This is a genomic window from Flavobacterium tagetis (assembly GCF_016735615.1).
In the GTDB taxonomy this organism is placed as follows: Bacteria; Bacteroidota; Bacteroidia; order Flavobacteriales; family Flavobacteriaceae; genus Flavobacterium; species Flavobacterium tagetis.
Map to the genome: position 1 here is coordinate 1626668 of NZ_JAERSF010000001.1, position 57671 is coordinate 1684338.

At 33.0% G+C, this 57671-nt stretch carries 52 protein-coding genes (1 of these 52 cut by a window edge); 34 read left to right on the forward strand and 18 right to left on the reverse strand.

The window, feature by feature from the left end; translation table 11 throughout:
- Positions 1–74: 74 nt before the first annotated feature.
- Both JI750_RS07075 and JI750_RS07080 read right to left on the reverse strand, forming a co-directional pair.
- Positions 75–1205: a beta-helix domain-containing protein gene (locus tag JI750_RS07075; RefSeq protein ID WP_201999608.1), complete on the reverse strand. Its 1131-nt coding sequence runs from the start codon at positions 1203–1205 to the stop codon at positions 75–77.
- 203 nt (positions 1206–1408) lie between these two features.
- Positions 1409–4183, reverse strand: a complete 2775-nt coding sequence (locus JI750_RS07080) for a TonB-dependent receptor (protein WP_201999609.1) — start codon at positions 4181–4183, stop codon at positions 1409–1411.
- 243 nt (positions 4184–4426) lie between these two features.
- On the opposite strand from JI750_RS07080, the gene JI750_RS07085 reads away from it, so the two are divergent.
- The 3 genes from JI750_RS07085 to JI750_RS07095 all read left to right on the forward strand — a co-directional run bounded on the left by JI750_RS07085 (position 4427) and on the right by JI750_RS07095 (position 7891).
- Positions 4427–5110 carry a response regulator transcription factor gene (locus JI750_RS07085; protein WP_008465097.1) on the forward strand — a complete coding sequence of 228 codons (684 nt, stop codon included), beginning with the start codon at positions 4427–4429 and terminating at the stop codon, positions 5108–5110.
- Positions 5111–5331: 221 nt separating this feature from the next.
- Positions 5332–6417, forward strand: a complete 1086-nt coding sequence (locus tag JI750_RS07090; RefSeq protein WP_095928272.1) for a sensor histidine kinase — start codon at positions 5332–5334, stop codon at positions 6415–6417.
- Positions 6418–6580: 163 nt separating this feature from the next.
- On the forward strand, positions 6581–7891 hold the full coding sequence (locus JI750_RS07095; RefSeq protein WP_201999611.1) for a porin: 1311 nt from the start codon (positions 6581–6583) through the stop codon (positions 7889–7891).
- A 150-nt stretch (positions 7892–8041) separates the two neighbouring features.
- Here JI750_RS07095 and JI750_RS07100 read toward each other — a convergent pair whose 3' ends face one another.
- The 7 genes from JI750_RS07100 to JI750_RS07130 all read right to left on the reverse strand — a co-directional run bounded on the left by JI750_RS07100 (position 8042) and on the right by JI750_RS07130 (position 15014).
- Positions 8042–9121, reverse strand: coding sequence for a glycosyltransferase (locus JI750_RS07100; RefSeq protein ID WP_201999613.1), 1080 nt, complete (start codon positions 9119–9121; stop codon positions 8042–8044).
- Between the two features lie 201 nt (positions 9122–9322).
- Positions 9323–9898, reverse strand: a complete 576-nt coding sequence (locus JI750_RS07105) for a hypothetical protein (RefSeq protein ID WP_201999615.1) — start codon at positions 9896–9898, stop codon at positions 9323–9325.
- A 63-nt stretch (positions 9899–9961) separates the two neighbouring features.
- Complete coding sequence (locus JI750_RS07110; RefSeq protein ID WP_201999616.1) at positions 9962–13396, reverse strand: DUF8818 domain-containing protein; 3435 nt, start codon at positions 13394–13396, stop codon at positions 9962–9964.
- A 103-nt stretch (positions 13397–13499) separates the two neighbouring features.
- Positions 13500–13727 (reverse strand): DUF5808 domain-containing protein, encoded by a 228-nt coding sequence (locus JI750_RS07115; protein WP_201999618.1) that lies wholly within the window; start codon positions 13725–13727, stop codon positions 13500–13502.
- A gap of 54 nt (positions 13728–13781) precedes the next feature.
- The gene (locus JI750_RS07120) at positions 13782–14015 is read right to left on the reverse strand and encodes a putative signal transducing protein (RefSeq protein WP_201999620.1); all 234 of its coding nucleotides are present in this window, start codon (positions 14013–14015) and stop codon (positions 13782–13784) included.
- Positions 14016–14572: 557 nt separating this feature from the next.
- Positions 14573–14770, reverse strand: a complete 198-nt coding sequence (locus tag JI750_RS07125; RefSeq protein WP_201999622.1) for a hypothetical protein — start codon at positions 14768–14770, stop codon at positions 14573–14575.
- A gap of 16 nt (positions 14771–14786) precedes the next feature.
- A complete protein-coding gene (locus JI750_RS07130; protein ID WP_201999624.1) occupies positions 14787–15014 on the reverse strand; it encodes a hypothetical protein in 228 nt (75 codons plus the stop codon).
- 144 nt (positions 15015–15158) lie between these two features.
- Between JI750_RS07130 and JI750_RS07135 the strand changes: the two genes are divergently transcribed.
- Positions 15159–15512: a helix-turn-helix transcriptional regulator gene (locus JI750_RS07135; RefSeq protein ID WP_201999626.1), complete on the forward strand. Its 354-nt coding sequence runs from the start codon at positions 15159–15161 to the stop codon at positions 15510–15512.
- 10 nt (positions 15513–15522) lie between these two features.
- Here JI750_RS07135 and JI750_RS07140 read toward each other — a convergent pair whose 3' ends face one another.
- The 3 genes from JI750_RS07140 to JI750_RS07150 all read right to left on the reverse strand — a co-directional run bounded on the left by JI750_RS07140 (position 15523) and on the right by JI750_RS07150 (position 17706).
- Positions 15523–15714 carry a hypothetical protein gene (locus JI750_RS07140; RefSeq protein ID WP_201999628.1) on the reverse strand — a complete coding sequence of 64 codons (192 nt, stop codon included), beginning with the start codon at positions 15712–15714 and terminating at the stop codon, positions 15523–15525.
- A gap of 138 nt (positions 15715–15852) precedes the next feature.
- Complete coding sequence (locus JI750_RS07145) at positions 15853–17112, reverse strand: aspartate kinase (protein WP_201999630.1); 1260 nt, start codon at positions 17110–17112, stop codon at positions 15853–15855.
- Between the two features lie 105 nt (positions 17113–17217).
- Positions 17218–17706, reverse strand: a complete 489-nt coding sequence (locus JI750_RS07150) for a GNAT family N-acetyltransferase (RefSeq protein ID WP_201999632.1) — start codon at positions 17704–17706, stop codon at positions 17218–17220.
- Between the two features lie 171 nt (positions 17707–17877).
- On the opposite strand from JI750_RS07150, the gene fbp reads away from it, so the two are divergent.
- Both fbp and JI750_RS07160 read left to right on the forward strand, forming a co-directional pair.
- On the forward strand, positions 17878–18885 hold the full coding sequence (gene fbp / locus JI750_RS07155; RefSeq protein WP_111365855.1) for a class 1 fructose-bisphosphatase: 1008 nt from the start codon (positions 17878–17880) through the stop codon (positions 18883–18885).
- Between the two features lie 210 nt (positions 18886–19095).
- Positions 19096–19509, forward strand: coding sequence for a hypothetical protein (locus JI750_RS07160; RefSeq protein WP_201999634.1), 414 nt, complete (start codon positions 19096–19098; stop codon positions 19507–19509).
- 114 nt (positions 19510–19623) lie between these two features.
- Here the strand turns inward: JI750_RS07160 and JI750_RS07165 are convergent, their stop codons facing one another.
- Positions 19624–20055: a TerB family tellurite resistance protein gene (locus tag JI750_RS07165; RefSeq protein WP_201999636.1), complete on the reverse strand. Its 432-nt coding sequence runs from the start codon at positions 20053–20055 to the stop codon at positions 19624–19626.
- Positions 20056–20224: 169 nt separating this feature from the next.
- Between JI750_RS07165 and JI750_RS07170 the strand changes: the two genes are divergently transcribed.
- From JI750_RS07170 to JI750_RS07190, 5 genes are all read left to right on the forward strand, one after another.
- Positions 20225–20818 carry a HupE/UreJ family protein gene (locus JI750_RS07170; protein WP_201999638.1) on the forward strand — a complete coding sequence of 198 codons (594 nt, stop codon included), beginning with the start codon at positions 20225–20227 and terminating at the stop codon, positions 20816–20818.
- 5 nt (positions 20819–20823) lie between these two features.
- On the forward strand, positions 20824–21255 hold the full coding sequence (locus JI750_RS07175; RefSeq protein WP_012022621.1) for a deoxycytidylate deaminase: 432 nt from the start codon (positions 20824–20826) through the stop codon (positions 21253–21255).
- Complete coding sequence (locus JI750_RS07180; RefSeq protein ID WP_201999640.1) at positions 21255–22832, forward strand: S41 family peptidase; 1578 nt, start codon at positions 21255–21257, stop codon at positions 22830–22832. The genes JI750_RS07175 and JI750_RS07180 overlap by 1 nt, the downstream gene beginning before the upstream one ends.
- A gap of 16 nt (positions 22833–22848) precedes the next feature.
- Positions 22849–23214 carry a nuclear transport factor 2 family protein gene (locus tag JI750_RS07185; protein ID WP_201999642.1) on the forward strand — a complete coding sequence of 122 codons (366 nt, stop codon included), beginning with the start codon at positions 22849–22851 and terminating at the stop codon, positions 23212–23214.
- 130 nt (positions 23215–23344) lie between these two features.
- Entirely contained in the window at positions 23345–23662 is a 318-nt protein-coding gene (locus JI750_RS07190) for a hypothetical protein (protein WP_201999644.1), read from the forward strand.
- Between the two features lie 179 nt (positions 23663–23841).
- Here JI750_RS07190 and JI750_RS07195 read toward each other — a convergent pair whose 3' ends face one another.
- From JI750_RS07195 to JI750_RS07205, 3 genes are all read right to left on the reverse strand, one after another.
- Positions 23842–24447, reverse strand: a complete 606-nt coding sequence (locus JI750_RS07195; RefSeq protein WP_201999801.1) for an FAD-dependent oxidoreductase — start codon at positions 24445–24447, stop codon at positions 23842–23844.
- 1 nt (position 24448) lies between these two features.
- Complete coding sequence (locus tag JI750_RS07200; protein ID WP_095928256.1) at positions 24449–24652, reverse strand: hypothetical protein; 204 nt, start codon at positions 24650–24652, stop codon at positions 24449–24451.
- A 104-nt stretch (positions 24653–24756) separates the two neighbouring features.
- The gene (locus tag JI750_RS07205) at positions 24757–25335 is read right to left on the reverse strand and encodes a MarC family protein (RefSeq protein WP_008465051.1); all 579 of its coding nucleotides are present in this window, start codon (positions 25333–25335) and stop codon (positions 24757–24759) included.
- Between the two features lie 291 nt (positions 25336–25626).
- Here JI750_RS07205 and JI750_RS07210 point away from each other — a divergent pair, with 291 nt between their 5' ends.
- The 22 genes from JI750_RS07210 to JI750_RS07315 all read left to right on the forward strand — a co-directional run bounded on the left by JI750_RS07210 (position 25627) and on the right by JI750_RS07315 (position 51934).
- Positions 25627–26409, forward strand: a complete 783-nt coding sequence (locus tag JI750_RS07210) for a DUF4412 domain-containing protein (protein WP_201999646.1) — start codon at positions 25627–25629, stop codon at positions 26407–26409.
- An 86-nt stretch (positions 26410–26495) separates the two neighbouring features.
- Positions 26496–27065, forward strand: coding sequence for a DUF3109 family protein (locus JI750_RS07215; protein WP_201999648.1), 570 nt, complete (start codon positions 26496–26498; stop codon positions 27063–27065).
- 338 nt (positions 27066–27403) lie between these two features.
- The gene (locus JI750_RS07220; RefSeq protein WP_198855471.1) at positions 27404–28381 is read left to right on the forward strand and encodes a ribonucleotide-diphosphate reductase subunit beta; all 978 of its coding nucleotides are present in this window, start codon (positions 27404–27406) and stop codon (positions 28379–28381) included.
- A gap of 262 nt (positions 28382–28643) precedes the next feature.
- Positions 28644–31037 carry a ribonucleoside-diphosphate reductase subunit alpha gene (locus JI750_RS07225; protein ID WP_201999650.1) on the forward strand — a complete coding sequence of 798 codons (2394 nt, stop codon included), beginning with the start codon at positions 28644–28646 and terminating at the stop codon, positions 31035–31037.
- A gap of 109 nt (positions 31038–31146) precedes the next feature.
- Positions 31147–32592 (forward strand): hypothetical protein, encoded by a 1446-nt coding sequence (locus tag JI750_RS07230; RefSeq protein ID WP_201999652.1) that lies wholly within the window; start codon positions 31147–31149, stop codon positions 32590–32592.
- 149 nt (positions 32593–32741) lie between these two features.
- A complete protein-coding gene (locus JI750_RS07235; protein ID WP_201999654.1) occupies positions 32742–34139 on the forward strand; it encodes a DUF1800 domain-containing protein in 1398 nt (465 codons plus the stop codon).
- Positions 34140–34152: 13 nt separating this feature from the next.
- Positions 34153–35316: a DUF1501 domain-containing protein gene (locus JI750_RS07240; protein ID WP_201999656.1), complete on the forward strand. Its 1164-nt coding sequence runs from the start codon at positions 34153–34155 to the stop codon at positions 35314–35316.
- Positions 35317–35373: 57 nt separating this feature from the next.
- The gene (locus tag JI750_RS07245) at positions 35374–35580 is read left to right on the forward strand and encodes an addiction module protein (RefSeq protein ID WP_201999658.1); all 207 of its coding nucleotides are present in this window, start codon (positions 35374–35376) and stop codon (positions 35578–35580) included.
- 1 nt (position 35581) lies between these two features.
- Complete coding sequence (locus JI750_RS07250) at positions 35582–35881, forward strand: type II toxin-antitoxin system RelE/ParE family toxin (RefSeq protein WP_201999660.1); 300 nt, start codon at positions 35582–35584, stop codon at positions 35879–35881.
- A gap of 484 nt (positions 35882–36365) precedes the next feature.
- A complete protein-coding gene (locus JI750_RS07255) occupies positions 36366–37193 on the forward strand; it encodes a prephenate dehydratase (RefSeq protein ID WP_201999662.1) in 828 nt (275 codons plus the stop codon).
- A gap of 165 nt (positions 37194–37358) precedes the next feature.
- Positions 37359–38504, forward strand: a complete 1146-nt coding sequence (locus JI750_RS07260; RefSeq protein ID WP_111376515.1) for a pyridoxal phosphate-dependent aminotransferase — start codon at positions 37359–37361, stop codon at positions 38502–38504.
- Positions 38505–38599: 95 nt separating this feature from the next.
- Positions 38600–39460 carry a prephenate dehydrogenase gene (locus JI750_RS07265; RefSeq protein ID WP_201999665.1) on the forward strand — a complete coding sequence of 287 codons (861 nt, stop codon included), beginning with the start codon at positions 38600–38602 and terminating at the stop codon, positions 39458–39460.
- A gap of 12 nt (positions 39461–39472) precedes the next feature.
- A complete protein-coding gene (locus tag JI750_RS07270; RefSeq protein WP_026728420.1) occupies positions 39473–40555 on the forward strand; it encodes a bifunctional 3-deoxy-7-phosphoheptulonate synthase/chorismate mutase type II in 1083 nt (360 codons plus the stop codon).
- Positions 40556–40817: 262 nt separating this feature from the next.
- Entirely contained in the window at positions 40818–41795 is a 978-nt protein-coding gene (gene rsgA / locus JI750_RS07275; protein ID WP_201999667.1) for a ribosome small subunit-dependent GTPase A, read from the forward strand.
- A 152-nt stretch (positions 41796–41947) separates the two neighbouring features.
- The gene (gene dtd, locus JI750_RS07280; protein WP_201999669.1) at positions 41948–42400 is read left to right on the forward strand and encodes a D-aminoacyl-tRNA deacylase; all 453 of its coding nucleotides are present in this window, start codon (positions 41948–41950) and stop codon (positions 42398–42400) included.
- Positions 42401–42464: 64 nt separating this feature from the next.
- Complete coding sequence (locus JI750_RS07285; protein ID WP_201999671.1) at positions 42465–44372, forward strand: DUF3858 domain-containing protein; 1908 nt, start codon at positions 42465–42467, stop codon at positions 44370–44372.
- Positions 44373–44417: 45 nt separating this feature from the next.
- The gene (locus JI750_RS07290; RefSeq protein WP_201999673.1) at positions 44418–46433 is read left to right on the forward strand and encodes a DUF3858 domain-containing protein; all 2016 of its coding nucleotides are present in this window, start codon (positions 44418–44420) and stop codon (positions 46431–46433) included.
- 195 nt (positions 46434–46628) lie between these two features.
- Positions 46629–46955, forward strand: coding sequence for a nucleotide pyrophosphohydrolase (locus JI750_RS07295; RefSeq protein ID WP_012022600.1), 327 nt, complete (start codon positions 46629–46631; stop codon positions 46953–46955).
- A gap of 99 nt (positions 46956–47054) precedes the next feature.
- Positions 47055–48284: a 3-phosphoshikimate 1-carboxyvinyltransferase gene (aroA, locus tag JI750_RS07300; RefSeq protein ID WP_201999675.1), complete on the forward strand. Its 1230-nt coding sequence runs from the start codon at positions 47055–47057 to the stop codon at positions 48282–48284.
- A gap of 299 nt (positions 48285–48583) precedes the next feature.
- Positions 48584–49633: a tRNA preQ1(34) S-adenosylmethionine ribosyltransferase-isomerase QueA gene (gene queA, locus JI750_RS07305; RefSeq protein ID WP_177211934.1), complete on the forward strand. Its 1050-nt coding sequence runs from the start codon at positions 48584–48586 to the stop codon at positions 49631–49633.
- Positions 49634–49894: 261 nt separating this feature from the next.
- A complete protein-coding gene (gene kynU / locus JI750_RS07310; protein ID WP_201999677.1) occupies positions 49895–51175 on the forward strand; it encodes a kynureninase in 1281 nt (426 codons plus the stop codon).
- A 333-nt stretch (positions 51176–51508) separates the two neighbouring features.
- On the forward strand, positions 51509–51934 hold the full coding sequence (locus JI750_RS07315) for a YMGG-like glycine zipper-containing protein (protein ID WP_201999679.1): 426 nt from the start codon (positions 51509–51511) through the stop codon (positions 51932–51934).
- A gap of 56 nt (positions 51935–51990) precedes the next feature.
- Here JI750_RS07315 and JI750_RS07320 read toward each other — a convergent pair whose 3' ends face one another.
- Both JI750_RS07320 and JI750_RS07325 read right to left on the reverse strand, forming a co-directional pair.
- Positions 51991–53787 (reverse strand): hypothetical protein, encoded by a 1797-nt coding sequence (locus tag JI750_RS07320; protein WP_201999681.1) that lies wholly within the window; start codon positions 53785–53787, stop codon positions 51991–51993.
- Positions 53788–53987: 200 nt separating this feature from the next.
- Positions 53988–55544, reverse strand: a complete 1557-nt coding sequence (locus JI750_RS07325; RefSeq protein WP_201999683.1) for a hypothetical protein — start codon at positions 55542–55544, stop codon at positions 53988–53990.
- A gap of 109 nt (positions 55545–55653) precedes the next feature.
- On the opposite strand from JI750_RS07325, the gene JI750_RS07330 reads away from it, so the two are divergent.
- Positions 55654–57671: the 5' portion of a penicillin acylase family protein gene (locus JI750_RS07330; protein ID WP_201999685.1), read on the forward strand. The gene runs 373 nt beyond the window's last position; the window shows 2018 of its 2391 coding nt (coding positions 1–2018); its start codon is at positions 55654–55656; its stop codon lies off the right edge, out of view.

Here is a 57671-nt window from a genome sequence, read left to right on the forward strand (position 1 = left end):
CTAAGAATAGTAAAATAAAAAAAGCGATCTGAAATATTTCAGACCGCTTTTCTATTTTTAGAATCTAACTTTTATTATTTAGTCCAGTTAGCCCAAGTTGGCAACTCAGCACCATTACCAGCACCAAGGTTTCCAGTGCTTGTTCCAGATAATTTAGGACCTGTAAGATCAGTTACAGAAGCTCCAAAAGTATAGTTTGTGATAGTAAAGTTACCAGCAGCAAGATTTGCAGTTACACCAGCGTCAGCAGATAATTTTGTAAGAGCAGCAGGCATTCCGTCAGCAACATATACGTTTGTGTAAGTTTGTTTTCCACCACCTTCTTTGTAGTTGATTGCTTTTTCGTCAGCTAAGAAAGTAGCTCCACCTTTAACGATAGAGATGTTTGTAACTTTAGCGTTTGTCATTGGAACAGCTCCACTTGGATCTTTAGCGTTAGTAGATCCTTCAACACCAGCTTTAGAAACACCTTTAATGTATACGTTTGTAGCAGTACCTTGCCATCCGTCAGCGAAATCTAATGAATCATCGTAAGAGTTAATGATTGTTAAGTTAGAAGCATTTACAGCTCCACCGAAGAATTCAATTCCGTCATCACCACTTTCGAAAGTATAGATATCAGAAACTACAGTTCCAGAACCTACTCCGAAGAAAGAAACTCCATTGTATTCTTTTTCAGCAGTATATTTAGAACCTGTGTAAGAAATTTTCAAGAAGTTGATGTTTCCAGAAGAATCTGCATTGTCATTTCCTCCGTAGCTTAATCCACCTACTTCAGAAGTACCATTATCTCCAGTATTTACTTTACCATTACCAGCAATGATCAATCCACCCCAGTCACTTTGAGCAGGAGTTGCTTTTCCAGAAGTCATAACAACTGGTTTAGCAGCAGTACCATTGATGTTGATTTTAGCGTTTCTTTCTACAGCGATATATAAAGAAGTTGCTTCAGCAGTAGCAGAACTTTTAATTACTGTTCCAGCAGGAATTACTAAAGTAGCTCCACCTTTAACAACTAAACCTCCAGTTAAAGTATAAGTTTGAGTAGGATCTAAAGTTACTGTACCGTCTTTAATTTCTCCTTTTAAATCGTCAACCTTTAAAACAAAAGAACTATTGTTAGTGTTTTTGTTATTATCATCAGAACTACAGCTTGTTAAAGCAAGTCCTAATATTGCAGCCATTGCAAATAAACTTTTTTTCATTTTGTTGTGTTTTATTGTTTTATTTATTCAAGGCAAAGTAAACGAACATATGTTTTTGCTGAGTTAAGACGATATTAACAATCTATTAAGTATAATAGGGTAAAAACGCATCGTCTTAATATAAAATTTACATTGCAATTTTGGATAAAAAAAAGCGATTGGAATAACCAATCGCCTCTTGTAATTTATTGAAAATCTTTTTCTTAGAAAGTATAGTTTAAAGTAAGTCTAAGATCTGAACCTGCTTTGTATGAAGTTACAGTGATATCTCCTACAGACTCTTTTCCAGGAACTTCTCCTTGTTCTTGTACACGCTTAAAAGTTGGGTTTAAAATGTTGTTGTAAATAAGACCTATTTTTAAGTTTTTAGTCAAGCTTGAGTTTACAATAAAGTCTAGTTTGTTTACGGCTTTATCTACCATGTTTCCAACTCTTGAAGTTCCAATTACAGCTAGTTTATCTGAAAAATAAGAATAAGATACCGTTGCTGAAAGATCTGTGTGTTCTGAAAACTCATTTAAAAATGATAAGTTGGCATTGGCAAGGAAATTAGAAGCTCCAGTTAATTTACTTGATGTAAAAGTAAAGTTAGCTCCAAAATCATTTTCATTGTTTACTTTATCATTGCTTAGATCTTGTTTCGTGTATAAGTATGATCCGTTTGCGTCAAAAGAAAGTTTTGTTTTTAAGTTGTCTCTTTTTTCAATTTCAAAAAGATCTTTTCTATACTCAACTTCAACCCCAGCTACTGTTCCTTTATCACCTGTATTTGCATAAGAAATATCATTTGAAGAAGAGTTCAAGAACATTTCGTTGATTGGATTTTGAATGATTTTACCAAAAGCAGTAACAGAAATTAACTCGCTTGCTTTAGGGAAAAACTCCCATCCTAAATCGAAATTATAATTAGTCGAAGCATATAATTTAGGGTTTCCTTCGTATGCTTGTGCAACATCTTCGTAAATAATTGGCACTTTTTCTTTAAACTGAGGAAGTGTATACGTTTTACTTGCAGAGAATTTTAAATTCTGTCTTTCATTCAAAGTATATTTTGAAATTAAGCTAGGTAAAATATTGAATTTAGAATCGTCAGAGTTTCCTCCAGACGGAACTGTTGTCGTAATATAGAAAACATTCTGATTCAATTGCTCTAATCTTGCTCCTAATATTACGCTTAATCTTTCAGTTAAAGAATATTGAACGTTAGCAAATGCAGCATTAATATCTAAATTCCCATTATAAGTTTGGTGAATTCTGTTTGAGTAAGATGAACCCCAATGTGCAGGATCTAAATAGTTATCTACATGGTGAATGTCTTCTTTTGGGAAAGAGATTGTAGTTCTGTTTGGGAAGAACGAAAACTGTTGCATATCGTAATCAACATCTTTGAATTTTCCTGAATAACCCACAGTTACTTTTCCTTTGTAAGTGTCGTCACTTCCTTTTTTGAAGTTATATGAAAGAGCAATATTTGCAGCAATTTCATTTTCTTTCAAGTCGTGAAAAAATCTGTGGTTATTAATGTTTGAATTCGTAAAAAACGTATAATCAATAGCATTAGGAGCATATACAAATGAGTTTTGCATACGATCTGGAATTGCACTGTCAGACATACTGTAGCCAACTCCCCAGTTTAAATTCCACTGGTCGTTGAATTTGCTTTTTCCTGTTAATTGGTTTACCACCAATTGAGTTCTTTCAAAAGTTCCACGTTTGATAAAACCGCTAATTTGCTGTTGAGCGTCTCCACCACCATCAAAGTTGATGTTAGTTCCTTCGTACTCGCTATAATCTTGCTCACTAGAGTTTAAGAATAAAGACGTAAAGAAGATCGAATGGTTTTTGTTGATTTTGTAATCAGCAGTACCCATAACTGTTGTTGTAGTGTTATGTTTGTAAGCTGTTCTGATAAAGTCAGAATAAATATCTCCGTCAGAAGTAATACCTCCTCGGCTGTAACCTTGAGTAAATTTGTTTTTTGCGCTGAAAGATCCTGTTACAAAAGCACCAATTGAGCTTTCGTCGTTTATTTGAAATCTTTTTCCTCCAGATAATGTATAAAAAGCGTTCAATACATTTTTGTTTTCTTGTCTATCCCAGCTTGTACCATAGCTATATGGCAATAGAGGAGAATCTGGTACACCAACTTTTTTAAATCCAGTATAACTTGGTCCGTCTTGTAAGTAGAAATGATCTTGACCTAAAACATTTGTGTTTGCACCAGTACCAATAGAAACATTGATGAAAGGTTTTCCGCTAAATTTCTTTGCAGCAATATCAATATTAGCTCCTCCAAAATCGGCGTAGTTTTGAGCTTCAAAAGTTTTACTTATTCCGATGTTATCTACAATGTTTGTAGAGAAAATCTCCAAAAGAATGTTTTTGTTTGCAGGGTTATTCGATGGCAACGGAAGGCCATTTAAAGTTGTTACGTTATAACGGTCACCTAAACCTCTTACGAATACATTTCCAGAATCATCTTGTTTAGAAACACCACTTACTTTCGCAACGGCATTTGCAACATCATTAACTCCTTTTCTTGCAATTTCCTCCGCACCAATAGCGGCTTTAAATTGAACTGCATTTTTTTGATCTAATAATAATGCAGATTCTTTTTGTTTGTTTCCAGCAGATGATTTTACCACTACATCTTTAAGAGTATAGCTTCCAGATGAAAGTCCTTGATTTATCACTACAGTTTCGTTTGCTTTAACCGCAACTGGAGCTTCTACAGATTCATATCCTAAGAAACTAAAAATTAAAGTATAATTTCCAGGATTTACGCTTAACGAATATTTTCCGTCTACGTCGGTATTTACGCTAATATTTGTACCTTTAACTAAAACATTAGCAAATGGCAGAGCTGCGTTGTTCATATCTTTGTCAGTCAGAACTCCAGAAATCGTACCTTTGTTTTGCGCGATCGAAATCGTACAGATAAATAATGCAATAAAGAGAAATCTTAAATTGAATTTCATTTTTTTTCAGTGTTGTGTTTGTGTCTTATTATTTTTGTGCAAAGAAAGAACCGCTCTGTGAAGTCCATGTTACCGACTTGTTATGTTTTTGTGTTGTTAAGATTATCAAATTGTTACGAGATTAAATTACGGTTAACACCATTTTTTAAAGGTTCTTTTGTTAGTATATTTACCCTGTGAAATAAGAAATATCGAATGTTTAATGAAGAAGTTTCGATATAAAAATCTCAATTTTTGCTATTTATGAAAAAAACACAAACTAAGATTTTATTAGTTGACGACGAACCAGATATCTTAGAAATCGTTGGCTATAACCTTGCTCAGGAAGGCTACCAGATTGTTACAGCTTCTAACGGAAAAGATGCTATAGCAAAAGCACAGAAAGAGCTGCCAGAATTAATCATTATGGACGTGATGATGGCAGAAATGGACGGAATGGAGGCTTGCGAGCATATTAGAAAAATTCCAGAATTAAATAATGTTATCATAACATTCCTTACAGCAAGAAGTGAAGATTACTCTCAAGTAGCTGGTTTTGATGCCGGTGCCGATGACTATATCACAAAGCCAATTAAACCAAAATTATTGGTCTCAAAAGTAAAGGCGCTGTTAAGAAGGTTAAAAGAACAAGAAGTTGTTACAGATACTTTAAATGTAGGCGGAATCGAGATTAACCGTGAGGAATACAAAATCATAAAAGGCAATGTAGAAATTGCTTTACCAAGAAAAGAATTCGAATTATTCTATTTATTGGCTTCAAAACCAGGGAAAGTTTTCAAAAGAGACGAAATCCTGGATAAAGTTTGGGGCAATGAAGTTGTAGTTGGAGGAAGAACAATAGATGTTCATATCAGAAAGCTACGCGAAAAAATAGGCGAAGATCTTTTTAAAACCATAAAAGGTGTTGGTTACAAATTTGAAGTTTAGTATTTCTATAAAAAAGTGAACCATATAAGTAATATAAGTTCATTTAAAATTATAGTTTACTTTAAAATAAAAAAGCTCATTTTTGTCAAAGTCTTGACTTTGATAAAGGTGGGCTTTTCAAAATTATTATTTATTCCAAAAAAAAGTTATTTTTAAATGAACTTATATTGCTTATATGGTGAAAAATAATCTTTAATTGGTTTTAATATTTAACTATTTCAATGAAAATTAATTTTAAGAAAACATACAAATTTGCCATAAAATCGGCATTGTATATCAGTCTCTTTACAACAGCATTTGTACTGATGTTAATGTCATTATTTTATAAAAATCAATTAAAACATCAAGTTGCGTTTGGAATCATTTTCATAATCGTAATCTATATTTTCTCTTTTCTGGTTTTGCAATATCGTGTAGAACGCTTTATTTACCGAAGAGTAAAGAAAATTTACGATGAGGTTTCGCTGTTAGAATCAACAACTCTTATCAATCAGCCGATTAATACTGATATGGAAACGCTTTCAAGGGAAGTGAAAAAATTCGCGACCGATAAAAAGCTCGAAATCGAAATGCTCGAAATCCGCGAACAATATAGAAGAGAATTTTTAGGAAACGTTTCTCACGAACTAAAAACGCCTTTATTTACGGTTCAAGGCTACGTCTCAACTTTACTTGACGGAGCAATGGATGATAAAAATATTAGAAAGAAATATTTAAAACGCGCTGAAAAAGGAGTAGAGCGTCTTATCTATATAGTAGAAGATCTGGATATGATAACCAAATTAGAATCGGGCGATTTAGATTTGAATATGACTGATTTTGATATTGTTGAATTAATTCAAAATGTCTTTGAACTTCTTGAAATGAAAGCCGATAAAAAGAAAATTAAATTGGCTTTTGAAAGTAAAAATGTGCAGTCTGTAATGATTAGAGGAGATCAAGATAGAATTCAGCAAGTGTTGGAAAATCTAATTGTCAATTCTATTAAATACGGAAAAGAGGGTGGTCTGACTGAAGTTGGAGTTGTAAATTTAACCAAGAAAAAAGTTTTAATACGTATTAGCGATAACGGAGAAGGTGTTGAAAAACAAAATATTCCAAGACTTTTTGAACGTTTTTACCGAGTGGATAAAAGCGGAACTCGTTCTGAAGGTGGTTCAGGTTTAGGTTTGGCAATTGTAAAGCATATTATTGAAGCGCATAAAGAGAAAGTTTATGTAGAAAGTGAGTTCGGAATTGGTTCTGAATTCTCTTTTACTCTTGAAAAAGCAAATAAAGCATCAAAAATTGACGTTAAAAAATCGTAACACCTTTTTTGCTAAAAGCCTTAGAACAAAGGTGTTTAACAATAAATAAACATTCCGATTTAGGTCGTAACATTAAATTTTTATTATAGTAACATCTGGTTAATGATTTCTTAACATAGGTGCTCCATCTTTGCATCCTGAAATTAAGGGAATTACAGAACTAATGATAAAAAGAAAACTTTTAGCCGTTTTATTACTGTTAGCTTGTGCTGCAAATGCACAGGAAACAAACAAGCAAGAACTGAATAAACAGGATGTAAAAAACGAAGTAATGCGTATTTTAGATTCCATCAACAAAGCAAAACTTCCAGAAACTAAATCTGGAGGAGGAGTTGAGGAACATTGGTATGACAGAATCTCGTTAAGAGGTTATGCACAAATTAGATACAATGGTCTGTTTTCTACAAACGATAAAGTTTCTTGCGAGCAATGTGATAGATCTTGGGGAACAACTTCTACGGCTCCAGATGCAAAAGCAAACAACGGACTTTTTATTCGCCGTGCCCGTTTAGTATTTTCTGGACAAGTGCATCCAAATGTATTTTTCTACTTTCAGCCAGATTTTGCGAGTTCACCGTCAAGCGGAGTGAATAACTTCGTTCAGATTCGTGACTTGTATTTTGATCTTTCTTTCGACAAGAAAAAAGAATATCGAGTACGTGTTGGACAGAGTAAAATTCCATACGGATTTGAGAACATGCAGTCAAGCTCACAGCGTTTAACTTTAGACCGCGCTGATGCAATTAACTCTTCAATTTTGAATGAGCGTGATTTAGGAATATTCTTTTATTGGGCTCCAGCCGAAATCAGACAGCGTTTTGAAATGCTGGTTAAAGACGGTTACAAAGGTTCTGGAGATTTTGGAGTTTTTGCACTAGGTGTTTACAACGGTCAAATCGCAAACAAATTGGACGGAAATAGAGATTTAAATGTGGTGGCAAGAGTAACTTATCCTTTTGTTATTGGAAGTCAGATTATAGAACCTGGAATTCAGGCTTACACTGGAAAATGGGCTTTTACGGGAGAAGTTTCACCTGGAGTTACGGTTAACGATCCTCAATATGTAAAAGATCAGAGAGTTGGTGCAACTTTCGTTTTATACCCAAGACCTTTTGGAATCCAAACTGAGTACAACATCGGAACTGGACCTCGATACAATACGCTTACCAATACAATCGACCAAACCGATTTGAATGGAGGTTATGTTTTGTTAAACTATAAATGGGATATTAAAAAGCAGCATATCTATCCTTTTGCCAAATTTCAATATTATGACGGAGGGAAAAAATACGAGAAAGATGCTAGAAGCTACGTAGTTAGAGATTTCGAGTTTGGTGTTGAATGGCAACCAATCAAAGCATTCGAATTCACAGCTGAGTATGTGGTTGCAGACCGAACTTTTGAAGACAGCGTTTTGCCAGTAAACAGACAGCAAGGAAATGTTTTAAGATTGCAAGTGCAGTTTAATTTCTAAAATCAGTACGAAGATAAAACAGATTCGCTTTCGCGAAGACGCGGATAAAAACTGACTTTTTATTTGAGAAAAAATTCAATTGCCTCCAGCTTTAGCTGGAGGTTTTTTTTATTGTAGTAATAAGGCTTTAGCCAAATTAGTTTGATGCAATTATGCAGTCTTGTCTTCAAAAACCTTAAATAGCGAATCCCAGTCAATATTATTTTCAAATTGGGATAATCCTTTAAACGACTTTACTTTTGATAAATCTTCAAGGGTAAAATTATCCTGCATGGCATACGGTACAAGATTTTCTTCTTGAAGTTTTATTGCTAGATATTCTTGCTCATATTGACCCGGCGTCGGAATAAAAAAGGCTTTTTTGCCTAGCTTAGCCAAATCCATAACAGTAGTATAACCCGAACGGCACAATACAAATTCACTTTCGTTAAAAGTTTGCTCCAGCTGTTTCGAGTTCATGAAATTATAATAAGTGACATTTCCAGCCTGCCATTTTTCTTGTGACTTTTCTACTTTTCCCTGTACAAAAACCACTTTTCCAGGATATTTTGCCGCCTCTCTCTGCAGTTTTTCATCCAAAAAAGTGCGCTGAGGTTCTGGTCCAGACAATATAATCATCATATCATATATTTTTGGAGTATCCTTTTTCTTCATACGGCTCAACGGACCAATATATCTTAGATTCAGTTCATTATTTTTTAAATGGCCTAAATCGCCAGTAAGGTTAATTTTTCCGTTAGTATCGGGAACCCAACATTCATTATATTTCTTTATAAAATACTGATGGCATTTACTAGTAAACCAAGTCGTATTTCCCGTCATTACATTCAATTGATGCGTCATAAAAACCGAAGGTACTTTTTTGCTGAAAACCCCCAATCTATTATCTGAGATTATTCCATCAATCCCGTGCTTTTTTACCCAATGATTGACCATTTTTTTCTCATCCAAAACGGCAGTAATCATTTTCGGAAGATTTTTAATCAGCTTCCATTTAAAGTTTTTGCCATTCTTAGCATATTCAATATGATAAGAAGGCAGTTCTAAAGTTTGTATATAAGGAAATTCTTTTCGTAACAGAGCCAGCGCAACACCATCGGAAGCGATAATCGGAATATAATTATTCTCTTGAAGCGCTTTGATAATAGGAATGCATCGAGTGGCATGCCCAAGTCCCCAATTTAATGGAGCCACTAAAATAGTTTTATTCGCAGAATAATCTATGCTCATTTTTTGACAGTTTTAAAAACGAAGATAGAAAAATATGTTTTTTATGTTATTTCGGAGGTATTACGAAATTATTAATTTAAGGTGTTAAGTTTCCGAGTTGCTAAGCTTCTAAGTTCAAAGATTTTCTGTTTAGAAAACAAGAAAGCCGAACTATAAGTTCGGCTTAATTTGTTAATCTTAGAAGCTTAGCAACTCAGAAACTTAATCCTGAATATACGTTTTATTTCCATTTTTGTTAATATAGTATTTACCGCCTCTTGGACCAGTATATACTTTTTTACCATTGTATTCGCCAGTTACTTTGTCTGGAACAGACGGCGCTTTTTCGTTAGTTTCTTTTAAAGTTTTACTAGCCGATTTTTTAGCAGCTGTTGCGTCTTTCTTTGTAGCCTCAGCTTTTACAGTTGTTTTCTTGGCATCGGCTTTAGCTTTATCGGCAGAGCTTTTTGCTTTGTCAGCCGTACTTTTTGCTTTATCAGATTCTAAAGTAGCTTTTTTTGCATCAGCTTTAGCTTTAGTCGCTTGTTTGTCGGCAGTCTTTTTTACTGCGTCAGCAGATTCTTTTTTTGCTTTTGTCGAAGCAGCTTTTGCATCATCTGCTGCTTTTTTAGATTTTGTGGCTTCTTTTTTTGCATCAGCCGAAGCTTTGTCTGCACTTGCTTTCGCTTTTTTCGCCGAAGTTTCAGTTTTACTTTTCGTAGTTTTTGCAGTTGTTTCCTGAGCATAAAAATTAGAAGAGAAAGCAACCATCAAACATAACAATACTAATTTTTTCATAAGGCTAAAAGTTTAAATTTCAATTAAAATTAAACAATTTATTGTCATCTTTTTCGCAGTACATTAAAAATATGCACGAAGCTGGACATTTCCTGTGTGAATCGTATTTCCCGTTTCGCTTTTTCTCCCTTGATAATTTAAATTGATATCCAAAAAAGACGTAATGTTCTTTTGCAGAAGCAGTTTCCAAACCAAATTTGATCCCGCTTGAAGTCCTTCGAGCATCTGAAAACCGACCGACGAAAATTCATTTCCATTAAATTTATTTTCATAAAAAGAGAATTCTCCATTCACCGTAACTTTCTTTTCGCCTGCATAAGAAAAAGAAGTTCCAATTCTATTTTGGTCTAAAGTTTCGAGATTCCCAATTTGATTTTTTTTGTTTTGAAGCTCATAAAAGAAGTCCAATTTGGTGTTTTTAGAAAATAAATAACTGACTTTTGGTGCCAGCTGCCAACCTTGAATATCATAATTTTTCTCGACAAAATCTTTTGAAACCAAATCGGTTTTTATGGTTTTAGTGAAGAAATTAAATAGCCAGCTATTTTGGTATAAATGGGTGTACTGAATTTGATGCGAATAATTCTGTACATGCTGTGAACCAACAGAAAGCAGACTTTTGCCTTTATTTATAAGATAAGAATACGTAACCGAATGTTTTTGCTTGCCTCGGTTGTAAAATAAACTATTTCTGAAACTCGAATTCAGTCCTAAAATATTTTCTTCTGATGAATCAAACGGGTTGAGTTCTAGTTTTTCGCCATCACTTTTTACCTTTCGATCCATTATGAAAGAAGTCTGATTGTAAAAATAAGACAGCAGTTTTTTAAACCCTTTTTCATTTTGCCATTGTAACGGATTCAGAGTTAAAGACTGCGAAAACTTATTTTGATTAGTTTTAATGTAAATCTGATTCGGTAAAAAGACTCTAACATAACGCGCCTGATCTTGGTAAACTGCAACTTCAAATTCTTCCAATTCCTGAATTCCGTTGCCATTATAATCATTCCAAGTATAAACTCCTTGACCAGTCGGAACTTCTACATAAGTGAATTCTTGCTGTGCAATAGTTCCTGAACTAGTTTCATAAGCCGTTCCGATTTGCATGAATTGGTTAAAAAAACGATCGTTGTAAAGAATTCTTGAATTTAAAGAAGGTTCATTCTGCTTCGATTTATCAGTAAAATCTAAATTTCGGTAACTGGCATAAACTGCCAAATCGGTTGTTTTGTTCTGAATCAGTTTTGATTTTAAATAATACGTCTGCGAATTATTGACATGCTGTAATAATCCATTTTGCAAACTATCGTTTCGTCTTTGAAGAAAACCAACTTCCACAAAAACTTTAGTGCTGTCGCCACGTCCTGTAAATACACCGTATTCTGAAAATCTTTGACTTAAAGCCGAAAATTGATTGGTAACTTTATCTTTTTCCTGATTATCTTCCAATTGCATAGTTCCTCCAACCCAGTTTTTACCAAAATGATATTTGGTTCTGGTTTGGTTTCTAATGAATTTTGAAGTAGAAGCTGTCGCATCAGAATTGAGGAAACTGCCATTGTTTTCGATCGTCCAATTTTTTAATTTGAATAAAGCGTTTGTTGTATGCCTTGCCCCAGAATAGCTTTCACTATAATCTAATTTTTCAAATTGATAAGTCAGCAAACCAATGTTTGATGTTTCTTTTTTCGAAAACAAATCAAAATTTAAACCCGTGACCAAAAGACTCTGATTGCCATATTGCGTTCCCGTTAAATTCCAATCACGATTAAATTCAATATTGTACAAACGTTCTACCGATTTAAAATTTTGCTGCACATATTGATAATTCGCGAAAGCGTCTAAATTCCAACTTCTAGAAAAAAGACGTTTTTTTAGATTGGTTTTAAAAGCCACTCCTTCATTATTAGCATCATCAATTCCAGAAAATAAATTCTGATCATTATTGCTGACAGCCAATTCAAAATCAACCAGCGTTTTCTCATTCGGATTGTATTTTCCTAAAAACGTTGCCACCTGAAGTTTCATTGGCGCGACAAGTTGTACAATTGGTTCGTAGTTTCCTTGTAGGATTCCGTTAACTGGTTCTACATATTGATAAATACGTTCAACAGAATTATTATTTTGAATGATATAATTTCCGGCATTTGCACCAACTTGACTAAATCTTACATTGTACAAAACATCGGCAGGATTATTCGAATATTCATAAACTTCAACCGAATTGACAAGTATTTTTTTGTATAAAATTTTATTCTCAGCATACGTGTCTTCGTAGGCAGAAGGCGCTTTCATCAAATTGACATCGTCTCCCGCCTGACCTAAAATCTGAACTTGTTCCGGAGAAAGATTTTGCTGTAAAGGCTGATTTTTCATATCATTTTCAGAATATAAATAACCGCCAAAACTCCAATTTTTGTTTTCGTGCGTTGCGCCTGCATAAGTAACTAAACGGTTATAATTTCGTTCAGAATATTGATATTCGACATTAATACGCATTTCTGAAGTAATGGTAAAAAGCGAAGTAAAGACAATTTCTCCCGCATTGTAATCAATCACATAATCGTTGTTTTCTCCACGTTTTAATAAAACGCCATTTACATAAACACGTTCTGAACCCGAAATAACGAGAACATACAATTCGCCGTTTTGGCCTTTTAGTTTGTACGGACCTTGATTGCTTTCCTGACCCGTAAAAGTACTTTTGGCATATTGGCCTTTTACAAAAGCGACGGAAGCAAAAACATTGGTTTTACTTTTTTCGGTATCAAAATCAAAGTTGGCAGAAAGTCCCTGAACCTTTTTATTAAAGCCTAAAAATTGAGTTTTCCTATTTTCTAAAAAAACATCGCCGGCGCGAATGTTCCAATCATCGCTAAAAAGTTCGATAAAAATATTATCAAATTGATCGAGCTTTTGAGAATAACCGCCATCTTGCAACGGAATATTGTTGTCCTGAAGAGAAGCTCTTAAACTTACTTTGTCTGAGAGTTTTCCTGTAATCTGTAAATCTAAATTGGAGTTTAAAACTGTACTTTGATTATTACCAACCGTAACGCCACGTGTAATACTTCCAGAAGTTTCGAGGCCGTCAAAAGGAGTTGCTTTTTTGGGGTTTGAGTAATTGTCTATTCGGTATAATTTATCTGTTCCGACATCACCGCTTACAATCTGATCCGATTTGTAAAGACTGTATTCTTTGGTCAAGAAATCTGGGTAATTAAGATAATTAACAATTAAAGTATCTGAAGCAGATTGGAATTTTTCGTTAAAAAGCAAATATCCTTTTTGAAAATCGATCTTATAAAAAGTCGAATCAATAGGCTCATTTTTAGTATTCAGAATCTGGAAAAATCCAGAGTTGATGGACATTTTTTCAAGCTGAATTGTGTCTTTTGAAACGATTACTTTTTTGGTTTTGTACAGCGATTCGGTTTCCTGAGCCTGAAGCGCAGAAAACCAGAAGAAAACCGTCAAAAACAGTAATTTTTTCAACATAAATACTCTAACTCTAAAAAGTCAAAAGTAGTATTTATAATTGGGAATTGTTGTGTTGTAAATTTTAGTTTTAAATCTCTAGACAACAATAGTTTGATAGATATTAATGAGCAAACAATATGAAGATTAACAATACTAAAATTAGTATAATCATTACGAGTACTGAATTTGGATTTGCAAAGTTGGTCGTCCAACCAAATTCTTTAATTTTTTTTGGAGGAAACAATCTCGGGTCTTCAGGGTTGTAATAAAACATTCCCCAAACCCAATTATCTGGATCATTTTGCCAATTGTTTTTTTCTTCTTCAGATGGTTCTCGATTGTAAGACATTTTTTAAAGATACAAATTTTGCAAGATATATTAAATTGGAAATCTAAAGTGCAACTATACAGGTAAATTATATTCTCCTTGGTTGTAACTGTCAATTATTTTTTTGCCGTCAGCGATATCTTTTTCGAGTACTTTTAAAAGGACAGGAGCATTCCCTCCAGCAGAGACAGACCAAGGCTGAATATTTACCATGTATTCGTTAGCAATAAAAACAGGAATGCCGTTATTTTCCAATAAATTTTTAATATTCATTGTTTCAATATAAGAACCTCTAAAAATTTCTACCATGATTGAAAATGTCTTGATATGATATATGAATAGTATAAATATTGATGTAAAAAATGAGAATTAGGATTCTATATGATGAGAAATTGAGGAATTGAAGCATAATAGGTGAGACAGCTACTTGATATTACGAATTACTTTGCTTTGCATTTCTTTCTTTTTTTATTTCACTTCTATAGCTTAAGCAAACTGCAATAAATGTTAATACTGGTCCAATAGAATTTCTAAAATCTGAAAATGAAATATCTTTTATGCTTTCCTTTTTCAATATAGGACTTAAATCTAATGCGATAAATACTAGAATTAAAAAAAGGAGAAGTAATATTGTAATTTTTTTTGTTGTCATCAATTCTTCTGGTTCATTAGTTTATTTTTTTCTCCAATAATCGCTGTAAAAGTTGATATCTTTCATTAATTCGTCATGATTGCCAAATTTAGATATCGTTTTATTTTCTAATGCATAAATTAATATGGCACAATCTCTTTTTATTTTCAAATTGTTTAATGTTTAATAAAAAATAATCCATCTGTTACAAAGAGCGGATTATGTAAAAGATGCTTTACTTTAAAACCTTAAAAATATGTCTCCACTGAATAAAACTTCCAATTGCTAATAATAGCATTGCTAAAGCATTAAATAAAAGATAGAACTCTTTAGTCTGTATATATCTATAAATATGATAACCAGTTAATCCACATGCTATATATAAAATAGCAAAGTATAGCCATTTTCTAAATTCTAAGTTAGGTTTTTTCATTTTTTGTGAGATAAGATTAGTAGGCTCTTGCTGTTCCAAGTGATCCAAGTATAAAAGTTGCTGCAAAAAGGCCCGCACCTCCTGTTGTTACGATAAACGCTGCCCCTACAATTCCTAATGCTAGTCCAGCTAGACCTATTCCGCAATCAATTCCACCACCACCGCCACCTTCCTGTGGAGGATGATATACTACTTGTGTACCACCTTGTAAATTTTCCATTTGATTTAACTCTAACTTTTTCATAATACTCAAGATTTATTGATTAATATTTTCAAATTTATAGAAGATTCAAAAAAAGTCTCAACCGAAAATCGGTTATTAATAACCTAAATTCGAATAATTGTAAAATAATTCTTATGTTTATATTTGTTTTTTAAATTGTTAATTATGAATAAAATTGTAGGATATAATCTAAAAGTTTTGAGGAAATCAAAGAATATGTCACAAGAAGAGGCCGCAGATCATTTGCAAATTTCACAATCGGCTTATGCGAGAATGGAACGTGGGGAGAGCACATCTTGGGCTATCCATTTTAATAAAATATGTCAGATTTTTGAAATATCTCCAGAAGAATTGGTTAGAAAAGGATTAGGAGATTCTGTTTATGAAAGTCTAATGAATACAGAACGACAGACAGAAATTGCGATGTTAGGAGTTTATAGAAAAATTATAAAGCAATATGAGTTGCAAATTGAAGATTTGAAAACCATTATAAAGCACTTAAATAAAGGTAAAAATTAAATAAGGGGAGTTAACTTTTTCTTCTTTTCAGTTGTGTATAGGTTATAAGAATTCCAACTGTAGAGAGAAAAGGGCCAATCACTAATCTAAAATCGGAGTATGAAATATCTTTAATGTTTTTTGTAAGCAACGGACTTAAAGATATAGCTATGTACAATAAACCAAGAATAATGAAAACTAATAAAAAGCTCTTTTTGCTCATTTTAAGTTCTTTAGAAAGAAAAGTAAATATAATTAAAAAACAGATAAATTAAGAAAATCCTTTCGAAATAAAAAAGGCTTCACAATTAAGTGAAGCCTTTTCAATAATCTTTGAATTAAATAATTACCTTTTGCAATATTAGATTAATTCTTTAGTGACAATCTGCATAGTTTCGCGGCTAACTTGTTTTAATAAAACTTCTTTGTTAGCTTCAACAGTTTGCGCTGCCTCTTCTGTAAAGTGACGGATTGTGTATAAGGTTACATTTTCGCTGTATTCTACTTTGAATTTTTTAGAAAGAATAGCATTCAATTCTGGGAAATTTCCAAATTTATCTTCCACACAAACAGAGAAACTAATTGCTGAGTTCTGAATCAAGTTTACTTTGATTTTAAATTCGTGGAATAAACCAAAAATCTCACTGATGTTTTCTTCCATAATAAAAGAGAAATCAATTGATGAAAGCGATATTAAAAGCTGTTCTCTTTTTACGATAAAGCATGGGTATTGTGGCTCTAAATCAACTCCTTTAGAAACACAAGTTCCTTTTAATAGTGGGTTGATAAAAGATTTTACGTATAATGGAATTTCTTTTTTCTGTAATGGCTGTAATGTTTTTGGGTGAATAACCGTTGCTCCGTAAAATGCCAACTCGATAGCTTCACGATATGAAATCTGGTTTAAAAGACTTGCATTTTCGAAATAACGCGGATCGGCATTCATAACTCCAGGAACATCTTTCCAGATCGTTACACTTTCTGCATTTAAGCAATAAGCAAAAATTCCAGCAGTATAATCAGAACCTTCACGGCCAAGAGTAGTCGTAAAGTTGTTTTCGTCAGCACCTAAGAAACCTTGTGTAATGTTTAATTGTTTTCTTGGAACATTTTTACTGATGTTTTGTTGAGTTGTTTCCCAGTCAACTTCTGCATCTCGGTAGTTTGCATTAGTTTTAATGAAATTACGAACATCAAGCCATTGTGTCTGAATTCCTCTAAAATTCATATAATGACTTAAGATATTAGTCGAAATTAATTCCCCAAAACTTACCACCTGGTCGTAAACAAAGTTGTAATTTGGAGATTTATTATGAGCCAGGAAGTACTCTAATTCGTCAAATTGAGCATTTACAGCTGCAAAAACTACATGATTTTCATCTTCAAACAAATCCAATAAGATCTGATTGTGGTATTTTTTAATTTCCTGAACAGAAGCATTTAATTCTGTCGATTTTTCAAAGTAATTCTTGATTACAACTTCGAGAGCATTTGTAGTTTTTCCCATCGCAGAAACTACCAAAATCACGTCTTCATAACCCACTTTTTGTAAAACGTCGTATACGTTTTTAATTCCATCCGCATCCTTTACTGATGCACCACCAAATTTAAATACTCTCATTTTTAATTTTAGATTTTTTAGATTTTTTTTCCGCCACGAATTCACGAATTATTTTTTTCTAATCTTTACGAATAAAAATTCGTGAATTCTTGGCGAATAATATTTTTATAATTTTTCTAAGAACGAATTAATTCCAGCTTGATCCATTTGCACTACCCTCCAAGTGTCAAGGATTTTAGCTCCCGAATTTTCATAGAATTTTACGGCTGGAGTATTCCAATCCAAAACATTCCATTCTACTCTTCTAACATTGTCTCTTTTTCCTTGTTTCATGATTTCGGCATAAAGAGCAGAACCTAGACCTGTGCCTCGCATCTTTTCTTTTACGATCAAATCTTCAAGGTGAATTGTTTTCCCTTTCCAGGTAGAATAGCGGTAATAATACAACGCAATTCCAACAATTTCTTTTTTTTTTTCTTCATTTTCGATCTCCGCTACAAAAACATTAAATAATGGTTTTTCGCCAAATCCGTCACGCACTAAATCTTCCTCTGTAATGACAACCGCATCAGGTTCTTTTTCGAATATAGCCAGCTCCTGAATAAGCCCTAACACCGATTTCATGTCTTCAGGATTTCCTTTTCTAATATTCATATATTCCTATTTTTAACTATTTAATATCTAAAAAAGCATCATTTTAGCTAGTGCTTTTTGCAGATTATTAGCAAATATACAATAGTAGCAAACTAACAACATAATTTTTAAATCATTCTCACAAAATAAGCGATATTTGTGACTTAAAAATAAAACTATAACGATTTAGAAATGGAAGAACGCAATAAAACACTGGGAGAGTTTATTATTGAGAACCAAAAAGCATTTCAGTATTCGTCGGGAGAACTCTCGCGAATTATCAACTCTATTCGATTGGCAGCAAAAGTGGTCAATCATAAAGTAAACCAAGCGGGTTTAGTAGATATTGTGGGAGCGGCAGGCGAACAGAATATTCAAGGTGAAGACCAGCAAAAATTAGATGTCTATGCAAACGAAGTATTTATCCAGACGTTAATAAACCGTGAGATTGTCTGTGGTATTGCTTCTGAAGAAAACGACGATTTTATTACTGTTCAGGGGAGCGACAACAGTCATAATAATAAGTACGTGATCTTAATGGATCCGCTTGACGGATCTTCAAACATTGATGTAAATGTTTCTGTGGGAACTATTTTTTCTGTTTTCAGAAGAGTAACTCCAATAGGAACTCCGGTAACTAGCGAGGATTTTTTACAACCGGGAATCAATCAAGTTGCAGCAGGCTACGTAATTTATGGAACTTCAACAATGCTTGTGTATACAACTGGACACGGGGTAAATGGTTTTACATTGAACCCAGCGATAGGTACCTTTTATCTTTCGCATCCAAACATGAAATTTCCAGAAAACGGAAATATTTATTCGGTAAACGAAGGAAACTATGTTCATTTTCCGCAGGGAGTAAAAAATTACATTAAATACTGCCAGCGTGAAGAAGGAGACAGACCTTATACTTCAAGATATATTGGAAGTTTAGTGGCTGATTTTCATCGAAATATGATTAAAGGTGGAATTTATATTTATCCAACAAGTTCAAAAGCACCAAAAGGAAAATTACGTTTGTTGTACGAATGTAATCCTATGGCGTTTTTGGCAGAACAAGCAGGAGGAAAAGCAACAGACGGTTTCGGAAGAATTATGGAAATCCAGCCAACTGAATTGCACCAAAGAGTGCCTTTCTTCTGCGGAAGTTATAATATGGTAGAAAAAGCAGAGGAATTTATGGCTGAAGCGAATTAAAGTTTTTTCGATTCAAGTTGCTTTTGACTATAAAGAACAAACCCGACAGTTCAAACTTGTCGGGTTTTATTTTTAAGATAAATTAAAAAAAAAGACGCAACCATTTTTAGTTTTGTCAATCTTTAAAAAGAACCAATCGTTTATGAGAAATTATGGATTAATTTTTTGTAAGCGACTTAAAACTAATCAAAAACCAAAAAGTAAATTATTATGAAGAAAAAACTATTAATGATTCTGTTCGGAGTGTTTTCAGCTGTCTTTGTTGCCTGCAGTAGTGATGAGGTTAAAGATCTGCCAACGGGACCTTCTGGAGATGTGATTAAACTTTCTAAGAAGGAAGTTTCTTTTACCGCAGAAGCCAACACAATTACGATTACTACAGAATATAAAGGATGGTGGGTAAATGGTTTTGCATTAGACAAAGTAAGAATTGATAAAGGAACTGTAAATTTGTCTGCTGAAAATTTTATCTTTAAAAATGATGTTTTTGAGGTAGAAAGGAAAAACGGAAACACCTTGATTGTTGCCATGAGCAAAAATACAACGGGTACAGAAAGAATTCTTACTATAGGATTGCAATCAGGAAATTATTTTGATAGTATAAATATCACGCAGTCGAAATAAAAGACTTAAAAAAAGCAACCCCGATAAAACCAATTATCGGGGTTGCTTTTTAAATTTCATTTTATAGTCCAGTTTCAGTACAAAAACTGAATACTAAAAACTGATTACTGAATACTATTTATGCATATGTTGCATTTCGTAGATAAAAGTATCTGCATCGACTTTATTGTCAACCAATGATAATGCTTTTGCAATGATATAATCTACGTTACTTGGTGTGAATCCTAACGCAACACTTATTTTTTTCAATAATACTTCTTGTTTATCTTCAAGATGGTGATCAACATGAACCATTCTTGTTAAATCATATAAACGCTCTAAACGCTGAACATATGAATAAGGTGGATTGATCGGATATTTTAAAGGATCGCTAAGAATTTCTTCATATTCCGATTCTGTAATTTCTAAACGAGAAGCAAGTTTATCTAAAAAGGCTTTTTCTTCTGGATAAACAATTCCATCAGCCAAAGCTACACGAACAATAGCAGAAAAGTGTCCTTTGTTTCTTTGCTTGAATTCGCTATCAAATAATTCTGAAAATGACATAATTGTAAAGTTTTTGTAAAACAAATATAGCCTTATTTTTAAATTATCGATTTTAAAATTCTCATAAAATTTAACTTTTCTTTATTGAAGGATTTGATGTCTTCAATATTTAAGTTTGAAAATTAATCGTAAGTTTACAACCCCTAATTATTTAAATTATAGATTACCTATGTCACAATTTTGGATTTATTTTCAAATAGGATTGAAACACGTTTTAGATATCAATGCTTACGATCACGTTCTTTTTTTAATCGCCTTAACTGTTCCGTATCTTTTTAAAGACTGGAAAAGAATTTTTTTATTGGTTTCTCTTTTTACAATTGGCCATACTTTGGCTTTAGTGCTTTCTGTTTACGGTATAATTGCCATAAAAGTAGACGTCGTAGAATTCCTGATTCCGATTACAATTCTGGTAACAGCTCTTTATCATTTATTTACTGCAGGAAAGACTTCAAAAAATGATGGCGTAAATCTGGTATTTTTCATAACTTTATTCTTTGGAATTATTCACGGACTAGGTTTTTCTAATTATTTCAAAACAATTTTAGGTGGTTCGGCTACCTCAAAATTGTTGCCTTTAGGAGAATTTGCTTTAGGAATAGAAGCTGCTCAGCTAGTAGTAGTTTTTGTTGTTCTGGTAATTTCATATATAGTGCAGACTGTTTTCCGTTTTTCAAAACGCGACTGGGCACTTGTAATGTCGGCTTTTATTATTGGAGTTGTAATTCCGATGATTATTGAAAGCCCAATTTGGAACAGATAAATTAAATGGAAGTAAAAAAACTGAATAAATACGATAAAGCATATCTGCGAATTGCAAAAGAGTGGAGTCTGCTTTCTTACTGTAAACGTAAACAAGTTGGTGCTATTATTGTAAAAGACAGAATGATCATTTCTGACGGTTACAACGGGACACCTTCTGGATTTGAAAATTGCTGTGAAGATGAAGATGGATTAACACGCTGGGATGTTTTACATGCCGAAGCAAATGCAATCCTGAAAGTAGCAAGATCAACACAATCTTGTGAAGGGGCGACATTATATATCACACTTTCGCCTTGCAAAGAATGCAGTAAATTAATACATCAGTCTGGAATAAAAAGAGTGGTGTATAAAGATGGATATCGTGATGATTCTGGAATTCAATTTTTAATAAAAGCAGGTGTAGAAGTAGAGCATATTCCTGTTTTAGAAGAGTAATGAAATTTAATCCAAAATATTTGCCAATAGTAATAGGAGCAACTTTTGCTCTTGGAACAATTGCCGGAAGCTTGATGAATGCTCCCGCAAGCGAACAGCTTTTGGCTAAAAATTACTCTAAAACCAAACTTAACAAACTCATTGATTTTATCAATACAGAATATGTTGATAGTGTCAACACCGATTCGATTGTAAATCTTACAGTCGATAATATTCTTTCCAAATTAGATCCGCATTCTGTTTATATTCCGCCAAGTGAACAAGCTGAGGTTGCAGAAAGCATGAAAGGTGATTTCGTCGGAATCGGAATCAATTTTTATATGTATAAAGATTCGGTTGCGATTATAAAACCGGTTGAAAATGGACCTTCAGCTAAAGCAGGAATAAAATCTGGTGATCGAATTTTATTTGCAGGGAAAACCAAATTATATGGTAGAAAATTACCTTCAGATAGTTTGTTTTCTAAATTAAAAGGACTTCAAGGTTCAGAAATCGAATTGACTGTTTTTAGAAAATCAGAACAGAAGAAACTGAAATTTAAAGTAAAACGAGATGTCATTCCGATTAAAAGCGTTGATGCTTCATTGCTGGTTGGAAATAGCGTTGGATACATCAAAATAAACCGTTTTGCAGAAACTACTTTTAACGAATTCAAAACAGGATTAACAAGATTAAAACAAAAAGGAATTCAATCGCTTGTAATTGATCTTCGCGATAATGGCGGCGGTTATATGGAAGAAGCGATTGCTATTGCTGATGAGTTTTTAAAAGATAAACAGTTAATTGTTTTCACGAAAAGCAAAAACGGTTCTACTGAAAAAACATACGCAACAAAAGCAGGAAGTTTTGAAACTGGAAAAGTGTATGTTTTAATTAATGAAAATAGTGCTTCTGCGAGCGAAATCTTAGCTGGAGCAATTCAAGATAATGACCGCGGAACGATCGTTGGACGTCGTTCTTTTGGAAAAGGTTTAGTACAACGTGAAATGGACTTTAATGACGGATCTGCAGTGAGATTGACTGTAGCGCGTTATTATACACCAACGGGAAGATCTATTCAGAAACCGTATAAAAAAGGAAACGAAGAATATTTTAAAGAATCTGAAGCAAGAATTGCTACTGGGGAACTTTATGCAAAAGACAGTATAAAAGTGGCCGATTCTTTAAAATTCAAAACTCCGAAAGGAAAAATAGTTTATGGCGGCGGCGGAATTGTTCCAGATGTTTTTGTTCCGATGGAAGCAGAGCACGGAAATGAAAATGTTGCTTATTTGTTGCAAACAGGAATTGTGGGACATTTTGTTTTTGAAGAATTAGATAAAAATAGAAATGCTTTTGCAGGAGATAGTTTTGCTGAGTTTTTAGCTAAAATGAAAAGTTCAGATACATATTTTAAGAAATTCAAGAATTATATCTTGATGACAGGTCTGGATCTGAAATTGGATAAAACAAAAGCGTTAGTAAACCGTCATATTACAGCTGAATTCGCACGACAGCTGTTTGGAGAATTGTATTATTATGATGTAATCTTAAAAGAAGATGCCATGATAAAAACAATTCTGACTCCGAAGAAATAACTTCAATCTTTATATCATGAAAATAGAAACCGTTGTTGATGCAGAAATCGAACTCTTGACTGCAATTAAAAAATCGGATGTTATGGCTTTGGAAACAATCCTTCATGATGATTTATTGTTTAATATGCCCGACGGACAAACCATCACTAAAGATTTCGATTTACAAACATACCGTACTGGAAAAATTAAAATTGATTCTTTGGAAGGTTCAGATCAAATCGTGAATATAATTGGCGATTCGGCTGTAGTTACTGTTACAGTCGCGTTAAAAGGGGCTTATGATGGCAATCCGATTAACGGAGTTTTCAAGTATATAAGAGTCTGGAAAAAAATAGGAAAAAATCTAAAAGTTATAGCAGGAAGCTGTGTTCAGCTGGCATAAATTTTGGTTAAAAATATATAGCCACAGATTAAAAGATTAACACAGATTATAATCTTTTTTAATTCTCTTAATCTGTGGCAAAAAAAGATATCGTAATCTTGGAGATTATTCAAATTTAAATTCTTAAAACATGAAAAACCTAAAAAGAATAAGTTTCTTACTGCTTGTAATGACTTTTATAATCTCTTGCACCACTATGAAAAACGATACGAATGCTATAGTTTCAGGAAAAGTTGATGGCATAGAAGCAGGTAAAGATGGTTATACAGCCAAAATTACAACAGATGCTAAAGAAGTATACTTTGCCACAATCAGTATTGTAAATGTGGGAGGACCTCAAAACTACAAACAACTAAAAATTGGAGATGTGGTGTCTGTAAAAGGAGAAAAATGGAAAACGGAAGAAGAAAACCACATTAAAGTAACAGAGATCGTTTCGGTTAAATAAATTAACCATAAAATTTTAAAACCATTAAGAGATTAAGTTTATTAAGCTTGTATAGCCTGTTTTCTTAATCTCTTAATGGTTTTTTTCTGTTTGGAGTTTTTTCTTAATGTAACTTGGTAAATAAGTTTGTGTCAGAATAAAACTTAATTTTTCTTAATCTCTTAATGGTAAAAAAAAAATTATCGAATACTATCGTGAGCGTGAGTCTGCACACCGTTATTCCATAAAGTGAGAATATCTGTTGCTACAGCAGCGCCACTTCCGGCAGCAATTGCCAATTGACTTCTCCAACCAGCTAAAGTTCCGATTGCATAAATGCCGTCAGCTACTTTATGATCTTCATTTTTAAGTTGAATTCGTTGTTTTTCTGGAAGTGCTTTTTTGTGAGGTTCAACAAACTGCATTAAACCTTCAATGTCGAAAGTGTTGGCAGAGCCAATTCCGACCACGATATTTTTTGTTTTGTATAAATTTTTGTTGGTTACTACGGTAAATTCAGGATAACTGCCCTCAATTTTTATTACTTTTTCATTTGGAATCTGAGTAATGTGTGGGTAAGTTGTGGCTAAATCCTGTGTGCTTTCTGTTAAAAGTTCAGAACCTAATTTTCCTGGTGTAATTCCGTAAGCGTTATAAAAGATTGCCTCTTGTAAAGAAGAATTTTTCTGGTGGGTAAAAATTCCGATTTTTTTATCAGTAACAAAAGTTTTGTTTTTTGCGGACCCTAAGACAAGAGCACATGACATTCCAGATACTCCTCCGCCGATAATTAAAACATCAAACATATTATCTGTTGTCATTCATTTTTTCTTCAATTCTTTTTGAAATTCTAAAGATCAAAAGAATCAAAACAGCGCAAAATGAAGCGGCGATTCCAATAAAAGCTACCATACTATCTCCTTGGAAAGGGTTCTGAAAGTCTAATAGCGTAATATTAAAAACGATTAAAGCTAATGCCAAAAGCACTAAGATTGAAGTGAAAATTTTCATAAGGTTGTTTTGTTTTTGCCTAAAATAATAAAGTAAAACTTATGGAGAAATGTCCTAAAGTTGTATTTTAGAAATTTTACGGGGTAAATTTATAAAAATAAATTTTAGACAAACAAACCTTTAACATTAGCAGCGAATAATTTAACAGCAATCGCCAAAAGTATTACTCCAAATGTCTTGCGAACCACTCCAAGTCCGTTTTCTCCCAACAAATTTTCGATTTTTTTAGAAGACTTTAAAACGATGTAAACTAAGATGATATTAAGTACAATCGCGATAATAATGTTAATAGTATGAAACTGAGATCGAAGCGATAATAATGTTGTCATTGTTCCAGCGCCAGCAATTAGAGGAAAAGCTAGAGGTACAATAGAAGCAGATCCTGGTTCTTCGTCACGATAAATTCTAATCCCTAAAATCATTTCTAAAGCCAGAAAGAACAAAACGAACGATCCTGCAACGGCAAACGAATGAACGTCGATGCCAATTAAGTTTAGTAAACCTTCTCCAACAAAAAGAAAGACAATCATAATAGCTCCTGCAACAATAGAAGCTTTTTCAGATTCGATGTGTCCGACTTTAGCTCTTAAATTCACAATAATCGGAATCGAACCAACAATATCAATTACGGCAAAAAGCACCATACTAACGGTAATGATTTCTTTAAAATCGATTTCTAACATATCGCTTTGATTTTTAGGGTTTAAAAAACTGCTGCAAAAGTAGTTAATAAAGTTAGGTGTTTTTTCGTTAGAATGTATTTTTGTTATAAAAACATTGTTTACTTGTGTAAAATGTGATATTTATAACATTTTGCGCTTAGAATTATTGATTTGGAGAAAAACTAGCGTTTTAATTCTAAACTCAATTTATTTATTTTCTTTATCTGATAGAGTTTGTGTAAACAAATGTTAATAGTTGTAACTTATTGATAATCAATAGTTAAATTTGTTGTAATTTAAAAAGGGGAGATTATGAAAAAGAAGATGTACGTTGTAGTTCTCTTGTGTCTGTTGTTTTCATACAATAGTTCGCAAGCCCAAATCTGGCAGCAAATTAAAAAAGCAGCAGAGCAAAAAGGCAAAGACGGTAGTGGAACTGCTGATCAAAATACAAATATGGAAAATGCTGTTTTAAATTATAGTAAAAACAAAGTTGATCCTTCGGTAGTTCCAGATTCTTATTCTTTTAGTTGGAAATATATTATGGAAATTAAAACAGATGAGGGAAAGGCTATGAGCGCAAATTATTTTCTAGAACCAAATGCTTCATATTTTGCGATGAATATTGATCAAGGAAAAGGTCAAAACATGTTGATGATTATGGATTCTAAAAATAGCATAACGGTAACAGGTTTTGGTGATGGTAAAAGTAAAATGGCTACAGCTTCTAAAATGCCAGATTATTCGGCAATGGCAAAAAAAGAAGGAGCGAAGTCAAAATACACAATTAAATCATTGCCCAATAAAACTTTTTTAGGATACAGTTGCAAAGGAATTCAGATGACAAATGATGAACATGATATTATTTGTTATTACACAAGCGAGGCAAAAGTAAGTTTTGGAGATATGTTTAAAAATCAAAAAGGCTGGAAAATGCCAGATGAGTTTATGAATTATTTTAAACCTGAGGAACGTACCTTAATGATGGATATGACGATGAAAGATTTAAAAACCCGTAAAGTCACAACCATGAAATGTGTCAGTTTAGAAAAGAGTGCTTTTACTTTCAATAAATCAGATTATAAATTCATGTAAAAGGAGTTTGTGCATCAGGTTATTTAGACTAAGAACATATATTAAGAGCGGTTTTTATTTCCTGAATCTTTAGTTACCTTTGCAAAATGTTTCAATTAGGAAAAACCATAGTATCAGAGGATATCCTCGAAAAAGAATTTGTGTGCAATTTGTCAGCATGCAAAGGGGCTTGTTGTGTTGATGGAGATGCTGGCGCGCCTCTAAACGAAGCCGAGACAAAAATTTTAGAAGAAATTTACCCAAAAGTGAAACCTTTTTTAAGAAAAGAAGGAATTGATGCAATAGAAGCGCAAGGAACTTGGGTGAAAGGAACCGATGGCGATCTCGAAACGCCACTTATCGATAATAAAGATTGCGCTTACGTAATTTTTGACGGAAAAACGGCACTTTGCGGAATTGAGCAAGCTTATAATCAAGGACTCGTTGATTGGAAAAAGCCAGTTTCTTGTCATTTATATCCAATTCGTGTAAAGGACTTCACAGAATTTGCTGCTGTCAATTATGATAAATGGGATATTTGCGACGATGCCTGTTCGTTGGGTAAAGAACTAGAAGTTCCAGTTTACAAATTTGTAAAAGAAGCGTTGATAAGACGTTTTGGCGAAGATTGGTATTTGGAGCTCGAAAAGGTAGCGGAAGAACTTAAAAATTCATAAATAACAAGCCTATTTTTATAGGCTTTTTTTATGTTCTTTTTTGATTCAAAAAAACAAAGTTTTAACTCAAAAAAAACTTTTTAAAACTATTTAAAATTTCTTGCTTTTTATATTTAAAAGTCTATATTTTACGGGACTTTCGGGTGTAATTGTTGGTTTTAAATGTTTCATTTACAGTAAATTAATTATTGTATGAAAAGTTTCTCAAAAAACTACCGTTGTTAAAAACTACAGCAAATTGTGAATAAGTTTGACTTTCATTTTTGGCGTTAATTGACAATCTTTGTAGTCTATTGAATTAGCAAAAAATTCGGTATAAAAATTAAACAAAAATTGTCATGTCTCAAGTAGAACCAATCTTACAAGAAAATAAAAATCGTTTCGTTATTTTTCCTATCAAACATCATGATATTTGGGAATGGTATAAAAAAATGGAAGCTAGTTTCTGGACTGCTGAAGAAATCGATTTGCACCAAGATTTGACAGATTGGAATAACAAACTGAATGACGATGAAAGATATTTCATTAAACATATATTAGCATTTTTTGCTGCTTCTGACGGAATCGTAAATGAAAATCTTGCTGAGAACTTTGTGAATGAAGTTCAATATGCAGAAGCGAAGTTTTTCTATGGTTTCCAAATTATGATGGAAAACATTCACAGTGAAACGTATTCTTTATTAATTGACACTTACGTGAAAGACGAAGCAGAAAAAACAGAATTGTTTAATGCTTTGGAAGTTTTTCCTGCTATTGCTAAAAAAGGAGAATGGGCTTTAAAATGGATCGAGTCAGATTCATTTGCTGAAAGACTTATTGCTTTCGCTGCAGTTGAAGGAATCTTTTTCTCAGGCGCTTTCTGTTCAATTTATTGGTTGAAAAAACGTGGTTTAATGCCAGGTTTAACTTTCTCTAATGAGTTGATTTCTCGTGACGAAGGCGTACATTGTGATTTTGCTGTTCACTTGCATAATCACCATTTGGTAAACAAAGTGCCAAAAGAAAGAATTAAAGAAATTATTGTTGATGCATTGGATATCGAAAGACAGTTTGTAACTGAATCTCTTCCGGTAAGTTTAATCGGTATGAACGCTACTTTAATGACGCAATATTTGGAATTTGTTGCCGACAGATTACTAGTAGAATTAGGTTGTGAGCGTGTGTATGGATCAGCAAATCCATTCGATTTCATGGACATGATTTCTCTTCAAGGAAAAACTAATTTCTTTGAAAAACGTGTTGCAGAGTATCAAAAGTCAGGTGTTATGAACAATGACAGTGATGCTCAGAAAATTTCATTTGATGCAGATTTTTAGACAACAAAAATACTTTTAGTGTCTATCTTCAAGAGACACTAAAAAAAAGATTACAGGAATATTTTAAGGTTGAATCTCTTTCCCCAAGTCTAGATTCAATAGCAATTTTTGACGCATTTAAATTCGGTTTTCGAATTTGAAACGAGTAACTATTGAGAATTTGGTAATTCTCTAAAATTAATTTAAAAACACGCAATGTTTAAGTACTAGAGTCCGTTCTCTAGTTACTTTCATTTTTTCAATAACTATAAAAGGTAAGCTTATGTATGTAGTAAAAAGAGATGGCCACAGAGAGCCCGTAATGTTTGATAAGATTACAGAAAGAATCAAAAAATTGTGTTACGGCTTAAATGAGCTCGTAGATCCAGTTAAGGTAGCCATGAGAGTTATCGAAGGATTGTATGATGGGGTTTCGACTTCTGAATTGGATAATCTTGCTGCAGAAACGGCGGCTTCTATGACAATTGCGCATCCTGATTATGCTCAATTGGCAGCTCGTATAGCTATTTCTAATCTACATTCAAATACTAAAAAATCTTTCTCAGAAACGATGAAAGATATGTATCACTACGTAAATCCAAGAAATGGACAAGATGCTCCATTAATTGCTGATGATGTTTACAAAGTGATTCAGGATAATGCTGCTTTTTTAGATTCTCATATTATTTACACAAGAGATTTTAATTACGATTACTTTGGTTTTAAAACCTTAGAGCGTTCTTATCTTCTTAAGATTAACGGAAAAATCGTTGAGCGTCCGCAGCACATGTTAATGCGTGTTTCTGTTGGTATTCACTTGGACGATTTAAAATCGGTTATTGAAACTTATGATTTAATGTCTAAAAAGTTCTTCACGCACGCAACGCCAACGTTGTTCAATGCAGGAACTCCAAAACCTCAAATGTCTTCTTGTTTCCTTTTGGCAATGCAGGATGATAGTATTGATGGTATTTATGATACATTAAAACAAACAGCAAAAATCTCACAATCTGCGGGAGGAATCGGACTTTCTATTCATAACGTTCGTGCGACAGGATCTTATATTCGTGGAACGAACGGAACTTCAAACGGAATTGTTCCGATGTTGAGAGTTTTCAACGATACAGCTCGTTATGTAGATCAAGGCGGCGGAAAACGTAAAGGAAGTTTTGCGATTTACATCGAAACTTGGCATGCCGATATCTTCGATTTCCTGGATTTAAAGAAAAACCACGGAAAAGAAGAAATGCGTGCAAGAGATTTATTCTTCGCAATGTGGACTTCAGATTTATTCATGAAACGTGTTCAAGAAGATTCAACTTGGACTTTAATGTGTCCAAACGAATGTCCAGGTTTATATGATGTTTATGGAGACGAATTTGAAGCGTTATATACAGATTACGAATTTAGAGGAAAAGGAAGAAAAACAATCCGTGCTCGTGAGTTATGGGAGAAAATCCTAGAATCACAAATCGAGACTGGAACACCATATATGTTGTACAAAGATGCAGCAAACCGTAAATCGAACCACAAGAATTTAGGAACAATCCGTTCTTCTAACTTGTGTACAGAGATTATGGAGTTTACTTCTAAAGACGAAATCGCAGTTTGTAACTTGGCTTCAATCTCATTGCCAATGTTTATTGAAAATGGACAGTTTGATCACCAAGCACTTTACAACGTTACAAAACGTGTAACTCGTAACTTGAACAAAGTAATCGACAGAAACTACTATCCAGTAAAAGAAGCTGAAAACTCAAACATGCGTCACCGTCCAGTTGGTTTAGGTGTGCAAGGTTTAGCAGATGCTTTCATTATGTTGCGTATGCCGTTTACAAGTGATGAAGCTAAAAAATTAAACCAAGAGATTTTCGAAACTTTATACTTCGCAGCTTGTACCGCTTCTATGGAAATGGCAAAAGAAGAAGGACCATATTCAACTTTTGAAGGTTCTCCAATGTCACAAGGAGAATTCCAGCACAATATGTGGGGAATGAAAGATGAAGAATTATCAGGCCGTTGGGATTGGGCTTCATTAAGAAAAGAAGTAATGGAGCACGGAGTTCGTAACTCATTGTTAGTTGCACCAATGCCAACTGCATCGACTTCTCAAATCTTAGGAAACAACGAAGCTTTCGAACCATATACTTCAAACATTTATACACGTCGTGTATTGTCTGGAGAGTTCATAGTAGTAAACAAACATTTACTAGAAGATTTAGTAAAATTAGGTTTATGGAACGAAGATTTGAAACAAGAAATTATGCGTCATAATGGTTCTGTTCAAAACATCAATATCATTCCACAAGACTTAAAAGATCTTTACAAAACAGTTTGGGAAATGTCGATGAAAGATATTATCGATATGTCTCGTCAAAGAGGATATTTCATTGATCAGTCGCAATCATTGAACTTGTTCATGCAGGATGCTAACTATTCTAAATTGACGTCAATGCACTTCTACGCTTGGCAGTCTGGTTTAAAAACAGGAATGTATTACTTAAGAACAAAAGCGGCTGTTGATGCAATTAAGTTCACATTAAACAACGATAAAAAAGAAGAAACAGTTCCGTCTTTAGTTCAAGAAACTGAAGCAATCAGCGTTGAGGATTATAAAGCGATGCTTTTAAAAGCACAAGCAGCAGATCCTGAGGATTGTGAGATGTGCGGGTCTTAATTTTTCTTAGAAGAAAGAAAATAAAATAAAGAGTAAAGATTTTATTCTCAATTAATAGAAAAGCAGTTATTGTAATGATAGCTGCTTTTTTTAATTGTATTATTGGATAATGAAAAAAAACATAAAGAGTATACAAAACGAAATTGCCGTAATTAAAAGCTTTCTTTTAGAAGGATTATTCAATATTGAACACGATGATTGTTTTGCTATAAATAACTGTGAATTTTTGCTTTCCAAAGAAGCAAATAATAATTATATTAAATATAGCCTAAAACTAAAAGATGAATTATTTCACGACCAAATAACTTTTAAAAAATTAGGTTTCAACGAAAACTTCAAAATTAATTCAGAGAAAGATAGTTTTGTAATACCTTCAAAAAGTGTTAATAAGCTCAAAGGAAAAAGATTTGTCTCGTCAAAGGAATTAAAAGGTGAATTATCAAAAATATATTCAGAATCTTTTCCTCTAGAGTCTAATTCAATATTTCGCTTAATTTTAAAAACAGAAATAGAACACTTAACTACAATATTTTTGGGTACAGATTATGTCTGTGATAAAATCCATTATAGTTTAGGATTATTTAGAATAGAAGTTGATGATGTGGAATATCATATTTATAGGCATAAAATAAATGATGAGAATTATTTAATAATTGATTGTTTGAATACTTTAGATTTTTCTTCTTTTAAAAAAGTGAGTGAATTAATAATAAAATCAATCGCTTTCTTAACTGGAAATTGGTATCAAAAAGAAAATTATTTTTTTGCCTACGATTCTAATGAATTTAAGGAAGTGAAAAGTTATTACTATGAGTCTTTAGGAGATTCTATTATTTCTAATCACGAAATAATAAATCCAACTCAATTTAGAAGTTATGTTGAAGATGATTATATAGAAAAGCAAAAACTTGTAGACTTGCTTTTTTCAGAGAATAAAATGAGCGAATTTATAATTCAATTAAAATCAAAACCAGAACTTGAAAGAACAGTTGATTTGATTATTGAAGGTAACGGAATTAAATCTCCCTTAATTAGATGTAGTATTTTTAGCGTAGCTATGGAAACAATAGTTTCTTTAATACATAAAGAGAACAAAACGTTTTTTACACCACTTAAAAGCACATCGGAACTCAATGCTTTAAAAGAATCTTTTCGTTTAATTATCTCCGAAAACAAAGACAAATTCAATGATTTAGAAATAGAGGTTTTAAATAAGAAGATAGATTATTTAAATACTCCATTTAATGCAGATAAGTATTTATTAGCATATAAATTTTATCAAATCGAGTTACCAGAAAATTTAATTAAACTTTTAAAAACAAGAAATCTCTTTTTTCATGGATCAATCCCTTATAAAGGTCTGGATGTAAAAACTAAAATGAAAGAGTTTAATCTTGATGCTGATAGAATTCATTTATTAGTTTCAATTTTAATATTGAAATATTTCAACTATAAAGGTCATATAAAAAATCACGCTGCATATAGAATGGAAACGGAGAATTATTATGATGAATTAGGACTTGAAATTCGAGAAAGTTCTTTTTATAGAATATAAAATAAACAATATCCCCAAAAAATCCCCGTTCTAATTATTACCAAAGACTTTTTCAAAACTTAGCACCTCAGAATCTTAGCAACTTAGTATCTTTTAAAAAATTAAACCTTTAAAAGAAAGTCGAGTCTTATTGTAATAATTTCTGAACAATGAAAAAAAGCAGTCTTTGGTCCTTACGATTAGGTTTTTCAGGAAAACAAGCTTCAAAAATTGAAAAACTCGGCTTAGAAAAATTTCTAAAGCAATCTTATAATTCAAAATTTGATACAACACTTCCAGACTTTCTGCAAGATCAACCTAAAACTACTTTAGAGTTGAAACAAGTTCGGGAAATAATCAAAACTTCAGGTCCTGAATCCAAGAAAGAAATTCAGAAAAAAGAAAATCAAGCCACTGCCGAATTCAAAAAGTGGTGGATTGCGAAAATGCGCACGGATGAATTGCCGCTTCGCGAAAACATGGTTTGTTTCTGGCACAATCACTTTGTTTCGACTTCTCAAAAAGTAAAAATCAATTACTGGATTTATCAGCATAATATGATTTTGCGCGAAAATGCTTTTGGTAATTTTAAAGAATTAACCAAACAGATTCTAAAATCAAATGCCATGGTTAGGTATCTCGATAATGGAGATAATAAAAAAGGTAAAGTAAACGAAAATCTAAGTCGTGAATTACTCGAATTATTCACAATCGGAATTGGAAACTATACCGAAAACGATATTAAAAACGGAGCAAAAGCTTTGGCTGGACTTAATATTGGTGATGAAGGTGCCGTTTATAGAAAAAATATTGAAGACAATAGCGATAAAATTTACTTTGGAAAAACAGGAAACTGGAAAGCAGATGATTTAGTCGATATTATTTTCGAACAAAAAAACATTCCGTATCTCATTACAAGAAAAATTCTGAAATGGTTTATTTATGATAATCCGCCTGAAGATTTGGTGGTTTATTATGGCGATTATTTCCGAAAACAAAAGTTTGAAATCGAACCTTTATTGACTAAAATCTTTACAGAGGAATTTAAAAAGGAAAACTCTGGAAATAAAATCAAAAATCCGCTGGTTTATATTTTACAGCTTTGTGACGAATTACAGATAAAAAATGTTGATGATGCTGCAATTATGGCATTCATAAAACAACAGGGAATGGATTTGTACAATCAGGTAAATGTAAAAGGTTGGGACGGTGGAAATTCATGGCTCACCTCGCAGATTTATCTTCAAAGAAATAATACGGCCGATTTATTATGCAGCGGAAAGAGTTTGAATCGAAGAGTTTTAAAAACGATGATGAACGGAGTTGAAAAAGAAAAATCGGATTATGAAAAAGTTTCCGTGAAAGTTGCTTTTGATTCGGATGGAAATAACAAAACCATTATTTCGGAATTATCAGAACGACTTTTATTTAACGTCAGCGATTCGTCTCAAAAAGACATGGAAAATCTTTTGAAATACGATTTTGATCCCAAAGACCCGCATGCTGATTTTGCTGTAGTCAGACTTTTTAATTACATCACTAAACTTCCAGAATATCAATTAATCTAAAAAAGAAGTAATCATGAACAGAAGAAATTTTCTAACACTGACAGGAACTTTCACAGGTGGATTGCTTGTGCTTCCCGATTTTCTACATGCTTTTGGAACACAACAGAATTTAGTTGTTGGAGAACAGTGTATTGTTTTTGTGCAATTGAATGGAGGAAACGACGGTTTAAATACATTTATTCCATACGACGATCCTTTGTATTATGATTTACGAACCAAGATTGCTTTAAACAAAGATTTGGTTGTTGGAAAGAATAAAGGAATGGCATTTCATCCTTCATTAAAGGATTTTGCCCAAATGCAGCAAAACGGAGATTTGACTGTGATTCAGAATGTCGGTTATCCAGAGCCTATTCGTTCGCATTTTAGAAGCCAAGAAATTTGGCAGACTGCAACCGATTCTAATAAATATATAAATGAAGGCTGGCTCGGAAGATTTCTGGATTTGCAATGCAACGGACATCAGGCAACGGCGGGAATCAATTTAGATTCAATTGATAATTTGGCTTTAAAAGGTGTTGAACCTAATTTTATCACAGTAAAAGATCCAAACCGATTTAAAGTGAAAGGAAAAGAAGAAAATGTGACTTTGTCTCAGAATCCGCATTTAGATTTTGTTAGGAAAATTGCCAATTCGGTTACCGAAGGTTCAGATGAAATCCAGAAAGCTTTGGCGAAATCTAAAACGGAAATCAGTTATCCGAAAACAGAATTATCTAAAAATTTGGAATGGATTGCGCGTTTAATAAAAGGAAACCTAAATTCAAAAGTTTACTACACATCGCTCAACGGATTTGATACGCATGATAATCAGCTTGCAATCCACGAACGAAAATTGGCCGATTTAAATGATTCATTATATAGTTTTTATTCTGATTTAAAACAATCGCAATTATTACAGAACGTCACAATCGTGGTTTTTTCAGAATTTGGAAGACGTGTAAAAGATAATGGAAACGGAACAGATCACGGAACAGCCGCGCCAATGTTTATCATTGGAGGAAATAACAAAGGAACTATTTTAGGAAATAATCCCAATCTAGCAGACTTGGATAATGGCGATTTAAAATACCAAATCGATTTTAGAAGTGTGTATGCATCTTTACTAAAAGAAAAAATGAATTTTGATTATGCTAAAATTGGGATTAAAAATGCACCAGTGTCGGGGTTGTTTTGAATTAAATAATTAGTAACTAAATTTGCTTAAATTTGTATTCACTTTAATAATAAAAATATGCAAATCAAAAATTTATCTAAATATAGCAATGCTGAAAAAATTGTTTTAGCAGAGCAGTTATGGGACAGTGTTTCTAAAAATGATTTGGAAATTTCTGATGAAGTAAAAAGAGAATTAGATATTCGTATACAGAATTTAGAAGAAGGAAAAACTGAACTATATTCTTGGGAAGAAGTTAAGGCTCATTTAAAATCTCTAAGATAAAGTGCATAAACTTCGTTTTGTAAAAGAAGCATTATTTGATGTTGAAGATATTGTTCTTTGGTACGAAGAACAGCGTGTTGGACTTTCTTATGATTTTGAACTTTGTTTAGAGGCTGGAATAGATACAATCTTAAGGAATCCAAATTCGTTCCAAAAGAAATATAAGAATGTCAAAATTTTATTCATTTCAAGATTTCCTTATGGGATCCATTATAGATTCGAAAATGAGGAAATAATTGTTCTTGGGATTTTTCACACTTCTCGTTCTCCTAGAAATTGGTCTAAGAGATTAGGGTTATAATTAAGTTTAAAGCAACCATGAATTTAGAGATATTCAATTCACAAATTGCTTGAGTGTACGTTTTCTGTGTAATTCGAATTAAATAACCACAAAGATTTGCACTAATTCGTGAATTCGTGGCGAAAAAAACTGAGAATCTTAGGAGCTTAGTATCTCAGCATCTTAGAAAAAGCCATTGTATATATCTCATTTTAAGCCGATTTTTTTATATTATCATACAAAACCTGCTAAATTTGTTAAGAAATCCTTTTTTGTTTCATAAAATGCAATCTTTTTTTTGGCGCACTAAAAATAATTTATACATTCGCAAAGATTTTAAAACAAAACACAAACAAAATGGCAAGTAACCGTTTTTATTTTAGCAACAATTTTTATTTCTTCTTTAGTAGAAGTCAGGATTGTGCTATGGTTATTTGAGAAAAATTTTAAGACAAATAAAACTAATATACAATCCTGATGCAAATCAGGATTTTTTTTTGACTATATGACAACGAAAATTGCAATACAAGGTATTAAAGGATCATTTCATCATCAGGTTGTGAAAGAGTATTTCTCTGAAAATGTGGATATTGATGAGTGTTTATCTTTTGAAGAATTGATCGACAGCCTTATTGCCGGAAAATCTGATCAGGCTGTAATGGCGATCGAAAATTCAATTGCAGGGCCAATTATCCCGAATTATGCATTGATTGACAAGAATAATTTACACATAATTGGAGAGCATTATTTAAATATTCAGCAGAATTTAATGGCTTTAAAAGGTCAGAAAATTGAAGATATAAAAGAAGTTCATTCACACCCAATGGCACTTTTGCAGTGTATGGATTTCTTGAAACAATATCCAACTATCAAATTGGTTGAGGATAAAGATACAGCTGAAACAGCAAGAAGAATTCAGGAAAAACAGTTAACAGGAATTGCTGCAATTGCAAGTGAAACGGCAGCTGAAATGTACGATCTTGATATTATTGCATCATCGATTCAAACAATCAAAAACAACATGACACGTTTCGTAATCATCAAAAAGCAAAATTCATTTTTGCCGGAAAGCGAAATCAACAGAGCCTCTGTAAAATTTGAATTGGATCATAAAAGAGGAAGTTTAGCAGCGGTTTTAAACGTAATGAGCGACTGCAAATTGAATTTAACAAAAATCCAGTCGCTTCCAAAAATTGAAACGCCTTGGAAATATTCATTCTTCGTAGATGTAACATTTGAGAAATACGAAGATTTCGCAAAAGCAAAAGCGTTATTAAATATAATGGCAGAGTATTTTAAAGTGTTAGGAGAATATAAGAATACAAGGCCTTAAGGAAGTTAAGAGTTAAAGGTTAGAAGTTAAAAGTTTTGTCAGGCTGAGCGAAGTCGAAGCCCACGTTCCAATTGGAAAGCCCTTCGACTTCGCTCAGGGTGACAAGTCAAAAAGAGAAAAAGCATAGAGCGTAAAGCTTAAAGCATATAGCAAAAATTAAAAACAATGATTACAACAGCAAAACGATTAGACACAGTTGAAGAATACTACTTCTCATCAAAATTAAGAGAAGTTCGTCAGTTGATGTCTGAAGGAAAATCGATCATCAACATGGGAATTGGAAGCCCTGATTTGAGTCCGTCAAAAGCAGTAATTGAAGCAGTCGCTGCAGCAATTCAAGACGAAAACGGGCATGGCTATCAAAGCTATCAGGGATTGCCAGAAATGAGACAGGCGATGGCAGATTTTTATCGTGATCAGTTTGGTGTTGAAGTGAATCCGAATAATGAGATTTTACCTCTTATGGGTTCGAAAGAAGGAATTATGCACATTTCGCTGGCATTTTTAAATGAAGGCGATCACGTTTTAATTCCTAATCCAGGTTATCCGACTTATACTTCGGTAACCAATTTGGTTCAGGCAGTTCCAGTTTATTATGATTTGAAAGAAGAAAATGGATGGGAACCTGATTTTGAAGCTCTTGAAAAACTGGATCTTTCGAAAGTAAAAATTATGTGGCTTGGATATCCTCACATGCCGACAGGAGCGAGAGGAAGTTTAGCGTTATTTGAAAAATTGGTTGCTTTTGCTAAAAAACACAATATATTATTGATCAACGACAATCCGTATAGTTTTGTTTTGAATGATAATCCGATGAGTTTATTGCAAGTTGAAGGAGCGAAAGATGTGGCTTTAGAATTAAACTCTTTAAGTAAAACATTCAACATGGCAGGCTGGAGAGTCGGAATGGTTTTAGGAAATCCTGAAATTATCGATGCAGTCCTAAAAGTAAAAAGCAACATGGACAGCGGAATGTATTACGGAATTCAGAAAGGTGCAATCGCGGCTTTAAAATGTGATAAGTCTTGGTTCGAAGATCAAAACAAAATTTACAGACGCCGTAGAGAATTAACAGAAAAATTAGCTGAAAAGCTAAACTGTAAAGTATATAAAGAAGGAGTTGGTTTATTCGTTTGGGCAAAACTTCCGGAAGGAATCGAATCAGCAGAGAAGTTCATTGACGAAATATTATATGAGAAACATATTTTCATTACACCAGGAACCATTTTTGGAAGCAACGGTGAAGGATATATCAGATTCTCATTGTGTGTGAAAGAAGAAAAAGTACAAGAAGCGATTGATCGATTTTAGAAGTCATTGCGAGGAACGAAGCAATCTCAGTTGCTGAATCAATTGTTAGTGTGGTTGCTTCGTTCCTCGCAATGACAAAAAAATAAAAAAGAATTATGAAAGTATACGTAATAGGAATAGGGTTAATAGGTGGTTCAATGGTGTTAGACATCAAAGGACGTTATCCTGATGCGACTATTTTAGGAATCGACAATAACGAAAAACATTTGCAGGAAGCAATTGATCTTGGGGTTATTGACGAAGCAGGAAGTTTTGAAGATTTACAAAAAGCTGATTTTGTAATCGTTTCGGTTCCGGTAGATGTGGCGCTGACGGTTTTGCCTAAAGTTTTGGATGCAGTAGGAGATAAAACGATTGTCTTTGAAGTTGGATCGACCAAGAAGCCAATTTGTGAAGCAGTAGCCAATCACCCGAAAAGAAGAAATTTTATTGCTACACACCCAATTGCAGGAACAGAGTTTTCGGGGCCATCGGCAGCAATAAGAGGTTTGTTTCAAGGAAAGACAAACATAATCTGTGAAGTCGAAAAGACAGCTTTTAAATTACAAGAGAAAGCATTAAATCTTTTTACTTCAATCGGAATGAGGATTCGATATATGGATCCCGTTTCGCACGATAAACACATTGCTTATGTTTCACATTTATCGCACATTAGTTCGTTTATGCTTGGAAAAACGGTAATGAATAAAGAAAAAGACGAGCAAGATATTTTTGATATGGCGGGAAGTGGATTTGAAAGTACCGTTCGTCTCGCGAAAAGTTCACCAGCAATGTGGACGCCAATTTTTAAACAAAACAAAGAATACGTTCTAGAAACATTGGAAGCTTATATCTCGAACCTGAGTCGGTTTAGGGATTTGCTAAAAGAAGAAGATTTCAACGCCATTTTTGAAGAAATGGAAAGCACAAATAAAATAAAAGAAATACTAAACGGATTAACAACAACTAAAAAGTAAATTAGAATTAAGATGGAAAATAAGAAAGAAATGAGAAAGTGGTTAGAAGATTTCAATTTAAATCACCCACTTGTGATAGCTGGACCTTGTAGTGCAGAAACTGAAGATCAAGTTTTGAAAATCGCTCACGAATTAAAAGATTCAAAAGTTAGTGTTTTCAGAGCTGGAATCTGGAAACCAAGAACTCGTCCAGGAGGATTTGAGGGTGTTGGTGAAATTGGATTAAAATGGTTGCAAAAAGCTAAAGCTGAAACTGGTTTATTAATGGGAACTGAAGTGGCGACTGCAGCGCACTGTAAACTGGCTTTGGAACATGATATTGACGTTTTATGGGTTGGTGCTCGTACAACTGCAAACCCTTTCGCAGTTCAAGAAATTGCTGATACTTTAAAAGGAACTGATAAAATTGTTTTGGTTAAAAACCCAGTAAACCCAGATTTAGCTTTATGGTTAGGTGGTGTTGAGCGTTTACACATGGCTGGAATCGAGAAATTAGGAGTTATTCACAGAGGTTTCTCTACTTACGAAAAAACAAAATACAGAAATATTCCAGAGTGGCAAATTGCTATCGAATTGCAAAATAAATTCCCTGATTTGCCATTAATCATTGATCCATCTCACATTACTGGAGATCGTAAAATGATTTTCGAAGTAACTCAAGAGGCTTTAGACTTGAACTACGACGGTATGATTATCGAAACGCATATCGATCCAGACAACGCTTGGTCTGATGCTGCGCAACAAGTTACTCCAGATGCTTTGAAACAAATCATCAAAGATTTAACTATCAGAAAAACGGATGATACTACAGACGAGTACAGCCAAAAAATGAAAAAACTAAGAGCTAACATCGACGTATTGGATGCTAATTTATTAGAGCTTTTAGGAAAACGTATGAAAGTTGCTGACGAAATTGGTCAAGTGAAAAAAGACGCTAACGTTGCGATTCTTCAAAACAACCGTTGGAACGAAATCTTAGGAAAAATGATTTTAGAAGGTGAGAAAAAAGGTCTTACTGAAGAGTTCGTTTTAAGAATGTTCAAAGCGATTCACCAAGAAAGTATTGGACACCAAGAGAAAATTTTCAACGCATAATTTTATTTTAAACCATATAAGTGATATAAGGTAATTTTAGTTTTATTTAAACTTTTTCAAAATTTTCTTATTTCACAATTTTAAAATTAGATTGTTTTTTTTAAATCCCCATTGCTTTGAAAGAAGTAGTGGGGATTTTTGCTGTAAATATTCAAGAAGTTATATTCACTTACATTACTTATATGGTTTAAATTATTCATTTATCTTTGCAAAGTATTTAGGTTTTATCTAAGATCTAAAATCAGAAATCTAAAATTAAAGAATGACAGGAACTGTTTACAAATCTACAGGAAGCTGGTACACCGTAAAATCTGAAAAAGGAGATTTTGTGGAATGCCGTATGAAAGGGAAATTCAGAATAAAAGGGATAAAAAGTACCAATCCTATTGCTGTAGGTGATATTGTCGATTATGAATTAGATGAAACTTCGGATGCCGTAACCGGAACGATTCATAATATTCACGAAAGAAAAAATTATATCGTTCGTAAATCGGTTAATTTGTCTAAGCAGATTCATATTATTGCTTCTAATATTGATCAAGTTTTTTTATTGATTACTATCGATAATCCACCGACGACGACAAGTTTTATTGATCGTTTTCTGGTTACAGCCGAAGCATACGGAATTGAAGCTATTCTTGTTTTTAATAAAATAGATACTTTAACAGAGCAGACTCTAGACGATCAGCTTTATCTGCAGCATATTTATCAGGAAATAGGGTATAAATGTCTCCGAATTTCATCAACAGAAAATAAAGGAATTGATAAGCTGAAAGAAATGATGATTGGAAAAGTAAGTATGTTTTCAGGGCATTCTGGCGTTGGAAAATCAACTTTGGTTAATGCGTTAGAACCAAGTCTTCACTTAAAAACTTCCGTAATTTCAGAACAAAGCAAACAAGGTCAGCATACTACAACTTTTGCTGAAATGTACGATTTGTCTTTTGATGCCCGAATTATTGATACTCCAGGAATTAAAGGTTTCGGAATCGTTGATATGGAGCCAACTGAAATCACTGATTATTTCCCAGAATTTTTCAGATTGAAAGACCAATGTAAGTTTAACAATTGTTTACACAAAGAAGAACCGCATTGCGCCATAAAAGCAGCTCTAGAAAAAGATGAAATTGCTTGGTCACGATATAATAGTTACCTTAAAATTCTAGAAGGTGATGAAGAACATTATCGCACCGATATTCATGGAGAAGATCGTGCTGCGAGCGATGAAACAAGAAAGTAAATAAATTCCAATTTTTAAATTGCTTCGCCTGTTCGCTATCGCTTGAGTCCAAATTCCAAACGAAATTATTGTAGAGATGCACTGCAGTGCATCTAACGTCAGAATTTAAAAATCTGTTTAATCCTCATAATCTGTGGCTAAAAATAAAATAAATGAAAGTTGTAATCCAAAGAGTTTCAGAAGCATCAGTAACCGTTGATAATAAAAAAACAGCAGACATTAAAAAAGGATTATTAGTATTAGTCGGAATTGAAGACGCTGATACACAGGAAGACATTGACTGGCTTGCTGGAAAAATTATAAAAATGAGAATTTTTGGAGACGAAAATGACGTTATGAACTGCTCAGTTCAGGATATTGACGGAGATATTATTGTTGTAAGTCAGTTTACGCTTCATGCATCGACCAAAAAAGGAAACCGTCCTTCTTATATAAAAGCTGCAAAACCAGATTTTGCAATTCCGACTTACGAGAATTTTGTTCAAGCTATAGAAAAAGAGCTTGATAAAAAAGTCCAAACTGGAATTTTTGGAGCCGATATGAAAGTCAGTCTCTTAAATGATGGGCCAGTTACCATAGTAATGGACAGCAAAAACAGGGAGTAAAATATTATTAAACATTTGTTAAGGATTTCTGAAAATAATATATATTTGATGAAAATCCCTATTAATGAAAAACCTTTTTTGCGCATTTTTTTTTGTATTATTCACTGCCAATATTTCTGCTCAAAAGAGCATTTATCCTATATTTTCTATTCCAGATAGTTTAACGCAAAATGCAAATGCTGTTCTTCGTTTAGATCAGATGGATATTGTTATTGCTTCGCAAAGAAGTATGAATATCAAAACTCAAAGGGTTGTTTCTATTTTAAATGAAAAAGGTTTAAAAGATATTGATGCTTTTAGTCATTATGATAAAACAACTTCAGTTAACAATATTGAAGCTATAGTCTATGATGCTTTAGGAAATGAAATCAAAAAAATCAAAAGAAAAGATTTTAAGGATCAAAGCGCCGTAAGTGGAAGCACACTTTTTTCGGATAATCGAGTGCTTTATTTAGATTATACTCCAATTTCTTATCCATTTACGATTGCCTTTACCTGCGAGACTGAAACTTCAAATACAGCATTTATTCCGCAATGGTATTTTATTGGTGGTTACAACTTGAGCGTAGAAAAATGTATTTTGAATGTTACGTATCCAAAAGGATTAGGTTTTAAAAAGAAAGAGTTCAGATTTGGTAATTTAAATATCCAAAAAACGACTGATACCGATACCAATTTAAGTTATATAGCAACAAATATAGTTGCTCAAAAACAAGAAGATCTTAGTCCTTCTCCTTCAGATCTTTTTCCTAAAGTTATGATGGGATTAGAAAACTTCCATTTAGAAGGAGTTGACGGGAATGCTACCACTTGGGAGGCATTCGGTAAATGGTATGGTGATAAAATCTTAACTGGCACTACAGTTTTAACTGAAGAAACAAAAAGCAAAATTAAAGCTCTTGTGGGAGACGAAAAAGATCCTGTAAAGAAAGCCAAAATTATTTACGATTATGTGCAGAAAAAATCCCGCTATGTAAACATTGCAGTTGGTATTGGGGGCTGGAAACCTATGTTAGCCACAGATGTTGATCGTTTAGGATATGGAGATTGCAAAGCATTGTCTAATTATACAAAAGCACTTTTACAAGTTGTAGATGTTCCTTCATATAATACTATTTTGTATGGTGATCGCTATAAAGAAGATATTCAGTCTGATTTTGTATCGATGCAAGGAAACCACATGATTTTGGCAATTCCAAACAAAGACAACTACATCTGGCTAGAATGTACAAGCCAAGATGATCCGTTTGGATATCAGGGAACTTTTACTGACGATAGAAATGTTTTGGTTGTAAAGCCAGAAGGAGGAGAAATTGTACGAACTAAAATCTATGATGATAGAGGAAACACTCAAGATGGCAAAGGAGTGTATACAATTGACCAAACTGGAAATTTTTCTGGCACATTAAAAATAGCATCTCAAGGGAGTGTATATGCTTCTAAATCTCGAGTAGAAATTATGCAACCAAACGAAAAAGAAGAGCATTACAAAGATTACTGGGATAATATCAACAATTTGAAGTTGGGTAAAATTACTTTTACGAATGATAAAGAAAATGTTCGTTTTACCGAAGATGTTCAAATAAGTGCCGCAAATTATGGAACGCTTTCGGGTAATAAAATGATTTTTGTAGTTGATGCCTTCAATCAATATACAGGAAATGTAAAACGAATTAGAAACCGAAAAAATCCATTTCAAATTCAGCGTGGGTTTTTAGATACCGATGAAATTGAAATCAATCTTCCTGAAGGTTATCAGATAGAATTCCTGCCTTCAAATTATGAGTTAAAAGGGAAATTCGGTGAGTACAAAACCGAAATCATAAAAAAAGAAAATAATAAATTGACTTATAAAAGGTCTATGTTTCTAAACAAAGGAAAATATTCAAACAAAGAATATGATGAGTACCGCTTGTTTATGGAACAAGTTTCTAGAAACGATAATGCCAAGATAATATTGACCAAGAACTAACTAATATAAACCAAAAACCAACCAAAAACCAACCAAAAATTACCAATGAAAATTATTAAATTATTTAGCCTCACTGCGATTTTGTTGATCGGCTCAAAAGCGATGTCGCAGGAATTTAAATTAGGAAAAGTATCTATTGCAGAATTAGAACAAAAGAAGCATCCAAAAGATTCTGCAGCTGCAGCCGCTATTTTGTATAAAAAAGGGACAGCAAGAATTGAATATGATCCTAATGATGGTTTTGTCACATTAACTGATGTGGAAACTAGAATTAAAATCTATAAAAAAGAAGGATACGACTGGGCTAACCAGGAACTATGGTATTACAATACTACTAATTTAAAAGAAAAAGTTTTTTTTGCGGATGCAGTTACTTATAATCTAGTAAATGGTAAAATTGAGAAAACAAAACTGAAAAGTGATGGTGTTTTTGACGAAATCTTGAGTAAATACAGAGGTCAGAAGAAAATGACAATGCCGAATGTAAAAGAAGGATCTGTAATTGAGTTCCGATATACTATAAAATGTCCGAGCGATAGAATGATTAGAGAATGGGCTTTTCAATCCAGCATTCCTGTTAATTATTCTGAATTCTCAACTTTTATCCCTGAATATTATGTTTTTAATTCAAGACAAAAAGGATATCTTTTTCCGAAAGTTACTGCATCAAGAAATCCAAAATCTGTAATTTTTAATGTTAAAGAAAGAAACTTTGGACCTGGTTCTGCTCCAACTACTTTTTCAACAGAGAAACATGATTATATAGAGAATCAAACCACTTTTATTGCTGTAGATTTACCAGCAATGAAAGATGAAGCTTATGTAAATAATATAGAAAACTATATGTCAGCGGTTTCTCATGAGTTATCATTGACAAAGTTTCCAAATTCCCCAATGAGAGAATATTCTTCAGATTGGAATTCTGTTGTAAAAACAATTTACGAATATGATGATTTTGGTCCTGAATTAAATAAAACAGGGTATTTTGAAGAGGATTTGAAAAAGCTGCTTGCAGACACTAAAACGCCTGAAGAAAAAATTTGGGTTATTTTTAATCATGTAAAAACAAACATGAAATGGAACAATTACACTGGTTATGCCTGTGATAACGGCGTAAAAAAAGCGTATAAAGAAAAAACTGGTAACATTGCCGATATTAATCTAATGCTTACAGCAATGTTACGCTATTCAGGATTAACAGCAAATCCTGTTTTAGTAAGTACGCGTTCAAACGGAATTGCGCTATTTCCAAACAGAACAGCATTTAATTATGTAATTGCTGCAGTTGAAACGCCAAACGGAAATATTTTGTTAGATGCAACTGATAAATATTCGATTCCAAATATTTTACCATTAAGAGTTTTAAATTGGTCAGGAAGATTGATCAGAAAAGATGGGTCATCACAAGAAATTAATTTAATGCCAGAAAAAACTTCGGCAGACAATGTTTTCATGAATTATACTATTGACAGTACTGGAAAAATTACAGGTAAAACAAGAAGACAAAGCATGGATTATAATGCAATGATCATACGAAGTAATATTGAAAGTTTAAAAGAAGAAGAATATTTAGAAAAGCTAGAAAATCAGAATAATAAAATAGAAATTAGTGAGTATTCAAAAACGAATGAAAAAGATATACTTCTTCCGATTATAGAAACGTATTCTTTTACAGGAAATAATCTATGCGAGTTGATTGGCGATAAAATATACTTAAATCCGATGCTATTTTTTACCAACGATAAAAACCCTTTTAAACAAGAAGTGCGAGAATATCCAGTTGATTTTAGTTATCCTTTTGCAGATAAATATAATATCACGATTAAAATTCCAGAAGGATTTGCAGTTGAAACATTGCCATCTCCCGCTGCAATAACTATGGAAGATAATCTTGGCGCTTTCAAATTTAATATTATAGCCAATGATGATACTTTACAATTGGTTATTATGCATCAGATTAATGAAGCGATTGTTTCTGCCGAAAAGTACGATATGCTGAAAGAATACTACAAGGGAATGATTGCAAAAGAAACTGAAAAAATCGTTTTAAAACGCATTTAGTATCATGCTGCGATTTCTCCTTATTTGTATTTTTTTTTTGAGCGCAGTAACAATTCAAAAACAAAATTCAAATTGTAAGCCAAAAAGAAATCAACAATAGTATTTTTGCAACGGAGGATTACGGAATTATAAAAGAGTTTTTTTAAAAGATGATCGTAAGCCAAGGTGAAAAAATAATTCTAAAAAAATATAAAGATGGATTTGAAAAATGCACAACTAGATGTTGATACTTGGATAAAAGAACACGGAGTTCGTTACTTTAACGAATTAACCAATATGGCTCAGCTTACAGAAGAAGTTGGCGAGGTTGCGAGAATTATTGCACGCCGTTACGGAGAACAGTCTGAAAAAGAAAGCGATAAAAACAAAGACTTAGGAGAAGAATTGGCAGACGTTGTTTTTGTTGTGCTATGTTTAGCGAATCAAACAGGAATCGATTTGCAAGCTGCTTTTGACAAAAAAATGGATCTAAAATCGGTTAGAGATAAAGATCGTCACAAAAACAATGATAAATTGAAATAATTGTGAAATATCAATGGTGAATTTTGATTTACGGGCAAGGAGTGGTAAATTGCGCAATCGAATTTAGACACTCGTAATTCGCTAATCATAATTACTATCATGAATTTAAAATTAAGCACGAATTCAATATTCACCATTGATGATTCGCAACTAAATATCACCGGTTCTAAAAGTGAAACGAACCGCTTATTGTTATTAAAAGCATTATTTCCAAATATTACTTTAGCCAATACGTCAAATTCAGATGACAGCGAAGTAATGCAAAAAGCTCTAGCTGGAAATGACGAAATTGTAGATATACACCACGCAGGAACTGCAATGCGCTTCTTAACTGCTTATTTTTCGGTTAACGAAGGAAGAGAAGTAGTTCTGACAGGTTCAAGCAGAATGCAAGAACGTCCAATAAAAATCTTGGTTGAAGCTTTGGCTCAGTTGGGGGTTGAGATTTCATACGAAAAAGAAGAAGGATATCCGCCAATTCGAATTAAAGGAAAAAAAGTTACGGCTTCAAAAGTAACTCTGGCAGCCAATGTAAGCAGCCAATATATTTCTGCTCTTTTATTGGTAGCTTCAAAACTAGATAATGGTTTAGAATTGACTTTGGAAGGAGAAATCACTTCAATTCCATATATCAAAATGACTTTGGCTTTGCTGACTGATTTAGATATTAAAACAAGTTTTGAAGGAAACGTAATCAAAGTATTCCCTAAAGAATCTGTTGAATCAAAAGAAATGGTTGTAGAATCAGACTGGAGTTCGGCTTCTTATTTCTTTAGTTTAGTTGCTTTGGCCGATGCAGCAAAAATCACTTTGAGCAGTTATAAAGAAAACAGTCTTCAGGGAGATTCGGAATTAGTTTCTCTTTATGAAAAAATGGGTGTGAAAACGACTTTCCAAGACAATAAAATGACTTTGGAGAAAGTGGCAGGTTTTAATTATCAAGATGTAAATTTTGAATTGAACAATACGCCAGATATCGCTCAGACAATTGTTGTAACTTGTTTAGGTTTGGGAATTGGATGTCATTTAACAGGTCTTCATACTTTAAAAATTAAAGAAACCGACCGATTAGAAGCACTTAAAACAGAACTTACTAAATTAGGAGCTAATATTTCTGTAACTAATGACAGTTTGACTTTAGTAAAATCTGATAATATAAAACAAGATATTCATATTGCAACTTACAATGATCACCGTATGGCAATGGCATTTGCACCTTTGGCAATAAAAGTTCCAATTATTATTGACGATGCCGAAGTAGTTTCTAAATCGTATCCAGACTTCTGGAATGATTTAAAAGCTTTAAATTTCCAAATCTCAGAATTGTAAAATTTTTTGAACCATATAAGAAAATATAAGTTCATTTAAATTAAAGCGCAATAAAACATAGCCTCTGGTTTTAACCAGAGGTTTTTTTATATCTAAGTTTGAATATAACACGTTGAAAATCTTTTTTATAGAAAAAAAAGCATTTTTAACACATCTCGAAACCTCACAAAATCAAGGACTTTTGAAAATAAACGTCAAAACACTTGACAACGCCTATCTCACAATCGTATATTTGCAACCGATTTAAAATTTTAGATAAACAAATCTAAAAGCTACACTCTAAAATCAACAATTCAAATATGAAATTATCACACTTCAATTTCAATTTACCGAAAGAACTTTTGGCTGAATTCCCAGCAGAAAACAGAGATGAATCTCGTTTAATGGTAATTGACCGTAAAAAAAACACTATCGAACATAAAATGTTTAAAGACGTTATCAACTATTTTGATGACGGAGACGTTTTAATTCTAAATAATACAAAAGTTTTCCCTGCACGTTTGTACGGAAACAAAGAAAAAACGGGAGCTAGAATTGAAGTTTTCTTGTTAAGAGAATTAAATTCAGAGCAACGCCTTTGGGATGTTTTAGTTGATCCGGCTAGAAAAATCCGTATTGGTAACAAACTTTATTTTGGTGACGACGATTCGTTAGTTGCTGAGGTAATCGACAATACAACTTCTCGTGGTAGAACTTTACGTTTCTTATACGATGGTTCTTATGAAGAATTCAGAAACAAATTGACCGAACTTGGAGAAACTCCAATTCCTAAATACATCAACAGAGAAGTAACTGCTGAAGATGCTGAAAGATACCAAACAATCTATGCAAAAGAAGAAGGAGCTGTAGCGGCACCAACTGCTGGTTTACACTTCTCAAAACACCTTTTGAAAAAATTAGAAATCAAAGGAGTAAATTTTGCTGAGGTAACTTTACACGTTGGTTTAGGAACTTTTAACCCAGTTGAGGTTGAAGATTTATCTAAACACAAAATGGATTCTGAGGAATTAATCATTACTCAAGAAGCTTGTGATATTGTTAATGAAGGTAAAGCGAAGAAAAAACGTATCTGTGCTGTAGGAACAACTTCTATGCGTGCAATTGAAAGTTCGGTTTCTTCTGCTAATACTTTAAACCCTTACGAAGGATGGACAAATAAATTTATTTTCCCTCCTCACGATTTCAGTATTGCAAACTGTATGATTACAAACTTCCACACACCAAAATCAACATTATTAATGATGATTTCTGCTTTCTGTGGACATGATTTAATGAAAAAAGCATACGACGAAGCAATCAAAGAGGGATACAAATTCTATTCTTACGGAGATGCGATGTTAATCTTGTAATTAGCATTTATTATATAAAAAGACCCGACTAGTTTTTATAACCTGTCGGGTTTTTTTATTTGTTTCAAGTTTCAGGTTTCAAGTTTGACATTCGTTGAGAAATTTAAATGCAAAGAGCGCAAAGCTTTGCGAACTTAGCGTTTATAAACGTTAGCCTTGAAAAAAGACTTTGTGAACTTTGCGTTAAAAAACACACAAAGCATATCAACTTGAAACAAAACAAACAATTTTTGTTATTTTAGCAAGCAAAACAAAAACACAATGACTTTTCAAAATACACGCGAATTTGCACGAGAGCTAGATTCGAAAGACACATTAAATCACTATCAACAAGAATTTATTTTTCCTAAGGTAAACGATAAACGAGTTATCTATTTTACTGGAAACTCTTTAGGATTACAGCCAAAACGCACTAAAGCTTATATAGATGAAGTGATGAATGATTGGGCAGAATTGGCTGTTGAAGGTCATTTTTATGCTGAAAAACCTTGGTGGGATTATCAAGAAAGATTTGCTGAACCGTTGAGTAAGATTGTTGGTGCACTTCCTTCAGAAGTTACAGTGATGAATACTTTGACGGTAAATCTTCATTTGTTGATGGTTTCTTTTTATCAGCCGACTAAAACACGATATAAAATTATCTGCGAAGAAAAAGCTTTTCCATCAGATCAATATATGTTTCAAAGTCAAGTAAACTTTCACGGATATAAACCTGAAGATGCAATTGTAGAAATCAAACGCAGAGAAGGAGAACATAATATTCGTTTGGAAGATGTTTTGGCTAAAATTGAAGAAGTTGGTGATGAGCTGGCTTTGGTTTTAATTGGTGGAGTAAATTATTATACCGGACAAGTTTTTGATATTAAAACCATAACTGCTGCTGGACAAAAAGCGGGAGCCAAAGTAGGTTGGGATTTAGCGCATGCCGCTGGAAATATCAAATTAGAACTTCACGATTGGAATGTAGATTTTGCTGCTTGGTGCAGTTATAAATATATGAACTCAGGTCCAGGAAATGCTTCTGGATGCTTCGTTCACGAAAAGCATCATAATTCAAATCTGCCAAGATTTGCAGGATGGTGGGGACACAACAAAGAACGCCGTTTTAAAATGGAACCTACTTTTGATCCCGTTCACGGAGCAGACGGCTGGCAGATTAGTAATCTTCCGGTTCTTTCATTGGCGCCATATTTAGCTTCAGTAGAAATGTTTGCTGAGGTTGGAATGGATGCTTTAATTGCAAAACGTGATCATATTACTTCGTATCTAGAATTTATTCTTCACGAAATTGATAAAGAAGTAGAAAGTACTTTCGAAATTATTACGCCTTCAAATCCAGAAGAAAGAGCTTCACAACTGTCTGTATTTTTGCACGGAGAAGGAAGGGCTTTATTTGATTATTTAATGAAAAATGGTGTCATTACTGATTGGCGCGAACCAAATGTTATTCGTCTAGCACCAGTTCCGTTATATTGTTCTTATGAAGATATGTATGACTTTGGACAAATTCTGAAAAAAGGGATTTTAGCAAAGAAAGATTAATTGCTCGCAAAGTCGCTAAGACGCAAAGTTTTTTAAATTGTTATATGAATTGCCTCCAGCTTTAGCTGGAGGTTATTTTGAATCAAAATAGAAAGGCTTTAGCCCAAATAATCAGTTTGGCTAAAGCCTTTTTTATTTATCAATTTTGTCCTCCAGCTAAAGCTGGAGGCAGCTTAAAATTAAACTTTGCGTCTTTACGAGATTTTTAGAAATAAAATGTTCATGAAAGAATATTCCTTAGCGTAATTTTATAACCTTTCAAAAAAATTCTGTAACAAAGGTTGTAACAGATATTTCGTAATTTGTAATGTATAATTTTAAAATTACAAGATCATGAAAGGCTTATATATTTTATTGACTGTGATATTTTTAACTTCTTGTCAACAACAAAACAAAGAAGATATAAATAAAGCCAAACAAGCCAGCATTGATTCAATGAAAGTTGAGATTAACAAACAGCGTGTTATCGATTCGATGAAGACTGAAATGGCGAAATTAAATGAAGAGAAGATCGAAGCCCAGAAAGAGAAAGTCGTTGTAGTACATCAGCAAGATGCAACAGCAGCGACGCCAGCTAAAAAGAAAGGTTGGAGTGCAACCGCTAAAGGTGCTGTAATTGGTGCTGGAGTAGGAGCGGCAACTGGCGCAATTGTCAGTAAGAAAAAAGGAGAAGGTGCCATTATTGGTGGTTTAGCCGGAGCTGCAGTGGGAACAGGAACTGGAGCCGTTATTGACAGTAAAAACAAAAAGAAAGAATAGCTATTCTATAAATAAAAACAAACCCCAAATTAGATAATAATTTGGGGTTTTCATTTTTAAACCAACTCTGAAACGGGAATTTTTATATCAACTAATTCTGATTTACAAGAATCGAGTTGATCTATATCACCCTTAAAGACTGTCGTCGATTCAAATAAATTTTTATAATACTCAATTCCATCTAACAGATTAGATTTAAAAGAATTCCATTTTTTAAGCTGAGCTGCTGTAAATTCTCCAGAAACCGATTGAATTTCATTTCTAAAATAAGTAATATACATTTTGAGCTCTTTTATAAACAAGTTTGGGCGCTCAGTTCTAATAACCGATTTTCCTTGGTAAATATGCTGGATCATGTCTTTCAAAGAAACTTCCTGATCAAAATAAGCCAAGTTTGGTCCAGGGCAAATTACTACGCCTTGTGCCTGACCTTTTATTTTAATATCATTTTCTAGATATGAAGCATTAGCCAAACCAACGCATAAACATGATTTTTCGGTGATTTTGATTTTGCTTTTCTCAAATTCGTCAGCAGATAAAGAATCTTTTTTTGCTTCTAATTCTTCCAGTTTTATATCCTGATATTTTTTTGAAGCTGTGCAAATTCCATGCGGATCGTATTCTTTACTTAAAGCTAAAAATTTCTTCGGGCATGAGCTGCCTGCTTTATTCTCATGAATTCGTTTTTGCTTTAAGAATTCGTTTGTAGTTCCTTTCAAAGTATTAAAGGGAACTCCCAAAGGCGAAATATTGCTTAAATAAAAATCATCTTCTTTGGCTTTCATTAATAAATTACGAGTTTCTTGGTCTACAGAAGTAGCTTCAGGAACTAATAAAAATGGTGAACCCCAACCAACAGAATTAACATGATATTCGTCCAATAAAAATTCATGTTCTGCAGCAGTACCAACACCGCCTTGAACTGTAATTTTTAATTCTAAAGGATTTTCAGGAATAGACTGATTTTTGGTCTGTAAAGCTTTAATCATTAAATCATGAGCCGATTGTACCAATTGATCTTTTTTTTGCTTGAATTCCTCTAAAATAGTTCCCAATAAGAGTCCATCGGTAGCAAAAGCATGTCCGCCGCAGTTTAATCCCGATTCGATTCGATATTCTGAAACCCAAAGTCCTTTTTTGGCCAAGAAATTTCCTTGAATCATGGCCGATCTAAAATCACTTACTTTTAAGATGATTTTCTTTTTAAGTTGGTTGTTTTCATTTGGGAAAAAATCTTTGAAATTTTCGAAATAACCAAACAACCTCGGATTCATTCCTGCAGAAAGTACAACAGAAGATTCTAAATTGCTGTTGGCAAAACCTCTTAAAGCAGCATGAGCATCGTTAAACTCGATTGGTAGCTGTTCGTTTTTAATGAAATTATCTTTGTCTAATTTCGTCATAATATTGACGTCAATTTCTCCTGGAAAAAGATGCGTTTCGATGTAATTTTGAATATTTTCTTTAAAAGCAATTCCGTCATCCAGTAAATTCTGAAATCCTTTTTTTATATCAGAAGTATTCGGTAGCATCGACATGAAATTTTCTAAAGCCGTTTTACTTTCTGTCAATTCTATCTTGAAATTCTCGAACTTCTCTTTTACAATCTTGTCGACTAAATTTAAATAGGAGGTAATTCTTTCAGCACGATAATCATGAAATTTTTGAGTAATTTCTTCGTATGGGATATTGAATTTTGTGCTGTAAAAATTACGCATCTTTTCAATTAAATCATCGTCTGCGAGAGCCACAACCGATGAAATTCCATACTGCGCGACTCTAATCGGACTGTCTATAGTATAAGCCAATCCCATTACCGGAATATGAAAAGTATGCAGGTTTTTTTTTGTCATTTGTATTCAGATTAAAATAGAAGCAAATGAAGAAAAATATTTCCTCCTAAAACCTGATAAATGTCAGGTTTGAAAGGGATTGCGGATACTGCAAAAAGATTGCCACGAATTGCACAAATTTTCTCGAATCTTTCTTTTTTTCACAATACGGATAAAAAATTAGTGTCAATTTGTGCAATTCGTGGCTAAAGGATAATATATTAAATTAAAATCTTCTTCAAAGACTCTGCAATACTTCTCCACAAAAGATTGTAGAAAGATCTGTCTTGAAGCCGTTCAACTTCGACTTCTGCAGTTTTGGCTTTGTCTTTCGAATCGTTTTTGACTAATAAATTGGCAACAGCTGTTTTGAGTTTTGCCTCTTTTTCGGGTTTATTCTTTTTGTATAATTTTACTTTGAGGTCGTCATAATCTAAAGAAGCATTTCCCTTTGATCCGTTATCATTTCCATAGAAATTAAAACGGTATTTATTAAAAGTTCCAGTAAAAGTGGTGTTAATATATGGTTTTGTAAATCTCGTCATTCCTTCAACGTTAAAGTTCGAAATTATACCTTGAATATGAAATCCATCACTTTTATCTAAAACATTAAAACTCCAATCGGCATCAAGAGGAGAGTTTTTCATAAAAATACATTTGACTTTGATTTTTACGTCGTCTGTTTTTTTTAAACCAAAACCACTTTTTAAATTGGTTGCCTGAAGATTGAACTTATCGAAAGTTAAAACTCCGGGCCCTTTAGAAACATCAAGTTCTTCTTCATAAACCAATTTCGATTTAAGAACCTGTAAAGTATCAATCTGAAGCGGAAATTTTAGATTTCGCAATAAATGATTGTAAAGATATTTTTTGCTTGGATCGTCTTTTAGCATTTTTCCGCGGTAAATATTGGCATCAAAATGATGAATTAGAAGCGAATTTGCTTTGAAATAAAAGCGATCATTTTTAAAGCCCCAATCCATTTTTGCAACTTGAGCCGAGTCAAATTTTAAATTGTAAATGTCTTTTTCTTTTTCGAGACGTTTTACAAATTCATATCGCTCAAATTGAGGTAGATTAGAGAAATTATTAATTTTCAGAAAATTCTTTTCAGTGCTTATTTTTCCAATATTGATGTAATAGAAACCATTTGGTCTATAAAACAAGCTGTCGCAAACGAGAGCGTACTTTTCATATTGAATCGGAATTTTTTCTTTCAAAGTAGCATCAGTAATTAAAATGCCTTCTAGTTTTAAAAGGATTTTTTTTATGCTAAAAATAGGTTTATCTGTATCTAAAGAGACAACATCGACAGATCCTTCATTCAGGTAAATATTAGAAACTGCTATAATTTTTCGAAAAGGATCAATAATTTCTTTTTCGATGCTTTTGCTGTTATTGATTAATTTTTCGCCTTTCTTGTATAAAATGATTCTCGGTTTGTTGATGATAATGCTTTCTGCCTGAATAATATCGCGAAAAGCCAAATCCCAAATATTGAAGTGTTTTATGGTGATAGATTCAATTTTGGAGAAAAGCCCGTTTTTACTGTCTTTCGGTTCGTTCTTCGGGCTTACAAGCAAAGTCTGCGCATTAATATTTCTAGAAAAAAGAGAAACTTCAATTTTTTCATAATTGATATTATAAGCCGTTTTATTTTTTTCGTGAATAATAATCGGAAGCTGTTTTTTAATCCAGTAATTCAATCCTATATTGGCAAGAATTACAAGGACAAACAGAGAAATTACTACAATAGCTATTTTTTTATAGATGGACATTTATAGTATTAATTTTAAATACATAAATTTAGACTTTAAAAGAGCTTTGTTTCTTATAAAATTTTAAAGAAAAGTTATATCATTTTGAATTTTTATCCTTTTTTAGAATATGAGAATAATTAAAAAAATCTTGTTGACCGTATTGGTTCTTGTGGTGATTCTTGCGATTGGTTTGTGCGCTTATATTTTTCATTTAAAACCGAAATATGAAGGTTCTGTACAATTGAATAATCTCGAGAAAGAAACCACAGTCTATTTTGACGATTTTGGAGTGCCTCATATTTATGCAGATTCTGAAAAAGATGCTATGACCGCCTTAGGTTATGTACATGCACAGGAAAGATTATGGCAAATGGAATTGTTACGCCGAATTGCTCCAGGACGTTTATCCGAACTTTTTGGAGGTGTCGCGCTTAAAAACGATAAGTTTTTTGCCGGAATTGGAATTGAAGAAGCTTCGGCGAAAGCTATTGCAAAATTGGATAAAAATAGTGAAAGCTATAAACTAACTCAAGCTTATCTGGATGGAATTAATCAATATTTAGAAGAAGGAGTGACGCCAATAGAATTTACTTTGGTTGGCGTAAAAAAGCAAAAGTTTACCATAAAAGACGTTTATAATATTTTTGGTTATATGTCTTTTAGTTTCGCTATGGCGCAGAAAACTGATCCATTACTGACAGATATTAAAAATAGGTATGGCGCCGCTTATTTGAAAGATTTAGGTGTTGAAGGAGAATTCAATAATACTAGAATTAAAATCTCAAAAGAGAAAACGGAAGAATATGCCGAAATTTCAAAATCTATAACTGCAATGCTGGATCAATCTCCGATTCCGCCATTTGTTGGAAGTAACAGTTGGGTTGTTGGTCCACATAAATCGAAAACGGGAAAAGTTATCTTTGCTAATGATCCGCACATCGGATTTTCGCAGCCAGCGACTTGGTATGAAGCGCATATTGTAACACCAGAACATGAATTGTATGGCTGTTATTTGGCAGGAACTCCATTTCCGCTTTTGGCGCACAATAGAGATTATGCTTATGGTCTAACGATGTTTGAAAATGACGACATTGATTTTTATCAAGAAAAAAATAAAACTGATGATGCTTCTCAATATCAAACGCCAACAGGTTTCAGTAAATATGAAATTAGAAAAAAAACTATAAAAGTTAAAGATTCTTCAGATGTTGTATTGACGGTTAAAATTACGCGTCACGGACCAATAATGAATGATTTTATTGATCGTCTGGATAAGAAAACACCAATTGCGATGTCTTGGACATACACAAGAGAACCAATCTTAATTCTAGATGCAGCTTATGGACTTTCACACGCTAAAAATACTACGGATTTTAAGAAATCTGTCAGCTTAATTGCTGCTCCTGGATTGAATGTAATGTACGGAGACACCAAAGGAAATGTGGCTTGGTGGGCGAGTGGAAAATTATATAGACACAATGAAGGCGTTAATACGCATTTGATTTTGGACGGTTCAAGCGGAAAAGATGATATTACGAAGTTTTTAGATTTTGAAGAAAATCCATCAGCTGAAAATCCTGCATGGGGATATGTATATTCTGCGAATAATCAGCCAGAAGCTATAGACAATGGCTATTTATATCCGGGATATTATCTGCCAGAAGATCGCGCCAAAAGAATTTCTGGAATTTTAGATGCGAAATCTGATTGGGATAAAGAAGCCATCAGCAAAATGATTTACGATAATACTTCTGATGTTGCTGTTGAGGTAGTTAAAAATTTAATTACAAGTTTAGACAATAAACCTCTTTCTAATAAAGAAAAGGAAGTTATAAATACTTTAAAATCTTGGAAAGGAACAACAAATATTGAAGATGTTGCGCCAACGATTTACAATAAATGGATTTACTTATATCTGAAAAATACATTTGAAGATGAAATGGGAAAAGATAATTTCAATTTGTTTTTGGGAATTTCTCTTGGAAAACAAGTTATTGCGAATCAAATAAAAAACGAAAATTCGGTTTGGTGGGATAATATCAAAACAAAAAATATAAAAGAAACCAGAAAAGAAGTTGTTTCAAAATCTTTTCATGACGCTGTTATTGCTTTGCAAAATCAGTTAGGAGAAAGTATCTCAGATTG

Coding starts and splice junctions, on each gene's coding strand:
- JI750_RS07285 (WP_201999671.1), top strand. CDS start 42,465: ATGAAAAACCTTTTTTGCGCATTTTTTTTTGTATTATTCACTGCCAAT.
- JI750_RS07150 (WP_201999632.1), bottom strand. CDS start 17,706: ATGAATATTAGAAAAGGAAATCCTGAAGACATGAAATCGGTGTTAGGG.
- JI750_RS07190 (WP_201999644.1), top strand. CDS start 23,345: ATGAAAAACCTAAAAAGAATAAGTTTCTTACTGCTTGTAATGACTTTT.
- rsgA (WP_201999667.1), top strand. CDS start 40,818: ATGACAGGAACTGTTTACAAATCTACAGGAAGCTGGTACACCGTAAAA.
- JI750_RS07270 (WP_026728420.1), top strand. CDS start 39,473: ATGGAAAATAAGAAAGAAATGAGAAAGTGGTTAGAAGATTTCAATTTA.
- JI750_RS07185 (WP_201999642.1), top strand. CDS start 22,849: ATGAAAATAGAAACCGTTGTTGATGCAGAAATCGAACTCTTGACTGCA.
- JI750_RS07295 (WP_012022600.1), top strand. CDS start 46,629: ATGGATTTGAAAAATGCACAACTAGATGTTGATACTTGGATAAAAGAA.
- JI750_RS07325 (WP_201999683.1), bottom strand. CDS start 55,544: ATGTCCATCTATAAAAAAATAGCTATTGTAGTAATTTCTCTGTTTGTC.
- JI750_RS07230 (WP_201999652.1), top strand. CDS start 31,147: ATGAAAAAAAACATAAAGAGTATACAAAACGAAATTGCCGTAATTAAA.
- JI750_RS07320 (WP_201999681.1), bottom strand. CDS start 53,787: ATGACAAAAAAAAACCTGCATACTTTTCATATTCCGGTAATGGGATTG.
- JI750_RS07180 (WP_201999640.1), top strand. CDS start 21,255: ATGAAATTTAATCCAAAATATTTGCCAATAGTAATAGGAGCAACTTTT.
- JI750_RS07110 (WP_201999616.1), bottom strand. CDS start 13,396: ATGTTGAAAAAATTACTGTTTTTGACGGTTTTCTTCTGGTTTTCTGCG.
- JI750_RS07315 (WP_201999679.1), top strand. CDS start 51,509: ATGAAAGGCTTATATATTTTATTGACTGTGATATTTTTAACTTCTTGT.
- dtd (WP_201999669.1), top strand. CDS start 41,948: ATGAAAGTTGTAATCCAAAGAGTTTCAGAAGCATCAGTAACCGTTGAT.
- JI750_RS07080 (WP_201999609.1), bottom strand. CDS start 4,183: ATGAAATTCAATTTAAGATTTCTCTTTATTGCATTATTTATCTGTACG.
- aroA (WP_201999675.1), top strand. CDS start 47,055: ATGAATTTAAAATTAAGCACGAATTCAATATTCACCATTGATGATTCG.
- fbp (WP_111365855.1), top strand. CDS start 17,878: ATGGAAGAACGCAATAAAACACTGGGAGAGTTTATTATTGAGAACCAA.
- JI750_RS07145 (WP_201999630.1), bottom strand. CDS start 17,112: ATGAGAGTATTTAAATTTGGTGGTGCATCAGTAAAGGATGCGGATGGA.
- JI750_RS07255 (WP_201999662.1), top strand. CDS start 36,366: ATGACAACGAAAATTGCAATACAAGGTATTAAAGGATCATTTCATCAT.
- JI750_RS07090 (WP_095928272.1), top strand. CDS start 5,332: ATGAAAATTAATTTTAAGAAAACATACAAATTTGCCATAAAATCGGCA.
- JI750_RS07165 (WP_201999636.1), bottom strand. CDS start 20,055: ATGTCATTTTCAGAATTATTTGATAGCGAATTCAAGCAAAGAAACAAA.
- JI750_RS07115 (WP_201999618.1), bottom strand. CDS start 13,727: ATGTCTTACAATCGAGAACCATCTGAAGAAGAAAAAAACAATTGGCAA.
- JI750_RS07265 (WP_201999665.1), top strand. CDS start 38,600: ATGAAAGTATACGTAATAGGAATAGGGTTAATAGGTGGTTCAATGGTG.
- JI750_RS07260 (WP_111376515.1), top strand. CDS start 37,359: ATGATTACAACAGCAAAACGATTAGACACAGTTGAAGAATACTACTTC.
- JI750_RS07100 (WP_201999613.1), bottom strand. CDS start 9,121: ATGAGCATAGATTATTCTGCGAATAAAACTATTTTAGTGGCTCCATTA.
- JI750_RS07160 (WP_201999634.1), top strand. CDS start 19,096: ATGAAGAAAAAACTATTAATGATTCTGTTCGGAGTGTTTTCAGCTGTC.
- JI750_RS07105 (WP_201999615.1), bottom strand. CDS start 9,898: ATGAAAAAATTAGTATTGTTATGTTTGATGGTTGCTTTCTCTTCTAAT.
- JI750_RS07200 (WP_095928256.1), bottom strand. CDS start 24,652: ATGAAAATTTTCACTTCAATCTTAGTGCTTTTGGCATTAGCTTTAATC.
- JI750_RS07205 (WP_008465051.1), bottom strand. CDS start 25,335: ATGTTAGAAATCGATTTTAAAGAAATCATTACCGTTAGTATGGTGCTT.
- JI750_RS07170 (WP_201999638.1), top strand. CDS start 20,225: ATGTCACAATTTTGGATTTATTTTCAAATAGGATTGAAACACGTTTTA.
- JI750_RS07240 (WP_201999656.1), top strand. CDS start 34,153: ATGAACAGAAGAAATTTTCTAACACTGACAGGAACTTTCACAGGTGGA.
- JI750_RS07245 (WP_201999658.1), top strand. CDS start 35,374: ATGCAAATCAAAAATTTATCTAAATATAGCAATGCTGAAAAAATTGTT.
- JI750_RS07130 (WP_201999624.1), bottom strand. CDS start 15,014: ATGAAAAAGTTAGAGTTAAATCAAATGGAAAATTTACAAGGTGGTACA.
- JI750_RS07175 (WP_012022621.1), top strand. CDS start 20,824: ATGGAAGTAAAAAAACTGAATAAATACGATAAAGCATATCTGCGAATT.
- JI750_RS07195 (WP_201999801.1), bottom strand. CDS start 24,447: ATGTTTGATGTTTTAATTATCGGCGGAGGAGTATCTGGAATGTCATGT.
- JI750_RS07215 (WP_201999648.1), top strand. CDS start 26,496: ATGTTTCAATTAGGAAAAACCATAGTATCAGAGGATATCCTCGAAAAA.
- JI750_RS07235 (WP_201999654.1), top strand. CDS start 32,742: ATGAAAAAAAGCAGTCTTTGGTCCTTACGATTAGGTTTTTCAGGAAAA.
- JI750_RS07210 (WP_201999646.1), top strand. CDS start 25,627: ATGAAAAAGAAGATGTACGTTGTAGTTCTCTTGTGTCTGTTGTTTTCA.
- JI750_RS07120 (WP_201999620.1), bottom strand. CDS start 14,015: ATGGTAGAAATTTTTAGAGGTTCTTATATTGAAACAATGAATATTAAA.
- JI750_RS07290 (WP_201999673.1), top strand. CDS start 44,418: ATGAAAATTATTAAATTATTTAGCCTCACTGCGATTTTGTTGATCGGC.
- JI750_RS07075 (WP_201999608.1), bottom strand. CDS start 1,205: ATGAAAAAAAGTTTATTTGCAATGGCTGCAATATTAGGACTTGCTTTA.
- JI750_RS07125 (WP_201999622.1), bottom strand. CDS start 14,770: ATGAAAAAACCTAACTTAGAATTTAGAAAATGGCTATACTTTGCTATT.
- JI750_RS07085 (WP_008465097.1), top strand. CDS start 4,427: ATGAAAAAAACACAAACTAAGATTTTATTAGTTGACGACGAACCAGAT.
- queA (WP_177211934.1), top strand. CDS start 48,584: ATGAAATTATCACACTTCAATTTCAATTTACCGAAAGAACTTTTGGCT.
- kynU (WP_201999677.1), top strand. CDS start 49,895: ATGACTTTTCAAAATACACGCGAATTTGCACGAGAGCTAGATTCGAAA.
- JI750_RS07225 (WP_201999650.1), top strand. CDS start 28,644: ATGTATGTAGTAAAAAGAGATGGCCACAGAGAGCCCGTAATGTTTGAT.
- JI750_RS07140 (WP_201999628.1), bottom strand. CDS start 15,714: ATGAGCAAAAAGAGCTTTTTATTAGTTTTCATTATTCTTGGTTTATTG.
- JI750_RS07095 (WP_201999611.1), top strand. CDS start 6,581: ATGATAAAAAGAAAACTTTTAGCCGTTTTATTACTGTTAGCTTGTGCT.
- JI750_RS07220 (WP_198855471.1), top strand. CDS start 27,404: ATGTCTCAAGTAGAACCAATCTTACAAGAAAATAAAAATCGTTTCGTT.
- JI750_RS07135 (WP_201999626.1), top strand. CDS start 15,159: ATGAATAAAATTGTAGGATATAATCTAAAAGTTTTGAGGAAATCAAAG.